Source organism: Streptomyces sp. L-9-10 (assembly GCF_004151105.1).
Classification (GTDB): Bacteria; Actinomycetota; Actinomycetes; order Streptomycetales; family Streptomycetaceae; genus Streptomyces.
In genome coordinates this window covers 108,679-165,935 of the sequence record NZ_PHRF01000027.1, presented here as the reverse complement: position 1 = coordinate 165,935, position 57,257 = coordinate 108,679, and the positions used below count along the sequence as shown (strand labels likewise).

The window sequence follows — 57,257 nt, the reverse complement described above, 5'->3', positions numbered from 1 at the left end:
TCGACCCCGGGCTCCGTATCGGCTCCTGGGGCCAGCTCCAGGAGTGGAAGACCGATGTCGACGGCCGGACCGACGACCACCGCCATGTCTCGCATCTCTACGCTCTCCACCCGGGCCGGCAGATCGTCGCGGGCAGCACGTGGGCCGAGGCGGCCAAGGTCTCGCTGGCCGCGCGCGGCGACGGCGGCACCGGCTGGAGCAAGGCATGGAAGATCAACTTCTGGGCGCGGCTGCGGGACGGCAACCACGCCCACAAGATGCTCTCGGAGCAGCTCAAGAGCTCCACCCTGCCCAATCTCTGGGACACCCACCCGCCCTTCCAGATCGACGGCAACTTCGGCGCCACCTCGGGGGTCGCCGAGATGCTGGTCCAGAGCCAGCACGGCCCGATCGAGATCCTGCCCGCCCTGCCGGCCTCCTGGCCGGACGGCCGGGTGACGGGGCTGCGGGCGCGCGGCGGCGTCACGCTCGACATCAGCTGGAGCGGCGGCAGGGCGAGCCGGATCACGCTGCGCGCGAGCCGTACGACGGACCTGACCCTGCGCAGCACCCTGCTGCCCGGCGGTGAGCGGACCTTCCGGGCGACCGCGGGACAGACATACGAGTTCACCCCGTAGGTCTCGGACGGTCTCGGACCGGGGGCCCCATCCGCCGCACGGCCGGTGGGGCCCTCGCGCGGTCGAGCGGACCGCCCCTCCTGCGGAACCGGCCGGAATCGCGCAAGATGGATGCACGAGTGGGGGCCGGCACGCGCCTGTCCGCCCGCCGCCGGACCTTCATCGAGCGAAGGGACAGCATGGACAGCAATGGTCTGAACCCCGACGTCCTGCGGGAACTGCGTGCAACACGCACCTATCCGGCCGTGTCCCTGACGATGCCCACGCACCGCCGCGAACCCCACCACGAGCAGGACGCGGTACGGCTGCGCAATCTGCTGGCCGAGGCGGGACGCCGGCTGGAGGCCGAACCCGGTCTGGACAAGCGGACCCGTGCCGCCGTCATGGGCCGGCTCGACAAGGCCGTCGCCGAGGTCGATCTGCGCCATCTGCTCGACGGGCTGCTGCTGCTCGCCGACGCCGGGGAGTTCCGGGTCTGGTACCTGCCGCGCGAGGTCCCCGAGCGCGTCGTCCTCTCCGACACCTATCTGACCCGGAACCTCGTGGCGGCCACCGCGCAGTCACGGCCGTTCTGGGTGCTGGCGATCGCCGCCGACCGCGCGACGCTCTGGAGCGGGTCCGGTGAGTCGCTGCGCGAGCACCGCGAGGACGGATTCCCCCTGACGCCTCCCGAGGACACCTGGGACGTCGAACGCGAGGAACGGATCGGTGACACCCCCAGCACCTTCACCGACGAGGAGACCCGCCGTTTCCTGCGGTCCGTCGACGAGACCATGGGCGCGGTGCTGGCGCGCCGCCCCCGGCCGCTTCATCTGGTCGGCCTCGCCCCCGCGCTCGCCCTGCTGGACGAGACGGGCAACGCCACCCGTACGGCCGTCGGACGGCTGGTCAAGGGCGGTCTGACGGACGGCCCGGCCCCCGTCCTGCTGAAGGAACTCCGGCCCGTGGCGGAGGAGTACGCGCGCCGCGAGAAGGCCGAGGTACTGACCCGGCTGGACGACGCCAAGGGCCGGCGCACCTTCGCCGCCGGACTCGACGAGGTCTGGGAGTCCGTACGCGAGAAGCGGGCCGATCTGGTCGCGATCGAAGAGCACTACCGCCGTACGGTCCGCGTCAGCGACGGGCATCTGATCCCGGTCGACGACGAGTCCGCCGCGGGCCCCGACGTACGCGAGGACATCGTCGACGAACTCGTCGAAACAGCCCTGGACGGCGGCGCCGAGGTGGTCTTCCTCCCGGACGACACGCTCGCCGTCCACGACCGGATCGCCGCCGTCCTGCGCTACTGACTCACGGCTCCGCGCCACCGCACCGCCGTACGCACCCGGACAGACGACGTACCTGGACAGACAGAGGCCGGGCGTCACCGGCTCCCCCGCGGCCGGCGACGCCCGGCATCCCCCTGCCGGTTCGGTATCAGCGTGCCGGCCGCACCTCCACATCGGCCGCCTTCACATAGGCGACCCGGTGCCCGAACTGGATCTCGTAGTACGTGTCCTCGCCCCGCACCACCCGGTGTCCGGCGGTGTCGAAGGTCGGCGCGAAGAAGTACTCACTCGGTGCCTGGACGCCCACCACATAGCGCTGGCCGGCGAGCAGCTTGTAGGGGAACGCCGAGACCGTCTGGACCGGAACCCCCTCCGGGTAGGCCCCGGCCTCCGGATAGGCCCGTCCGTACACCGGGATCTCCGCCAGCCCGGCCTTCGGCGTCAGCACCCGCTCCTTGGCGCCCACGGCGGTCGGCTTCGTACGCGGGTTGTGGAACCACGCCTTCTGGCCGAGGTACCAGATCGCCGTCCAGTCGCCCTCGCGCCCGGCGACCGCGAACTGCTGGCCGGTCGAGGCGCGGGCACCCAGGTCGTTGACGTCGGTCGTGGAGTCCTCGCCGCCGGGCCGCAGCCCGATGTCCTTCACGAGCGGCGCGTCCGCGGCCGGGGCGGTGTGCAGCCGTACGGCGCCCGAGCCGTGCGGGGCGCAGGCCTGGCCCGCCTTCTCGCAGCCGGTGTAGGACGGCTGGTTGGCCGCGTAGTCCGGACGGATCGTGACCACGGACGCCGCCGGCCCCGCGGTCGCCTTGAACGGCTTCCCGAGCAGCTGGAAGTAGTGCGCCCAGTCCCAGTACGGGCCGGGGTCGGTGTGCATTCCGGGGATCGTCGAGGTGGTCGTGCCGGGCACATTGTCATGGCCCAGGATGTGCCGGCGGTCCAGCGGGATGTCGTACTTCTTCGCCAGGTACCCGACCAGCCGCGCCGAGGTGCGGTACATCGCCTCCGTGTACCAGGCGTCCGGCGCGGTGAGGAAGCCCTCGTGTTCCAGACCCACCGACTTGGAGTTGATGTACCAGTTGCCGGCGTGCCAGGCGACATCCTTGGTCGCCACATGCTGGGCGACATGCCCGTCGGACGAGCGCAACGTGTAGTTCCACGACACATACTTCGGGTCCTGGATCAGCTTGATCGTGGTGTCCCAGGAGCCCTCGGTGTCATGAATGACGATGTAGTCGACCGACTGGGACTTCGGCCGGTCCGCCTTGTCGTGGTTCCCGTAGTCGCCCTCGCCGAACTCCGCGTACGGCGCCGGGATCCACTCGCAGGCGACCGTACCGGGACACTCGGCCCGTCCGGCGTCGGCCTTCCGCAGACCGAGCCGCGCGGTCTGCGCGGTGTCGGGGGAGATCCGGGGGGCCGCGCGCAGCGCCACCCGCTGGCCGCTGTCCGTCGTACGGTGCTCGCCGTTCCTGATCACGTCGTACACGTCATCGGCGTAGGTCGCGGCCGTCGCGGAGTCGTCCGCCCCGGAGAACCGGGCCACCGCGCCGTACCAGTCGGCCGGATCGCCGCTCAGCGGCTGTCCCAGCTCCCGCTGGGCCGCGGCCAGCAGTGCCGCGCCACCCCGGACATTGGCCGCGGGGCTGCGCCGCAGCTCCTTGGCGGGCAGCCCGGTCAGCTCGGCGGCACGGTCCAGGGTGCGCAGCCGGGCGGGCAGTTCGGAGGTCCTGGGCAGCGCGGCCCCGGTGACGGTCTTCGCCGCGCGCGAGGTGTCCCCGCGCGGGTCCTCCGTACCCTCCGAGTGGTGCGGCGCGTCGGCGAGCGCGGTCCTGGCGTCGGTCAGATGCATCGGGCCGTAGCCGCCGGTGACGCTCGGGGCGCCGCTGTGCGTGTCCCAGCGGGACTGGAGATACGAGACACCGAGCAGCACGCTCTGCGGCACCTGGTACCGCGCGGCCGCGGCGGCGAACTCACGCTGCAACGCGCCGGATCCCGGCTGTTCCGCGGTGACGGACGGAGTGGCGGAGACCAGGGGCAGCAGCAGCGCGGCGGACGCCACGACACCCCCCGCTCGCAGCGCGCGACCACGCGGGAATCTCGGTCGTGGGGGGACGGAACCTTGCAATGCAGCCTCCAGTGACGGGTGATGCGCGAAGGGGCCTGCCGGGCCGACTGGACTACAGGGGTATCGGCTTCCGGAGAATCCGTCAATCATCAGGCATGGAGGGGATTTCGCACGTCAGCGTGGGTGTCACGGAGTTTCGCGGCGGTGGGGTCCGGGCCTGCGGCGCGTCAGTGGAATGGACCAATGATCAGACATGCGCCACGAGGAGCGGCCGGAAGCCGCCGGGGGAGGCCGGATACCGCCCGGGATTCGCGCGGGACCGGGGCCGGCCCGGGGACACGCCGGACGCGCCGCGCGCCCCGTGATCCGCGCGGGGCGTGCGGCACTGTTCGTTCTCGCTCGGTACGGCCGGGCCGGCCGGATCAGCGGGTCCCCACCGCCGCGCGCACGGCCCGCCGTGCCATCGCGCAGTCGTCGTGCAACCGCCGCAGCAGCAGCCGCTGCTCCTCGGCCGGCGTCAGACCGCTCTGCTGCACGGACGGCGACGGGTGGGCGGACGGGCCGCCACCGGATGACGGTGTCTCACGCAGCGCGCGCTGCACCGCCGTCTCGTACATCCGGATCTCCCGGGTCAGCACGAGCATCAGATTGACCAGGAACGCGTCCCGCGCCACCGGTCCGCCGGCCTGTGCGAGCTGACTGATCCGGCGGCGCGCCAGCGGGGCGTCCCCGAGCACCGCCCAGAGCGTCGCCAGGTCGTAGCCCGGCAGATACCAGCCCGCGTGCTCCCAGTCGACGAGCACGGGACCCGCCGGGGACAGCAGGACGTTGGAGAGCAGGGCGTCGCCGTGACAGAACTCCATGCCCTGTCTGGCGCCGGCCAGACCGTGCAGCAGCTTCTGCAGATCGCCCAGGTCCCGGTCGGTGAACAGCCCCAGCTCGTGGTAGCGGGCGATCCGCGACGCGTAGTCGAGCGGCTTGTCGAACAGACCGGCCGGGGGCCGCCAGGTGTTCAGCCTGGCGATCGCGCCGAGCGCGGCCCGCAGATCGGCGCGCGGCGGTGCCTCCACCGGATGGCGGGTCAGCGCGGCGGCCCGCCCCGGCATCCGCTCGATCACCAGCGCGCAGTTCTCCGGGTCCGCGGCGATCAGCCGGGGGACCCGTACCGGCGGCCGGTGCCGGACGAAGGAGCGATAAGCAGCTATTTCGTGCCTGAACCGTTCGGTCCAGACGGGGGAGTGGTCCAGCAGGCACTTGGCGACCGCGTTGGCGCGCCCCGTGGTTCCGACGAGCAGAACGGAGCGCCCGCTGCGCCGCAGTACCTGCACCGGGTTGAACTCCGGACAGACCCGGTGCACCGCCGTGATCGCCATGCGCAGCTGCGCGCCCTGGGGGCCGGACAAGTCGATTCTCCCGCTGAGCGGTTGGGTGACCGTCCCCGCCCTGAGCCGCGGCCGCCCCGCATGCGTGGGGTCGAGATACGGCCCGCCGCCGGGGGCGACCGTACGCTGCGACCGGGGCGGAGCGGACACGGAGGACGATGCTGTGTACATGGGCGATACAGATCCCTTCGTGTGCCGACGAATTACTCGCGCCTCCCGCCCGGCAGCCATGGGGCACCCTGGGGAGTACGTCCGGCTGCCGGGCCGGGATGGCGCGTTCCTACCTGACACCGTCGACCCCCTGGCACACGAGCTGGCGAAGCCTGGCGAACCGTGGCGAATAGTCGCCACGCCTCTGACAGGCGGTTACTGTCAACTCAGCTGAGAACCTGGGGGCTTGACGTGAGCGGAGAACCCAACACCCGTCTGTCGGATCTGTTCGGCCTGGCCGGCTGGTCCAAGGGCGAACTCGCACGGCTGGTGAACCGGCAGGCGGCGGCCATGGGCCACCCCCAGCTGGCCACCGACACCTCGCGGGTGAGGCGTTGGATCGACATGGGGGAGACCCCGCGCGATCCCGTGCCGAGAGTGCTGGTAGCCCTGTTCACCGAGCGGCTCGGTCGTGTCGTGACCATCGAGGACCTCGGGTTCGTACGGAGCGGGCGCGCGGGGAAACGCCGGGACGCCGGGAACGCGGACAACCCCGACGCCCTCCCCTGGGCGCCCGACCGGACGGCTGCGGTCCTCACCGAATTCACGGGAATGGACCTCATGCTCAACCGTCGCGGCTTGGTGGGCGCGGGTGCCGCGCTCACCGCAGGCTCAGCACTCACCAGCGCCATGCATGACTGGCTGCACTCCGACCCCGCACTCTCGTCCGACGCCCCCCGGATCGACGATCCCCTGCACGCGGAACCCGCCGGGTTCGACCGTTACGAGGCCGCCCCCATCGGGTCGCAGGAGATCGAGGCCCTGGAGCGCTCCGTCGAGGTGTTCCGCGCCTGGGACGCCGCCCGGGGCGGCGGGCTCCAGCGCAAGGCCGTGGTGGGCCAGCTCAATGAAGTGGGCGGCATGCTCGCCTACCGCCACCCCGACCATCTCCAGCGGCGCCTCTGGGGCGTCGCCGCCAACCTCGCCGTACTCGCCGGCTGGATGTCCCACGACATCGGTCTCGAACCCACGGCCCAGAAGTACTTCGTCATCGCCACTCACGCGGCGCGCGAGGGCGGCGACCGGCCCCGCGCGGGCGAGGCCCTGTCCAGGGCCGCTCGTCAGATGGTCCACCTCGGCAGGCCCGACGAGGCACTCGATCTGATGAAGCTCGCGGATTCGGGTTCGGGCGAGGAGGCTCTGCCCCGCACCCGCGCCATGCTGCGCACCATCGAGGCATGGGCACACGCGTCCATGGGCCGCGGCAAGGCCATGCGCCGCACCCTGGGCGAGGCGGAGGAACTCTTCGTCGCGGACAAGCAGGACGTCCCCTCGCCCTGCTGGATGCAGATGTTCGACGAGGCCGATCTGCACGGCATGGAGGCCCTCGCCTTCCGTACCCTCGCCGACCACGAGCCCGCGGCGGCGATCACCGCGCAGCAGCACGCCAAGCGCGCGCTGGAACTGCGCGGCAACGACCGGCAGCGCTCCAAGATCTTCGACTACATCTCGCTGGCGTCCGCCTGCTTCATCGCCGACGATCCCGAACAGGCCGACCGCTACGCGCGGCTGGCGCTGGTGTCGATGGGGGAGACCTCCTCGCACCGCACCTGGGACCGGCTGCGGGAGATGTACCGGCTCACCGGCCAGTACGCGGGGTACGAGAAGATCGACGATCTGCGCGAGGAGCTGAAGCTGGCCATGCCGAGGGGGCCGGTGAAGCGGACGGGGCAGGCGGATGTCTAGCGCCCCTCCGCTGTCCGGAGCCGCTCTTCCGGGAGTTGTGCTTCCGGGAGCCCCTCTTCGGGGAGCCGTGCTTCGGGGTCGCCCGGGGATCCTCCGTCAGCCGGGAGCTCCCTGTCGTCCGGGGATCCTGACGACCATCAGACAGGCGGCGTCCGCGCGTTCGGCGCTGTCGCACTCCTCGGCGATCAACTGAGCACACTCCCGCGCGGAGCGGGTCCCGGCCACCCGGGGCGCCAGTCCGATCAGGCGCTCGCGCGTCGGCCCGTCGCCGTCGGTGTGCAGCACCAGGAGATCCCCGGGCAGGAGCTGGACTTCGGCCTGCTCGTACGCGGCCCCCGAGGTCGCCCCGAGCAGTACGCCGTCCGGCGGCGTGAGCGCGCGCCCCGTCCCGTCGCGGAACAGCAGCGGGGCGGGGTGGCCCGCCTGCGCCCAGGAGAAGGTCCGGGTCTCCGGGGCGTAGCGGGAGCAGAGCGCGCTGCCCAGCGCCGGCTGTTGCGAGGACTCCAGCAGCTGGTTGAGATGGCCGAGCAGGGCTCCGGGCGCGATACCCGCCACGGCCATTCCGCGCAGCGCTCCCAGCAGCATGGCCATCGAGGATGCCCCGGCCACCCCATGCCCGGTCAGCTCGCCGATCGTCAACAGCGATTCCCCGGAGGGAAGTTCGAGGGCGTCGAACCAGTGACCACCGGTCGCCGGGTGCGCCGTGGCGGGGAGCCTGCGGGCGGCCAGGTCCAGCGCGTCGGGCCCGCTCCTCGGCGGATACGAGGAGCCGTGCCAGGGGGGAAGCACCGCGTCGTGCAGCTCGGCCACCAGCCGGTGTTCGGTCTGCGCGAGATGGTGCTCGCGCCGGAGGGAGTCACGGGAGTCGCGTAAGGACCGCTCGCCGTCGCGCAGCACGCTGATGTCGCGCACCACCGCCCACATGGAGGCGGTGCAGCCGTCGGTGTCGAGGACGGGCTCGCCCATCATGTGCAGGGTACGGACCTCACTGTCGGCCCCGAAGATCCTGAACTCGCCGTCGATGGGCTTCCCGTCGATCAGACAGTCCGTCACCATCACGGTGAGCAGCGCCTGGTCTTCTGGGAGCACCAGGGACGGGAGTTCGTCGAGTGTCAGCGGCCCGCTCTCCGGATCGCGTCCGAGGATCCGGAACAGTTCCTCCGACCAACTGACCTCGTCGGTCAGGAGGTTCCACTCCCCGCTGCCCACCCGGCCGAGCCGTGGTCCGGGGCCGTCCTGAGCGGGGTCCCGGTTCGGGGAAGCGTCCCGTGCCGGACGGTCGGACGCGCCTCCCGCGTCCGGCCTGCCCGCCTTGAGCTGGTCCAAGTGGGAGCCCAGCTGGTCCAGTTGACATATCGCCAGATCGCAGAGCGCCCGCTTCCAACGCCAGAGCGTGTTGCTGTCGTCGACCTCGGTGTCCCGGCGTACGGCGTCCACGTCACCGCGCAGCCGGCGGGTCCGGGTGATGAGCGCGTCCACCGTCCCCGGCTCGGCGGCTTGCGGGGCGGGGCGGTCCGCGAACAGAGGGGACGGCATCTCGTACTCCGATACGGGGTGGCGCGGCCTGTCGGTGGGGGGACCATGACGACTGTCGCACAGGCGCCCCGGGCACGTAAGGCGTTTGGCAACACTCGGGCCGATCATTCCTTTGGCATATGCCGCAGGCTGTACGTCTCGCATGCATGCACCGTCGTTCCAGCCCTCGCCGTTCTCGCGCGCCGTCGTTCTCGCCCTCGCCCTTCTCGCGCACCGTCGCTTACGCGCACCCGCGGAATCGCGCACCGTCGGCCGGACCTGCCTCGCGCCGTACCGCTCCGGCGGCGCTCAGACGACCGGCGTGCGGTGCAGCGCCACCAGCAGCCGCCAGACGCGCGTCGCGATGCCCTCCGGCGTGTCCTCGATCAGCCCGTGCAGCCAGTCCGCCAGCACCCCGGCGAAGGCGGCGGCCACCGCCGACGCGATCAGCTCGGGGGCGGGCGCCCCGGCCAGGGTCCGCTCTACGCGGCTGCGTTCCCGCAGTTCACGGTGGAGCAGTTCGCCGAGCGGGCCGCTGCCACCGGGGCGCAGCAGCGTCCGGTAGAGCGCGGCATGCGGAGTGAGGCCGGTGAAGAACGAGGTCAGCGCGGGCGGTGGGACACGCGGATCGGGCGTGCCGCGCCAGGCGTGCAGGGCGTCCACGGCGTCCCGGACCACCTCCGCGCAGGCGTCGACCGCCAGCGCCTGAAGGTCGGGGTAGTGCAGATAGAACGTGGCCCTGCCCATCCCGGCGCGGCGCACCAGGGCGGCGACGCCGACCTCCTCGAACGGGTGCTCCGCGCAGGCGTCGAGCAGGGCCTGCCGGAGCCTTGCCCGGGTCCTGGCCGTACGGGGATCGCCCGCCGGCCCGCTCGCGGGCGGTCCCGCAGGTGCGCCGGTCACCCCGCCGCCAGCACCGCGGCCAGGGTGACCGCGCCCGGCAGTGCCTGCACGAACAGGATGCGCCTGTTCGCGGTGGCCCCGCCGTACACACCGGCCACGACCACGCAGATCAGGAAGAAGAGCTGGACGCGGTACCCCGTCGGGTCCGCGGCGATCAGCCCCCATATCAGCCCCGCGGCCAGGAAACCGTTGTAGAGACCCTGGTTGGCGGCGAGGGGCGCGGTCGCGCGGGCCATGTCGGCGTCGAATCCCGACAGTTCACGGCCGGGCCTCCGCTCCCACAGGAACATCTCCAGCACCATCACGTAGACGTGGAACGCGGCCACCAGGCCGACCAGGACATTCGCGGCGGTCTGCATGATCGGGGTCTCCTGCGGATCGGGCACTACTGGACAGGTGTCCATGAATCATAGACACCTGTCCAGGAAGTGCCTCGGGCGGGGGCGGGGGCGGTGGCGGGGGCGGTGGCGGCCCCCGGGCGGTGCGCCGGTGGCTACGGCAGCCGGAAGGCGTCGGCCAGCGTGTCCATCTGGGCCGTCAGCAGGGTGCTCGACCGGTGCCCCATCCCCCCGTACAGGCCGGAGACCTCCAGGCTCACCGTGCCGTGCAGTTGGGACCAGGCCAGTACGGTCCCGGCGAGCGCCGCGCCCGCTCCCGCCGCCGGGGCGGCGGTGCCGGTGTACTCCGTCAGCCAGTCGCCCACCGTGCCGTCGTCCCCGGCCCACGCGTCCATCTCGGCGACGACCGGCCGTACCGCTTCGGTGGGTTCGGCGCCCGCGAACACCTTCAGGAACGGGCCGAGCGCGGCCCGCGCGCGCAGCAGGGTGTCGGGCGGGGCCGCGTAGCCGGGGACCGGCGTCCCCTGGATCAGCAGATAACGGTGCGGCTCGGCGACGGCCCAGTCGCGGTACGTGCCGGCCAGTACATGCAGGGTGGCGCGGGCGCTCCCGGGCGGCGCGCCGGCCGCCGCGCGTTCCATCGTCCGCGCCACATCGTCGTACGCGTCCCGGATCAGCGCGCTGAGCAGATCGTCGCGGCCGGCGAAGTACCGGTACAGCGCGGGCCCCGAGAGTCCCATCTCCTTGGCGATCCGGGTCAGCGCCACGGCCTGCACGCCGCCCTCGGCGAGTTGCTGGAGCGCCGCCGACTTGATCTCCGCGCGGGTCTGTTCGCGGTAGCGCGCCCGGGGGGTCTGTGCCGCGTCGGCCATGGCGTCCTCCTGTGTGCGTGACGGTGTCTCGTGAAGGTTACAGGCCGTAGCCCCTCGGGTCGGGGCGCGGAAACGGGCAGCTTGTGATTCACCATCGCGAGAGTTATGATCAATAACAGAAGTGATCGACCGTAGCTCGATGGGGCGTACATCACCCCTCGGACTCCGAACGAAAGGGACTCGTCATGTCCGCTGCTGACCGCGACCTCCACACTGTGCTGGGGGCGGGCCCCGCCGGCACCACCCTCGCCGCCGAACTCGCCCGCCGCGGCCATCCCGTACGGCTCGTGGACCGCGCTGGGGCGGGAGATCCCCTCGAAGGCGTGGAGCGGTTCGCGGCCGATGTGTCCACTCCCGAAGGGGCCCTGGCCGCGGTGGAGGGCGCCGCCGTCGTATACCACTGCGTGAACGTCGCCTATCACCTCCAGGTGGAGGCGATGCCCAGGATCCAGCGGGCGGTACTGGGCGCGGCGGAGACCACCGGCGCGCGCCTGGTGGTGCTGGACACCCTCTATCCGTACGGCGAGACGCACGGCGAGGTCATGACCGAGGACACGCCCTGGCGGGCGACGTCACGCAAGGGCCGGATGCGGGCGCGGCTCGACGAGGAGTATCTCGCCGCGCACCGCGAGGGGCGGGTCCGCGTCGTGCTCGCCCGGTCGGCCGACTTCGTCGGTCCCGGCGTGCTCAACTCGTCGCTGGGCGGGGCCACCTTCCCGGCCGCGCTGACGGGGGGTGAGGTACTCGCGCTGGGCGATATCGACCTGCCGCACAGCTATACGAACATCGGTGACGTGGCGACGGGACTGGCCACGCTCGGCGAGCGCCCGGAGGGCGACGGGCGGGTCTGGCATCTGCCCACCGCGCCCGCCGTCACCACCCGCGAGATCCACGTGATGATCGAGCGGCGGGTGGGCGGCGCGCTCAAGACCGCCGTGCTCGACGCGCCGCGCCCCGTCGGGCCGTTCGACGAGGTCTTCATGCGGGAGTACGAGGAGATGTTCTACCAGCACACCGAGGCGCAGATCATGGACTCGTCGGCCTTCGAGCGGATGTTCGGGATCCGGCCCACCCCGCTGTCCGAGACCATCGACGCCACGCTGGACTGGTACCGCGGCCTGCCGGCCCGGTAACGGCACTGGTAACGGCACCGGTCGCGGGCCGGACGGCGGGCCGCGTCCCTGGCCACGTACCTCTGGCCATGTACCGGGGCGCGCGCCGCGGCAAGCCGAAGCCCCCGGGCGAAGCGTGTCCCGGGGGCTCGGCCAGCATTCCCCGCTGGGGGCGCTTGGAGTTAACGCGGCACAGTCTGGCACCGCGGGCGATCAGGCGCGGGCAGGCCGCGCCGTGATCACCGGACGGCCCGCACGGTCACCAGATGGACTCCACCCATTCCGGGTGGTCGATGAACGGGTTGCGGTTGTGCTGGACCTGGTCGTATATGACCTGGTTGCGGCGCTGCTCGAAGGCGTCCGGCGGGTCCTCGTCGTTCCACTGCTTGAGTACGGACAGCTTCCCTATCGCGGGGCTCGATCCGTTGTTGACCCGCTCGTTGGGTTCGAGGTCGGGCCAGGAGTCGTCGCCCTCGTACCGTACGGCCATGTACAGGATCATCCGGGCGACATCGCCCTTCACCGCGTCGCGCGGCTCGAAGGAGTCGGAGTCCGTGTAGTTGCCGGGGGCGCCGGAGACCGCGCTGCCGCCGTTGTCGAAGTCCTTGTTTCCGCGGATGGAGTTGACGCCGACGTCCTCCGGGCGCAGATGGTGGACATCGGTGCCGGGGCCGGTCGCCTCGCCGAAGTCGCCGTGGGACTTCGCCCAGACGTGCTCGCGGTTCCACTGGCCCGAGTTGCCGCCGTTGCTCGACTTGGAGATGGACCGGCCGGTGTACAGCTCGATCACGTTCGACGAGTTCTTGGGGTCCTGGTCCGTGGCCTGGAGCGCCGTCCAGACCTGGGCGTAGGTGATCTTCGTCTGGTTCTTGATGATCGAGTGCAGCGACGACTTGAGCGCGGCACCGGTCTTGCCGATGGCGCCCTGGTAGTACGTGTCGTCGAGCGCGGCGGTGGCCGCGGCGGCGGGTGCGCTCTCCTGGGAGGCGACGGCGGGTGCGGCGGCCGCGGTGGTGGCGAGCACCGCGGTGGCGGCGCAGAGAGCCAACAGCGTGCGTCGGGTGGGACGTTGGCGACGGGACATGGGGGAGCTGTCCTCTCCGGCGGGACCACCGCGGCGCACGGCCACAGGGTGGGGGGCAGTGCGGCGCGTGGTCGTGAAGTAACGGTTCAGCGGGAGCCTTCCACAAGGCATGTGTCCTCGTGTGAACGCCCGGTGTCGGTCATGTGCAGGTCAAGTTTTGGCTTCACTGTCCGGTGTCATCCCGGCGTCATCCCGCCTGGTTGTGGCGGGTCTGCGTTCATATGCATGGGCGCTGGACGTGAATCTGGTCAACTTTGGTCCATACCAGCTTCTTGACGACCCCTCGCACCCTCCCTTAAATCAAGTATTGAAATAAGCGTCCGAGTCGGCTCTCCCCGAAGCTCCTCCCGGGCGTGTGCGATGTCATGCGCATGACCCCCCACTCGAAGTGATGTGATGACCTGTGCGAATCCCCATGGGACGCCGAATTGCGCTCTACGCGCTCGCTCTTCTCTGCTGTTCCAGCCTGGCGGCCGCGGTCCCCGCCGCCGCGGCCCCCGCCCCCGACCCGTCGGCGGGCGGGGTCGGGGCGGCGGCGGTCACGTTCTCCGACGACTTCAACGGCGCCGCGGGATCGGCCGTCGACGGCGGCAAGTGGCAGATCGAGACCGGCGACAACGTCAACAACCACGAACGGCAGTACTACACGGCGGGCAACAACAACGCCGCGCTCGACGGCCAGGGCAACCTGGTCATCACCGCGCGCAAGGACAACCCCGGCAACTACCAGTGCTGGTACGGCCGGTGCGAGTACACCTCGGCCCGGCTCAACACGTCCGGCAAGTTCACCTCGACCTACGGACGGGTCGAGGCCCGGCTGAAGGTGCCGCGCGGCCAGGGCATGTGGCCCGCGTTCTGGATGCTCGGGAACGACATCGGCAACGTCGGCTGGCCCAACAGCGGTGAGATCGACATCATGGAGAACGTCGGCTTCGAGCCCGGCACGGTCCATGGCACCCTGCACGGCCCCGGCTACTCCGGTTCGGGCGGCATCGGCGCCGGCTACACCCTGCCGAACGGCCAGGCGTTCGCCGACGCCTTCCACACCTTCGCCATCGACTGGTCGCCCAACGCCATCACCTGGAGCGTCGACGGCAACGTCTACCAGACACGCACCCCGGCGGATCTCGGCGGCCGTTCCTGGGTGTTCAACAAGCCCTTCTTCATCATCCTGAACCTCGCGGTCGGCGGCTACTGGCCCGGTGACCCCAACGGCAGCACGCCGTTCCCGTCCCAGCTCGTCGTCGACTACGTGCGCGTGAGCACGATCGACGGCGGCTCCGGCGGCACCGGGGGCACGATCACCGGACTCGGCGGCAAGTGCATGGACGTGGCGTCCGCCAGCTCCGCCAACGGCACGCCCGTACAGCTCTACGACTGCAACGGCTCGGCCGCCCAGAAGTGGACCGTCGCCTCCGACGGCTCGCTCCGCGCGCTCGGCAAGTGCCTGGACGTGAAGGACAACAGCACGGCGGACGGCGCGCAGCTCCAGCTGTGGGACTGCACCGGAGGCCCCAATCAGCGCTGGGCCGTCCCGGACGCCCGCGACATCGTGAACATCCAGGCCAACAAATGCGTCGACGTGGCCGGCAACAGCTCCGCCAACGGCACCCGGCTGCAGATCTGGACCTGCACGGGCGCCGCGAACCAGAAGTGGACGGTGAACCGCGGATGACGACGGTACGCACCCTCCGCAAGCCCCTCAGATCCTTCGCCCTGCTGGCCGCGCTGCCCCTCGCGATCGGCGCGTCGCTCGTCACCGCGCCCACCCCCGCCACCGCGGCGGTCGCCGCCGTCGGCACGATCACGGGCCTGGGCGGCAAGTGCGTGGACGTGGCGTCCGGCAGCTCCGCCAACGGCGCGGCCGTACAGCTCTACGACTGCAACGGCTCGGCCGCCCAGCAGTGGGACGTCGCCTCCGACGGCTCGATCAGGGCCCTCGGCAAGTGCCTGGACGTCAAGGACAACAGCACCACGAACGGCGCGCAGCTCCAGCTGTGGACCTGCACGGGAACCGCCAATCAGAAGTGGTCCGTCTCCGCGGCCCGCGACATCGTCAACACCCAGGCCGACAAGTGCCTGGACGTGACGGGCAACAGCTCCGCCAACGGCACCCGGCTGCAGATCTGGACCTGCACCGGAACGGCCAACCAGAAGTGGACCGCGCCCTCGGGCGGCGGCGGCAACCCCGCGCCCAGCGGACCCATGGCGGTCGCACCGTACATCTACAACGGCTGGGGCAGCCCGCCCAACCCGACCACCGTCATGAACGCGACCGGCGTGAAGTGGTTCACCCTGGCGTTCGTGCTCAGCAACGGCTACTGCAACCCCCAGTGGGACGGCGGACGGCCGCTGACCGGCGGAGTGGACCAGCAGACCATCAACACCGTGCGCGGCGCGGGCGGCGACGTCATCCCGTCCTTCGGCGGCTGGAGCGGCAACAAGCTGGAGAGCTCCTGCTCCAGCGCGGGTGAACTGGCCGCGGCCTACCAGAAGGTCATCAACGCGTACGGCCTCAAGGCGATCGACATCGACATCGAGGCCGCCGCGTACGACAGCCCCACCGTCCAGCAGCGCACCGTGGACGCGCTCAAGACCATCAAGGCCAACAACCCCGGCATCAAGGTCTATGTCACCTTCGGCACCGGCCAGAACGGTCCTGACACCAGCCTGATCAACCGCGCGGCCGCCGCCGGACTCACCGTCGACAGCTGGACGATCATGCCGTTCAACTTCGGCGGAACCGGACAGAACATGGGCACGCTCACCACCCGCGCCGCCGAGGGCCTCAAGAACGCGGTCAAGAACGCGTACGGGTACAGCGACGACCAGACGTACCGCAGCATCGGCATCTCGTCGATGAACGGCATCACCGACAACAACGAGACGGTGACCGTCGCGGACTTCCGCACCATCCTCGCCTACGCGCAGCAGCACCATCTGGCCCGGCTGACCTTCTGGTCGGTCAACCGTGACCGGCCCTGCACCGGCGGCGGAGCCGACACCTGCTCCGGCGTGAGCCAGCAGGCGTGGGACTTCACCCGCGTCTTCGCCCAGTACGCCGGCTGACCGGGCGAGGAGCCTCCATGAACCAACACCTCGACGGCGGCGGGCAGTCCCGCCGCCGGCTCCACCCGCTCACCCTGCTGCTGACCGTGGTGGGCCTGTGCGCCTCCCTGATCGGTCTGCCCCAGCAGGAGGCCGCCGCGGGCACCACCGCGGCGGCGGCCCTGCCCACCGGCTGGGCCACGATCAGCAACAAGGGCAACGGCAAGTGCGTGGACGCCCGCGCCGCGGCGACCGGCAACGGCACCGCGGTGCAGCAGTACGCCTGCAACGGCAGCCTCGCGCAGAACTGGTCGCTGACGGCGACCAGCGCCGGCTACGTCAGGGCGGGCAACCGCAACGCCGACAGCCAGGTCTGGGACGTCACCGACGTCTCGGCCGCCGACGCCGCCACGATCCAGCTCTGGACGTACAGCGGAGGCAACAACCAGCAGTGGCAGCCGGTGGAGGAGGCCGACGGCGCCTACCACTTCGTCAACCGCAACAGCGGGAAGTGCCTCGACGTACCGAGCGCCTCGACCGCCGACAGCGTCCAGCTCCAGCAGTACACCTGCAACGGATCCGCCGCCCAGTCCTTCCGGGTCCAGGCCGCTGATCCGCCGGCGCCCCCCGGCACCCCGGATCTCGGTCCCAACGTCGTCGTCTTCGATCCGTCGATGTCGGCGTCCTCGATCCAGAACCGGGTGAACGCGACCTTCCGGCAGCAGGAGACCAATCAGTTCGGCGCCCAGCGCGCGGCCTTCCTGTTCAAGCCGGGCACCTACGACGCCGATGTGAACGTCGGCTTCTACACGCAGGTGGCCGGTCTCGGGCTCTCACCGGACGACGTCAATATCCGTGGCGCCGTCCATGTCGAGGCCGACTGGTTCCCTCCGCAGAACGCGACCCAGAACTTCTGGCGCAGCGCCGAGAACCTCTCCGTCACCCCCACCACCGGCACCGACCGCTGGGCCGTCTCGCAGGCCGCCCCGTACCGCCGGATGCATGTCCGCGGCAACCTCGCGCTGGACGACGGCGGCTGGGCCAGCGGCGGATTCATGGCCGACTCGAAGGTCGACGGCCAGGTCAGGTCCGGGTCGCAGCAGCAGTGGCTGTCCCGGAACACCGAGTGGGGCAGCTGGACGGGGTCCAACTGGAACATGGTGTTCGTCGGCGCCCAGAACGCGCCCGCGAACAGCTTCCCCAACCCGCCCTACACCACGGTCGACCAGACGCCGACGGTGCGGGAGAAGCCCTTCCTGTACGTCGACCCGGCCGGCGCCTACAAGGTGTTCGTGCCCGCGCTGCGCGCCAACTCGAAGGGCACGACCTGGTCGGGCGGTGCTCCCGCGGGTACGTCGCTCCCGCTGGACCAGTTCTACATCGCCAAGCCGGGCGCGACGGCGGCGGACATGAACGCCGCGCTGGCGGCGGGCAAGGACCTGCTCGTCACCCCCGGCGTCTACCACCTCAACCAGACGCTGAGGATCACCCGTCCCGACACCGTCGTCCTCGGGCTCGGCCTCGCCACCCTCATCCCGGACAACGGCATCACCGCGGTGTCGGTCGCCGATGTGGACGGCGTCAAGGTGGCGGGTGTGCTCATCGACGCGGGTACGGTCAACTCCCAGCGGCTGATGGAGGTCGGCGCCGACGGCTCGAACGCGAGCCACGCCGCCAACCCCACCTCGCTGCACGATGTGTTCTTCCGCATCGGCGGCGCGGGCGTCGGCAAGGCGACCACCAGCCTGGTCGTCAACAGCCGCAATGTGATCGGCGACCATATGTGGATCTGGCGCGCGGATCACGGCAGCGGGGTCGGCTGGAACACCAACACGGCGGACACCGGTCTGGTCGTGAACGGCGCCGACGTCACGATGTACGGCCTGTTCGTCGAGCACTATCAGAAGCATCAGACGATCTGGAACGGCAACGGCGGCAGAACGTACTTCTACCAGAACGAGATGCCGTACGACCCGCCCAACCAGGCGGCCTGGATGAACGGCGCGACACAGGGATACGCCGCCTACAAGGTGGCCGACTCGGTGACCAGCCATCAGGCGTACGGCCTCGGCAGCTACTGCTTCTTCAACGTCAACAGCAGCGTGACCGCGGAGCGCGCGTTCGAAGTGCCCAACAACGCCAATGTCCGCTTCCGCAACATGGTGACGGTGTCGCTGGGCGGTACGGGCACCATCCGGCATGTCATCAACGACAGGGGAGGCCCGTCGAACCCGGCCACCAACGTGGCCAATCTCGTCAGCTACCCCTGAGCGGGAAGACCGGGTCCTGACTGCGGGCGGACCCGGGACGGACCGGAGAACAGGAACACCCCGGGCACCGGAGCGACATGACGGTGCGCGGGGTGTTCCCGTTTCCGTCCTCCACCGGGCGGGCGCGGTCGGGAGGCGGCTCAGGAGGCCGGTTCGACCTCCAGGAAGCGCCGCCGCCGCGGCCCGCGGTAGAGCAGGGCCTCCCACCCCAGGCGCGTCAGTACGGCGGCGCACTCCGTCAGGGCCCGTTCCTCGTCCTGGGCGGCCCCTCCGCCGTGCGGGCCGAGCCACTCCACCCGTACGGCGGCGGGAGTCTCACCGGCCCTCGCGGTGGCGGGGGGATCACCCGCGCGTACGCGATATCCCGTCGCGACCCGCTGTCCCGAGCCGTCGACCGCGGACGCCGGGAGACCGGCGGCCTCCAGCGCGAGCGCGACGGCGCGCACCGGCCGCCGCCGCTCCCACGGGGCGGGAACCGCCGTCGGATCCCCTGCCCCGGCGTGTGTCAGCCGTCGGATCTGGAGCAGTCCCTCATAGGCGACCCGGACCTCGGCCGTACGCGCCTGGGGCGTCGTCCCGCACACCGGGCCGTCGCCCGTCGCGGCCTCGAAGCCACCGGACCGCTCCGTCCCCTCGTCTTCGCTCGTCATCCCCGCCGCCGTCCCCTTCCGCCCTGTTTCCGCGCCCGGACCGACAGAAGACCCCGACCGGACGGGGGACGCCGGTCGGGGTCGTCATAAGGGAGAGCGTGGATGGCGGTCGCCTCGCGGCGATAGGCTCCATGGGGCTTCAGCCGAACGATCTTCCCCATGGGCGATTCTCATATGGGGCCCGGGGACTCAGTTCCATCCACACCCTCACTGGGTCCAACGGCGGAGCCCCGCCGATTGTTCCCGGGGGTGCGGTCAGGACGGAAGCACCCAGATGGGGTTCGAGTAGAACCACAGGTCCTTCCACGGGTCGGCGTCGCCCAGCACGTCCATCGCCGGGCCCACGGGGTCGACGGACACGCCGTTCGGCCCCACGGCGGTGCGGTTGCCGTCCGTGCCGCGCAGCCGGACGTAGAGCGGTCCCGAGACCCGGCCGAGCCTGTACGTCAGCCGCACAGTGCCTGTCGACTTGTCGACCTCGAAGGACTTCGCGACCCTGGCGGTCGGCGCGGTGAAGGTGTCCTTGTCGTGGACGTGGCCGGTGACCTGGCCCTGGATGACATCGACCCGGGCCAGCTTCGGCACGAACTGCGCCCAGTTGGCGCCGTTGGCCAGCGCGATGTCGATGGACAGCTCGACGTCCGTCCCACGCTTGACGTGCAGTGCGCCGCCGAGCGTGGCCCAGCGCCCGCCGCCCTTGACCCGGGCGTCCAGACCGCTGATCAGACCGCCGTGGTCGACCCAGATCCGGCCGGCCCGCATACCGTCCATGACCGCCGCGTACGAGAACCGGTCCGCGCCGACATGCGTACGGCTGTAGTGGCCCGGCCAGTAGTCGCCCTTCCCGAGGTCGAGGCCGGTTCCGTACACGGGGTCGGAGTGCTTGCCGTTGGCGTTGAAGTCGTCGTCGGGCCCGATCACGGACGGCTCGGCGTAGACGCTGTGGGAGTCCGAGTTGGCGGTGATCCACCACGGCTTGCCCTCGGCCAGCAGACTGTCCCAGAGACCGCCGACCGTGGAGGTCATCCAGTCGAAGCCGCCCCAGGTGCGGTAGCTCTCCGGCGGATACGCGGCGAAGGAGTTCGCGCCGGGCGCGTTCTCGTAGTAACCGCGGCCACCGCCGCTGCCGACCGGCTTCGGCAGACCCGCCGCCTGGTGGCCGGGCGCGCCCTCCATACCGATGGCGATGGGGTGGCCGGCCGAGGTGGCGTCGCGCCAGCCGCGGATCTCGTGGGGCGAGTCGATGCCGTTGCGGGCCGGGTGGTTGGCGAGCATCACCGCGTCGTCGACCTTGCGCCGGCGCACCTGGTCGGCGAGGAACTGGAGCCCGGAGACGGCCAGTGCCTCGTTCGTGGCGTTGGAGGTACTGGGGTGCAGGCTGCCGTCGTAGTCGGTCTCGAACTTCTTCAGCACCTCCACCTCGTTGCGGCCCGGGTGGACGAAGACCGTGGCGTGCTCGGCGCCCGGGATGTTCCACTCCAGGCCCTGGAAGACGAGCTGGTCCTTGTAGGTCTCGCGGGCTTCCTTGATGTCCGGGTTGACCTTCTCCACACCGATCTTGGCGTGCGCCGCGCTGCCGTGGTCGGTGATGACCATCCAGTCGAGCCCGTGCGCCGTGCCCTGGCGCACCTGGTCGACGACGCGGTACTTGCCGTCGCTGCTGTACTGCGTGTGGATGTGGTGGTCGCCCGCCAGCCAGAGGAAGCCGTTGCTCCTGCCCCGGCCGGACGAACTGCCGGAACCGCCCGGATGCGCGGCCGCGGCGGCGGCCCCGCCCAGCACGCCCGCCCCTGCCAGGCCCGCGCCGAGCAGACCGGTGCGGCGCAGCATCGAGCGGCGGGACAACTGGCTGGGCGACAGCTCACTGTCCGGCACGTCGGCGTCGAGCGCCGGAGGCAAGGGACCGGTTTCGGCCTGGACGTGGTGCGTGTGGTCGTGTGCGTGGTCATGCGGGTGGTGATGGCCGTGGCCCATTGCTGCTCCTTGCCGATGCCTGTGATGCCCAGCGGGTCAGATGTTCGATTACCGGGATGACGGCTCGGCGACGGGAGCGCGTACGTGGGACGTTGAATGCCGTACGGAATCCTGGTCCGGGGTGCGTCGGTGCAGGTCGTACGGGTGTGGGCGCCTTCGCTGAACCTCCCGGGGGAGGAAAGAGCCCCACTATGCACTGCATGTATACGCGCTATGTATAGTGCGGGTATGTCATTCGGCCATGCCCTGTCCGGGCGAGTGAACCCCGCTTCGCCCTGCCCGCTGTCCGCGGCGGCGTCCCGCCGCGCACGTCGCGTGTTCGGTGTGTTCGGCGTGTTCCGCATGGCATAGCCGGCTCGCCGGGCCCTCCGGGGCCGCGGCCCAACCCACGTCACCCGGCGCGCCGTTCCGCGCGCCGGCTCCCACCCAGGCCCGGTGCGGGCTCAGTGCTGCGCGACTGAGGCCTTCTCTCCCACCGGCCACCCAGCCATCGGAAGAGGGATTTGTCATGCCAAAAAATACTCTGGTACGCGGCCTGAGAGCAGCGAGCGCCCTGGTGGCGGCCGCCTCGCTCGGTCTGATGCTGACCGGCTGCTCCTCGTACGACGGCCACTCGCCCGCCGACGCCAGAGGCGACGCCGAGAACGGGGCGAAGGTCGCGGACGGTACGGTCGACTGCGCGAAGGAACGCTGTATAGCCCTCACCTTCGACGCGGGACCGTCCGAGCACACCCCCGGACTGCTCGACATCCTCAAGAGGGAGAAGGTCCCCGCGACCTTCTTCCTGCTCGGCAAGAACCACGTCGTCAAACACCCCGACCTCGTGCGCCGTATCGCGGCCGAGGGCCACGAGGTGGCCAACCACACCTGGTCGCACGAGATCCTGACCGACCAGGACCCCGACGCCGTCCGCGAGGAGCTCTCGCGTACGCAGGACGCCATAGCGGAGATCACCGGTCGCGAGCCCACGCTGATGCGCCCGCCGCAGGGCCGTACCAATGACGAGGTCACGAAGGTGAGCCGTGAGCTCGGCCTCGCGCAGATCATGTGGAGCGCCACCGCCAAGGACTACTCGACGACGGACTCCAAGCTCATCAAGAAGCGCATCCTCGACCAGGCGGACCGTGACGGCATCATCCTGCTGCACGACATCTACGACGGCACCGTGCCCGCCGTCCCCGGGATCATCGAGGAGCTGAAGAAGCGCGGCTACACATTCGTCACGGTCCCCCAGCTGCTGGCGCCGGGACACGCCGAACCGGGGAAGGTCTACAAGCCCTGACCTCCGCCGCCTCCGTCACCCCGGGGTTCCCCTCCTGCTGGCGGTGGCGGAGGACCGGCCGTACGGTGAAAAAAAGGCGACTGACTCGAAGTGACCTGTGCGAGTGACCTGTGCGGTCGGACGGGCGGCGGCGTGATGACGGAGAGCGGAGAGCGCGTGGGAGGGTTCATCTGCAGTCATCTCGCGGATGTGGGGCCGGTGACCCCGGACAGCCCGGACAGCTGCACCGACTGTGTCGCCATGGGCGACACCTGGGTGCATCTGCGGGAGTGCCAGGGCTGCGGTCACATCGGCTGCTGCGACTCCTCCAAGAACAGGCACGCCACCGCGCACCACAACGCGTCCGGTCACCCCCTCATCCGTTCGTACGAGCCGGGTGAGGGCTGGTGGTGGTGTTACGAGGACGAGGTCGTCTTCGAGGTCGAGGGCGTGCCGCCGGTGCGGTCCGCCTGACGGGCCGGCGCGGCGCACCGCACCGGCCGGGGGGTCACCGGCCGGACGGTCACACGCCGGACGCCGGACGCGCCCGCTCCGTCAGCCCGACGTCACGGTGAACAGCGCGCCGTCGGGATCGCGCAGCGTCGCCTCGGCCGGGGCGAGCGACGCGTCCGGCGGCGAGAGCAGCGCCCCTCCGCCCTTGAGTGCCGCCTCCACCGAACCGGACACCTCCGGCACCCGGAAATACACATGCCAGCGCGGGCGGATCCGCGGATCGGGCGTGGCCTGTACGGCGCCGCCGCGGATCTTGGCGACCACATGCTCGTCCTGCCGCAGCACCGCGTGATCGTGTTCACGGACGAGGGTGAAACCGCCCTCGGTCTCCGGTGCCCAGCCCAGGACCTGGCTGTAGAACCTGGCCGCGTCGTCGGTGTCGCGGGTGTGCAGCTCCAGCCAGGCCGGGGCGCTGCCGCGCCCCACGGTCCAGTCGGAGCGCACCGCGCCCTCCCAGATGCCGAACGCCGCGCCGTCGGGGTCCGCGGCCAGTGCGGCCCGGCCCGAGTGGAACGCCAGCGGACCGACCGCGACGGTCGCGCCGCGCTCCCTGATCCGGGCCGCGGCCTCGTCCACATCGGCCACCGCGAAATACGGCGTCCAGGAGACGGCGACCTGGAGCGAGGCCGCCAGCGCGCCGATGCCCGCGACCGGCATTCCGTCGGAGAGGGCGACGCAGAAGTCGTCCCCGAGCCCCGCCGGCCGGTAGGTCCAGCCCAGTACATCGCTGTAGAACGCCTGGGCGGCGGGCAGTTCACGGGAGAGCAGCGTCACCCAGCAGGGACCTCCGGCCACCGTCTGTGAGTCAATCTTGTCCCGCTCCACACCGTTCACTCCACCCTCGCCCCGACTCTTGTCGCTCTCCGCTGCCACTGTCTGCTGCCCCCGTTCAGTGCCCCTACTCTGCCAGGCCCGGCGCCACTTCCCCGACGGGGCAGCGGTTCCGGGGGCCCGCCGGCCCGCGGACCCCCGGAGCAACTCAGCGCGGGGCGGCGGCCAGTGCGGCGTCCGCCCCGGCACGGGTGGGCTGCCAGAGCGTGGTGACCGGCTCCCAGACGGGGATGCCCGCGGGCGACCCCAGGGACGCGGCGTCGAACCGCGTGCCGTGGTGCGAGGGGTCGCCCGCGACGGTCAGATACGCGACCGTACGGGAGTCCTCGGCGGCCGGGTCGATGGTGCGCACCGCGGCGTACGCGGTACCTCCGGCGGCGAGCCTGTACGGCGCGCTCTCCACGGGCGGTACGGGCTGGGCCGTTCCGTCCAGGTCCCCGAAGGTGACGGTCGGGATGTGGTCCACGGCGCAGGCGCGGCCACTCTTGTTGGTGACGCTGATACGGACCTGGTCGACCGTGCCGGACGCGGTCGCGGTCACCTTGACCGCGCCTTCGCGGCAGGTGGCGAGCGCCGCGGGCGTGAAGATCCCGGCGGGCGCGGGGACGGCGGCCGAGGCGCCCGTGGCGAGCAGGAGCACGGTGAGGGCGGCGGCCGCCGGGGCGATGAGAGCAGGACGGATACGCATGGATGGATTCCCCGTTTCGGTCGGTCGGTGGTGAGCGGCACGGCGCCGGACAGCGGTCCCGGCCGGCAGTGGTCGTGCTGTACCGCTTGCCGGAGATGACACGCGAACGGCTCAGGCGGTTGTGCTGCACCGGCGAGATCCGATCACGGGGGCGCCGGGTCCGCGCCGGCGTGCGCCGGTGTGTGCTCCCGGCCGCCGGGGTGCCGGTGACGCCAGAACCAGAACACGGTGATGGACACGAACGCCCAGCCCGCCAGGACGGCGAAGGGGAACACGTGCTGGGCGTTGCCGAAGTACACCGCGGTGTGGTTGGCGTTGATCGAGGCGCCCGGAGGCAGCCACCGTCCGATGAGCCCCAGCACGGAGGGCAGCAGCGGCCAGGAGACGGCCCCGCCGGAGGAGGGATTGCCCAGCAGCACCATCAGCCCCCAGGTCGGAAGCATCGCCCACCGGCCCATGAGGGTGTTGAACATGGAGAAGACCATCCCGGACGTGAACATGGTGAACGCCAGGATCAGCCAGGACTCCACGAACGGAAGATCGAGCGCGCCGAGCCACCAGTCGACCACGGAGGCGATCGCGAAGGCGCCGAGCAGGGAGTACGCCACGGTGAAGGCGATCCGTTCCCAGGGGTTCAGCTCGCGCGCGTGGACGCTCAGTTGAATCGCCCCGACGAAGCCGATGATCACGGCGGCGAGCGAGACGTAGAAGAGCGCCAGCCCGCGCGGATCGCCCTTCTGGAGCGGTTTGACATCGCTGATCCGCAGGGGGAGCCCGACGGCCTTGGCCACGGGCAGGGCCGTCTCCGTGAGCAGTTGCGCGACGGAGGCGCCCGCCGCGCCGGCCACCGCGAAGTCGGCGCGGTCCGTACGGAACGTCAGGATCGCGAAGACTTCCTGCTCCTCCACCCCGCGCCGCGCCGCCGTGTCGCTCGGATAGCGATGGAGTTCGAGCGCGCCGTTCAGGGCCTTCTCCATGCCGTTCACGAACGCGGTGGCGTGTGCCGTGCCGGTGGGGCCCACCACGGCGGCGGGGATCCGATGGGGCGTCGGATTCGCCATGTTGTACGTGTAGGAACCCGCGAAGAGCCCGGCGGCCGCGGCGAGGATGAAGGTCAGGACGATCGCGGGGAGGAACGGTGAGGCGGTGAAGGCGGACCAGCGTTCGCGCATCGTCCGATGTCTGCCGTGCGCACCGCCGGAGCGTGGGTGACCTTCATGATCCGCGTCCATGGAGGCACCGTAAACCACTCATATCGGAATGACCGTACATGTCCTCCGCGCCCGTCGGGCGGTGAGGGGACGCGGTTCAGCGCAGCAGAAGTTGCAGGCCACCGAGGACGGTCGCGCCGATCACCAGCCGCTCGAAGACCCGTTGGTCGATCCGGTCCACGCACGCCTTGCCGATGAGGGCGCCGGGGAAGACGAAGAGCACGAGAGCGGCGTCCAGCAGCAGGGTACGGCCGTCGATCAGGCCGAGTCCCACGCTGAAGGGCAGCTTGGACGTATTGACGATCAGGAAGAACCACGCGGAGGTGCCGAGGAAACCGAGCTTCCGGAAACCCGCGGAGAGCAGATAGAGCGACATGACGGGGCCGCCCGCGTTGGCGACCATGGTGGTGAACCCGCCGAGCACGCCGTACGAACGCGCCTTGACGCGACCGGCGGACGACGCCTTTGAGCCGCCATTCCCGGCGGCCGTTTCCGGCGTCTCCTTCGAGCTGCCCGCACTGCCCGCGTTGTCCGAGCTGTCCGCGCCGGCCGTGTTGTCCGCGCCGTGGCGTCGCCGCCAGATCGTGACGCCCGCCATCAGCAGCAGGATCGCGCCGATCGAGGTGCGGACGGCGGCGTCATCGGCCCAGAGCAGGAAGACGGTGCCCGCCACCACCCCCGCGGCGACCGCGGGAAACAGCCGCCACAGGGTCGGCCAGTGGGCATGCCGCCGGTAGGTGAGCACGGCCACCACATCACCGACGATCAGGATCGGCAGCAGTATGCCCGTCGACTCACGCGCCGGCAGCACGGCCGCGAAAACGGCCAGACTGACCGTATTCGCGCCGCTCACCGCCGTCTTCGAGAAGCCGACGAGCGCCGCCGCCGCGGCGAGCGCGGCGAATCCCCACCAAGATATGTCCATTTCGGCAAGCGATGATATGCCCTGGTGCGGGACCGCTACGGGGCGGGCGGCGCTCGAAGCGGCACTCAGCCGGGTACGGGCCGGGTCACCGGAGCGGTCAGCCGGCCGCCGCGCGCCAGCGCGAACACCGCTCCGGCGCAGGTCAGGCCCGTACAGGTCAGCATCGCCCAGGGCAGCCAGCGGGCGTCGTGGCGCTGTGCCACATCCCACAGCGCGCCCGTGCCCAGATTGCCGAGCGTGATCCCCAGCCCGGAGACGGTGTTGTAGAGGCCGTAGTGGGTGGCGACCAGCCGGTCGCCCGACAGCGCGACGACCGTGTCCATCTCGAACGGATAGACCACCGCGCTCCCCACGGCCAGCGCGACGACCGCCGCCACCAGCGCGGCGAGCATCCACAGCCGTGCCGTAGGCCCGTCACCGGCGGGGACCAGAGCCGGCGGGACGAACGCCAGCCCCATGACGGTCAGCCCCCGCGTCAGCGCTCCCGGCGCACTCCAGCGCCGCGTGGCCCAGCGCGTCAGCCGGGTCTGCCCCACCACCGCGACGGCGGCCGAGATCACGAACAGGGCGCCCGTGGCCTTCTCGGCGGCCGGCCCCAACGCGTCGGAGGCGGCCAGCGGCAGGGCCAGATAGACCTGGAACGTCAGTACGTACGAGCCGATCATCGCCAGCGAGAACAGCAGGAACGGCCGGTTGGCCAGCACCGTGCGCCACTGCGCGCCCATCCCCGAGGGCCGTTCACCCGCGCTCTCCCCGCCGCCCCGTGCGGGCAGCGCGCGCCACTGGAGCGCGGTCAGCGCGGCGAAGATCACCGCGGCGGTCACGCACACCAGCCGGAAGTCGGCGGCGAGCAGCACGAGCCCCACCGGAGGACCCAGCAACATCCCGGCCTGGTAATAGACGTTGAAGACAGCGAAGGCCTCGACCCGCCGCTCGCCCGCCTCCGCCGCCAGATACGCGCGTACCGCCGGATTGAACAGCGCGCCGGCGAACCCGGTCGCCGCCGACGCCACGATCAGCGCGGGCAGTTGGTCCACCCAGCCCAGCAGGGCGAAACCGCCCGTGCGCAGCAGACAGCCGGCCATGATCGGCGCCTTGTAGCCGAAGCGGTCGGCGAGGGCGCCGCCGATCAGGAACATCCCCTGCTGTGAGAGCGTGCGTACGCCGAGGACCAGACCGACCGCCCAGGCGGCCAGCCCGAGCCCACCGGCCAGATGCGCCGCGAGATAGGGCATGAGCATGTAGAAGGCGAGATTGATGGCGAACTGGTTCGCCATCAGCAGACGTGCCGCGGGCGGAAAGGACCGGGTCGTGGCCCACAGGCCCGTCGTCCGGGCGTGTGGGCCGGGGGCTGTCACGGATCCCTTCACCGGGCCACCCCCGCCAGGCCGGCGCCGCCCGCTTCCGGACCGGTCGCGGCGAGCGGGTCCACCACCGTGGTACAGCGCGTCCACCGGGTGACGGTGCGTTCGCCGGGGTGCGCGATCTCCATCGGCTGCTCGGCGGGCCGGTGGCCCAGCAACCCGTGCTCACGGCAGTACGCGTCGTCGAAGACGGTCCCGACATAGCGCTGCGGCCCGTCCGGGAAGACCGCCACGATCCGCTCCTCGGGCGGCCGTACGGCGGCCAGCCAGCGCGAGACCAGAGCGACGGCCCCGACACTCCAGCCGCCCGTCGCGTAACGCGCCCGCGCCAGCGAACGCGCGGCCCAGACCGCTTCCGGGGCGGCCACCCAGTGCACTTCGTCGAAGAGGCCGTACGCGACATTGCGCGGATGGATGCTGCTGCCCAGACCGCGCATCAGCCGGGGCGCCGCGGGCTGGCCGAAGATGGTCGAGCCGGTGGTGTCGACACCCACCACTCGCAGGGCGGGGAAGTGGTGGCGCAGCACACTGGCGATCCCGGCGGAGTGCCCGCCCGTACCGACGCTCGCCACCAGCGTGTCGATCCGGCCCAGTTGGGACACCAGCTCCTGGGCGAGCGGACGGTACGCGGCCACATTGTCGGGGTTGTGGTACTGATCCGGGCACCACGCGTGCGGATGCGCGGCGAGCAGTTCCGCCACCCGGCGCCGCCGGGCCTCCTGCCAGCCGCCCACCGGATGCGGCGCCCGTACCAGCTCGATGTCCGCGCCGTACGCCGTCAGCAGCCCGGTCACCAGCGGTTCCATTCCCGGATCGGTGACGACGGTGACGGGATGGCCGAAGGTCACCCCGGCCAGTGCCAGCCCCAGGCCCAGCGTGCCGGAGGTGGATTCCACGATCCGTGCCCCGGGCGGCAGTTCGCCGCGCTCCCGGGCGCGCGCCACCATGTAGAGGGCTGTCCGGTCCTTGATTCCGCCGGGGTTGTGTCCCTCCAGCTTGGCCCAGAAGCCACGGCCGGGGACCGTGAACGGGGCGCCGATCCAGAGCGTCGGGGTGTCGCCGACCAGCGCCGCGGGGGTGTGGGCCGGCTGAGGGGCGGGGGAAACGTCGAAGTGGTCCATCGCGCAGAGCTCCAGTGGCCGGCCGCGCGTGGGCGCGACAGGGCCGTGGTGAGGGGGTGAACGGTCGGAGAGCCTGGGGAGCCACCGGCGGTACGGGCGGGCAGAACCGCTCGCGCACCGTCAGAGGCCAGGGGCGCCCGTCAGTTCCGCCACACACCCAGCGCCGCGCGCCGCCGCTGTTCCGTGCACCGGCCACCTGGGGTGTCCCCGCGCGCCGCCTGGGCGCGTGCGCCCATCGGGTTCCGTACGGCGGTGTCGGGCGCGTGCGGTCCATCCACCGTGAGGGGCACGGGCGAGGCGTCCGGACGCTGCGGCAGGAGGCTCGGCTCGTCCGTGTCGGTGCAGGAAGCCGCCCCATGGCTGGCCCGGCCGGCGCAGCCGGCCACCGGCGCGGGCGGGTGACCGGGGGCGGGGTACGGCGACGCGACCGCCGCCGTGGGTGTCGCCACACTCCGCAGAGGCGCGGCGGAGACCGGACCGTGCGCGCAGCCCAGCACATGCAGGAGCGCGGCCAGCACGGTGAGCAGCACGAGGCAGGACCTCGACCCGCGCCCGCTCTTCCCGCTCCACGCCGCACCGTTCATGTAGCGCAGCGTATGCGATCGGTCACCCCAGGTCGCAATCGGAGGCCGCTCGCCGCGCTGTGCGGGCGAGCGACCCGTGGAACCTGTGGCCGCCACGGGCGGTAAGCCCCGCGCGCCGAAAACTCGGAGGACATCGGCTTCCGTGATCCGTAACCTCCCCGGTGGCGCGGCGCGCGAAGACCGCGCCGGCTTCCACGAGTTGACGCGTACGACGGGCAGGACGCATATGACGGACAGCACGGGCATGGAGAACGCGATGCACGCTGTCGGCCGACCGATCCTCGATCTGCTGTCCCGGTACCGGACACGGGATCCGGGTGAGGCCGCCGACGCGGCCCGCGTTCGCGCGCTCGCGGAGGGCGCGGACGATCCCTGGCTGCGTTCGATTCCGCTGCATGTGACGGCGTCCGCGCTGATCGTGCACCCCGCGAGCGGACGGGTGCTGATGCGCTGGCACGCCCGCCAGCGCTCATGGCTCCAGGTCGGGGGCCACGGCGATCCGGGTGAGAGCGATCCGCTGGACATCGTGCTGCGGGAGGGCCGGGAAGAGACCGGGCTCGGGGATCTGGTCCCGTATCCGGACCCGTCGCCCGCCCGGCTCGCACAGGTGGTGATCGTGCCGGTCGCCGCGGGCGGCGGTGAACCCGCGCATGAACACGCGGACCTCCGGTTCGTCCTGGCCACGGCCGAACCCGGCGCGGCACGTCCCGAGAACCCGGAGGCCCCGCTGCGCTGGATGATACCGGCCGAGGCGCGGCAGGCCACCTCCGAGGAGAATGTCCGTGAAGCGCTGCGCCGGGTCGAGGAGTTGCTGACCGTCGCCGCGGAGCGCGGCTGACCGGCAGGCGGCGCGGGCCGGGGGGCTTCAGGCGACGGAGTCGTCCGGCGTCGGAGTCGGCGCCGGAGCCAGCGCGAAGACCCCGGCCGCGCACGCCACCAGGACGGCGGCCAGCCCCACCACACCCGCCAGGGTCGTCTGAAGCAGCAGCGCGCCGACCGCCGCCCCGGCGAACATGGTCAGCACCGAACCGATCTTGCGGTGCGGTTTCCGGCCGATGCCCGCCCCGAGCACGCTCTCCGCCGAGAGCCCGGTGAGCGTCTGGGTGAGGACGGTCGTCATCAGATCCCGGGGGGCGAGCAGGCGCACCGTCGCGTTCTGCAGCCCGCTGCAGCCGGCGAGCAGCGCGATGACCACGAGAGTGATCCGGCCCTCGGCGCGCAGCACCCCCGTGGCGAGCAGCAGCGCCGTCAGTGTGAGTCCGGCGGCCTGGCAGGCGAAGGCGCGGACGAGCCAGAACCGCGGCCGGCCACCGAGGAACCTGCTGAGCCGCCCGCCGAGAAACGCCCCCAGCACGAAGGCCGCCATGGCCACGATCGGTGCCAGCACCGGCAGCCGGTACTGCTCGGCGAGGGAGAACCCGAGGAAGACGACGTTGCCGGTCATGTTGGCGACGAAGACATGCCCCAGCCGCAGATAGCTCACCGCGTCCACGAGACCGGTCGCGAAGGTCATGGTCAGCAGTGCCCCCACGGCCCACCGCGGTGCCACGGGAAGTCTTTCGGGCACGGGGGGTACCTGCCTTCCTTCGCGCTTTCCGCACCGGCGCACGGCTTCCGCGGGCGCCTTCCCGCGGACTACTTCTCGCACGGACCGACGGATCGACACCCTAGCCCCGGGCCGCTGGTCGCCCGGCCCGCACCACGCGGGCCGGAGCCGGGGCGCATGAGGTAAGAAGTACGGGAGTGGGCGTGGCCCGCCACGCCGGACCGCAGAGCCCGGACCGCCACGCCGGCCGCAGTGCCCGACCGCCGTGCCCCTACCGCGAAGAAGGAGAACTCCGTGCTCCAGCCGCCCGGAAGCCCCGACGTTCCCCGTGACCGGGCCATACCTCCCGTGACGAGGAACTGGGCGGGCAACATCACCTTCAACGCGGCGCGCGTCCACACGCCGTCCTCGGTGGAGCGGCTGCGGGAGATCGTCGCCGGGAGCGGATCCGTGCGCGCGCTGGGCAGTGGCCACTCGTTCAACGCCATCGCGGACACCCACGGCGATCTGGTCTCGGTGGCCGGACTGCCCCGGATCGTGGAGATCGACCAAGGGGCCGCCACCGTCACGGTCAGCGGGGGGCTGCGGTTCGCCGAGTTCACCGGAGCGGTCCACCGGGCGGGCCTGGCCCTGCACAACCTCGGCTCGCTCCCGCACATCTCGGTCGCCGGTGCCTGCGCCACCGGAACACACGGATCCGGGGCGGCCAACGGCACACTGGCCTCGGCGGTACGCGCGCTCGAACTCGTCACGGCGGACGGCGAGCTGCTCGTTCTCGACCGGGACGACGCGGACTTCGCGGGGGCGGTGGTCGCCCTGGGCGCGGCCGGCATCGTGACCCGTATGACGCTGGACCTCGTTCCCGCGTACGACGTCCGGCAGTGGGTGTACGAGGGGCTCCCGTACGAGCGACTGCGCGAGCGGTTCGACGAGGTGCTCTCATCCGCGTACAGCGTGAGCCTCTTCACCAGCTGGCGTACGGAGCGGATCGAGCTGATGTGGCTCAAGGAGCGTATCGGCGACGGTGATCCGGATCCGGCACCGGACCGCCGGTTCGGTGCCGTACGCGCCGACGGCCCCCGGCACCCGGTGCCCGGCATGGACCCCTCGACCTGCACCGAGCAGTCCGGCGTCACCGGGCCGTGGCACGAACGACTGCCGCACTTCCGGCCCGAGTTCACCCCGAGCAACGGCGAGGAGCTCCAGAGCGAGTACTTCGTGGCGCGGGAGGACGGGCGGGCGGCCTTCGACGCGCTGGCCCGGATCAGGGAGCGCATCTCGCCGGTCCTCCAGATCGGTGAGATCCGGACGGTCGCGGCCGACGGACTATGGCTGAGTCCCGCCTATGGACGGGACACCGTGGCCTTCCATTTCACCTGGCACCCGGACACCGCGGCCGTCACGCCCGTGCTGGACGCGATCGAGGACGCGCTGGCGCCGTTCGAGGTCAGACCGCACTGGGGGAAACTGTTCACAATGGGCCCGGAGCGGCTCGCAGGGCTGTACGAGCGGTACGCGGACTTCGAGGCGCTGACGGCGAAGCTGGACCCGCGGGGCGTCTTCCGTAACGACCTGCTGGAACGATACTTCCCGGGCGGGCGCGGATAACGGCGGACGGCGGTACCCGGCCGATCCGCACCGCGTAAACATGGCGGGATTTACCCCGGAAGATCCTCCTATCCCGACCTCGGGGGCCGTCGTTTTGCGGCACGCTACTCAGGTGAGCGCGAACCCCGACGAAGCGGCGGACGATGAGACGGCGGACGACGAGTCCACGGGCGAGTTATTCGATGACGCCGCGGCCCGGCGGCTGCTGGAGCTGGGCCGGCGTGAGGAGGCGCTGCGGCGCAAGTTCCCGGTGAGCGGTCCGGACTGGGAGCGGACGTCGGTCTCGCACTACACGGCGTATGCGGCGATGCTCCACGAGGACGGGGGCTGGCGGCAGCTCTTTCCGGCCGTTCCCGCCGAGGCGGAGGCCAGGACGGATCTCCGTGATGTGCTGCGGGTACGGGCCCTGGACGCGGGTGAGTTGGGGCCGCGCTTCACCCGGGCCGCCGAGGCGGTCGTGCGCGGTGAGGACCAGGTGATCATCGGCGGTGATGTCTACCGTGTGGTGCGCATCGAACAGACCATCATCATGACCGGCCACGGTCCGCAGCCGCCGCAGCCGCGGGACCAGGAGTTTCCCGAAGTGCTCGACGAACGTCCGGGACCCCGGGGACCGGGACGGGCACTGGACGACTGACCGGAACCGGATCTCGCGGGGCCCGCGCGGGCCCCGCGAGGACCGGGATCACTTCCGGCGTGCCACCACCAGGGCGCATCGGGGACTGCCGTCGGGGCGTTGCCCGAGGTCCGTCAGCGGGAGGAGTCGCGTGGTGAACCCCGTCCGGGCCAGTTCGTCCCGTACGTCGGGCAGCTTGAACGTGCGGTAGTACATGACGAACCGTGGATGCCAGAGCAGATTGCGCAGACGCATCGCCGTATCGAAGCCCCAGAGGGCCCAGTAGAGCGGGGTGCCGACGCGGGGCGGGGCCGGAACGGGAAAGACGAAGAGGCCACCCGGCCGCAGCACCGCGTGTGCCTGCGCGAAGAGCACGGGCCGCTCGGCGGGCAGGAAATGGCCGAACGCCCCGAAGCTGACGGCCAGATCGAAGACCGGCGCGAACGGCAGGGCGCGCGCGTCGGCCCGTACCCAGTCCACGGCCGCCGAGGTGAACTCGGGGGAGGCGGCGGAGGAGGCGGAAGCGGCGGCCGCGGTGAGCATGCCCGCGCTGAAGTCGACACCGGCCACCCGCTCGTCGCACAGCCGCCGCAGCACACCTGCTCCGGCCCCGGTCCCACAGCAGATGTCGAGTCCGTTGGCGAACGGTCCGAGCGGCCGGACCGTACGTACCACCGCGTCCAGCAGATGGCCCGGCGTACGGAACGGGGTGTGGTCGAACTTCGGCGCCAGCAGATCGTAGCCGTGCTCGATGGACGAGAATGCCTGCACGGCGAGTTCGCGGAGGGTCGGGCCCTGGGGTGTGAACATCAGGACCCAGGGTAACGACAGAGCCCCCCATGCCGTCCCACGTCTCGCCCCGAACGTCGCTCCAGGGTGCTCAGGAGGTGGCGGTCAGCGCGGGGCTCCGGACAGCCACCACCGCTCGGCAGAGGCGTCAGCGGTGGAGGTTGCGGCCCAGCCGCCACAGCGCGAGGGCCAGTTGCAGCCGCAGCCGTCCCCGTGGATCGTGCACCGGCCAGCCGAGCCAGTGCTCCGCCTGCGCCAGCCGGTCCTGGAGCGTGGAGTGATGCATGTTCAGCTCTGCGGCGGCGGCGCGCAGGCTCGTGGAGTACGCGACCGTGTGGAGTGTGCTCGCCGCCCAGGGGGCCGCGGCGACGGCCCGGTCGAGCGCGCGTACGTCGGGGACCGGTTCCGTGTCCGGGCCGACGGAGGCCGCCAGCACGGCGAGACCGCCCAACTCGTCCGCGTACACCGCCCTCGGCCCCGGATCCTGGTCGGTGCCCTCCGCGGTGAACCGCAGCGCGGTCCTGGCGGCCGCCGCGGACGCCGGCAGTTCGAGCACGGGCACCGCGGGACCGACGCCCGCGCGTCGGCCGTCGGACAGCGGCGGGGCTTCCGGGGTGCGCACCGCCTCGACCACCGGCACATCGCCCGCGGCGGCCACCACCCGGGCCCGTGCCACCTTCCGCAGCCCGAGCCGGCCGGCCGCCTGCCACCGGGCGTGCTCCGGGGCCGACGCGTCCAGCAGCACCTCCACCGAGGCGGGATCGGCGGCCGGGTCCGCCAGCGGTGCCCGGCCGCGGGTCCGGTCGAGCACCACACGGGCGGCGGCCACGGTCCGTTCCAGCACCATGCCGTGGACTCCGTCGGGCGGTCCCGCGCTCTCCAGCCAGACCGCCGGGGCGCCGCCGGGCACCAGTGGGGCGGACATCCACGACGACAGCGCCGGTCCGGCCCGGTCCTGGCGTATCCCGTCGGCGTCGACCCGGATTCGTACGCCCCGCTCGTCGTCCACCAGCCGGGCCGGGCAGCCCGACAGCACGGCCGCGCCGCGCACCAGCGACTCCAGGCCCGCGCGGCCCTCGATCAGCCGGTCGAAGTACGCGATCACCTGGAGAGCCGCGCCCGCGTCGGGGTCCAGCGCCGCAAGCCTGCCCGCGAGTTCCTTCACACCCTCATCCTGCTTCTCCGAACGGCCGGTGCCAACCACTCCCGGGCTCTTTCCGGAAGATCACGGTCCGTTCGCTTTCCCATCGGCCGGTCCTGACGTGGTCCGGTCGCGCGACCGGCTCCAGGTCCGGCCGCGGGTGCGCCCCGTCAGCCGGCGGCGAGCAGTCTGCGCAGCCATGTCAGCTGCGCGTTCCGCGCGTCCTGGGAGATCGCCGCCTGCGGCGCCAGGCTCTCGAACCCGTGGAAGCCGCCGGGCCACACATGCAGCTCGGCCCGGCCGCCGGCCTGCCACAGCCGGCCGGCGTACGTGACGTCCTCGTCCCGGAAGGTCTCCGCGGAACCGACGTCGATGAACGCAGGGGGCAGCCCCGACAGATCCTCGGCACGGGCGGGCGCGGCGTACGGGGAGACATCGGGGCCGCCGCGCCGGTCCCCGAGAAGCGCGGTCCATCCCGTGTGGTTCGCCGCCCTGTCCCAGATCCCGAGGCCGGCCATCTGGTGGCTGGAGACGGTGTCGTTACGGTCGTCGAGCATCGGGCACATCAGCATCTGCCCGGCCAGCGCGGGGCCGCCCCTGTCGCGTGCCAGCAGTGCGACGGCGGCGGCCAGGCCACCGCCCGCGCTGCCGCCGGCGACGATGATCCGGCCGGGGTCGATGCCGAGTTCACCGGCGTGGCCGGCGGTCCAGACAAGCCCCGCGTAGGCGTCCTCCACCGGCGCCGGGTGCGGATGTTCGGGGGCCAGCCGGTACTCCACCGAGACGATCACCAGGTTGAGTTCCCGTGCCAGGTCGAGGAAGGGCTGGATGCCCGACCTGTTGTCGCCGAGGATCATCCCGCCGCCGTGGATGTTGTACAGCGCGGGCAGCGGCGTGCCGGCCCCCGTCGGCCGCGCGATCAGCAGGGAGATGTCCGGCTCGCCCGGCGGGCCCGGTACCGCCCGCTCCTCGATCTCGAACGCGCCGTCCTGCCGCAGGTCGTCGTCCGAGAGCCGGTCGATGATCCCGGTCCCGCGCATGGCGGGGATGTCATCGAGGTTCAGCACGGTGCCCAAGCGCTCACCGATGACGCCGAGCGCCGCGGCGAGTTCCGGATCGAACGGCGGCGGCGGTGGCGGACCGGGCCGGCCGGCCCGTACACCGGGGGACGGAGTGGCGTTCATCGGTACCTCCCTGGGTCGCGGTCACGCCCCTGTGACCGGTGCGGCCATCCTGCCTCCGGACCCGGGCCCGCCGGGGGTGCCGGACGGCGGACACCATCCGCCGGACGGCGGGTACCGTGCGGGCTGCCTGTGGTGTGCGTGGTGTGCGTGGTGTGCGTGGTGTGGGTGGTGTGTGGGCCGAGTGGGCCGCGTGAGCTCCCGGCGTGCGGCACGAGCCGGCCGGGGCGCGGTGGCGTGCGGCGCGGCACCGAGAGTGTGAGGGGCGGATCCCGGCCACACGGGCCCGCCCACCGGCGGAATTCATGCGATCGCAATGCCCTGATCTCGACAGAGCCCCCCGCGCGGTGCCACTCTCCCGCCATGCACCTCACCGCCCGAAGCCTTCTCCCCGCGCTTCCCGCCCTCCTTGTCATCGCCGCCGCCACGGCCTGCGCCCCGCAGGACACCTCGACCGGGGCCGACGCGTCGTCCTCCGGGTCCTCCGCGTCCGCCTGCGACCCGGGCGCACTGGCCACGCGAGCGAAGGGGAAGCTGACGGTGGGTACGGACAAGCCGGCCTACGCGCCCTGGTTCCAGGACGACGACCCGGCGAGCGGCAAGGGCTTCGAGTCGGCGGTGACCTACGCCGTGGCCAAGGCCCTCGGGTACGAGAAGAACCAGGTCGTCTGGCAGACCGTGCCGTTCAACAACTCGTTCGCACCGGGCGAGAAGAACTTCGACTTCGACATCAACCAGGTCTCCATCAGCGACGAGCGCAAGAAGGCCGTCGACTTCTCCTCGGGCTACTACGACGTACGGCAGGCCGTCATCGCGCTGAAGGACTCCCCGTACGCCAAGGCGACGACCGCGGCCGGCCTCAAGGACGCCAAGCTCGGCGCGCAGGTCGGCACCACGAGCCTCGACACGATCAATCAGATCATCAAGCCGACGCGGCAGCCCGCCGTCTTCCAGAAGAACGACTTCGCCAAGTCGGCGCTGCGCAACGGCCAGGTCGACGCGATCGTCGTCGATCTGCCGACGGCCTTCTACATCACCGGGGCGGAGGTGCCGGACGCGAAGGTGGTCGGCCAGTTCGCGGACTCGGCCGGTGTGGCGGAGCGGTTCGGACTCGTCCTCGACAAGGGCAGCGCACTCACGTCCTGCGTCACGCGGGCCGTCGACGGACTGCGGGCGGACGGCACGCTCGCCGCGCTGGAGAAGCAGTGGCTCGCCGACGCCGTGAACGCCCCGGTGCTCAAGTGACCTCCTCGAACACCGTCCGGCCGACGAAGGGCGAAGGAGAGGGCGAGGACGAGGGCCGGCCCGGCGCCGGGGGCGAGGACACCTACACGCCCTCGGCGCGGCGGATCGCGCGCGAGCGGTACAAACGCGCCCGTGCCCGCCGGGCCACCGCCGTCGCCGCGCTCTCCACGCTGGTGACGGGTGTGGTCCTGTTCCTCGTGATCACCGGCTCGCCCGGCTGGCAGCGCACCCGCGAGACCTTCTTCAGCGCCGAGTACGCGCGGATGGCCCTGCCGAAGGTCCTCGACGGACTGCTGCTCAATCTGCGGCTGCTGGCGGTCTGCGGGGTGTGCGTCCTGCTGCTCGGGCTGCTGCTGGCCGTCGCCCGCACCCTGCGCGGCCCGGTCTTCTTCCCCGTGCGCGCCCTGGCCACCGCGTACACCGACTTCTTCCGCGGGCTGCCGCTGATCATCTGCCTGCTGATGGTCGTCTTCGGGGTCCCGGCGCTGCGGCTGGAGGGCGTCACCACGGACCCCGTGCTGCTGGGCGGGACGGCGCTGGTGCTGACGTACTCCGCGTATGTCGCCGAGGTCTTCCGGGCGGGCATCGAGTCCGTACACCCCTCCCAGCGGGCGGCGGCCCGTTCGCTGGGGCTGTCCAGCGCCAAGACGCTGCGGTACGTCGTGCTTCCGCAGGCCGTACGGCGCGTCGTGCCGCCGCTGCTCAACGACCTGGTGTCGCTGCAGAAGGACACCGGTCTCGTGTCGATCGCCGGTGCCGTGGACGCCGTGTACGCGGCGCAGATCATCGCCGGGAAGTACTTCAACTACACGCCGTATGTGGTCGCGGGCCTGGTCTTCGTCGCGCTGACGATCCCGATGACCCGCTTCACGGACTGGGTCACGGCCCGGATGGACCGCCGACGCGCCCAGGGAGGAACCGTATGACGGCCGATGACACCCGTACGGAGGCCGCCGGTACGGAGCCCGCTCGCGCGCCGGGCGACGGTGATGCCCCGGTGCTGCGACTGGACTCCGTACGCAAGACCTTCGGGCGGGACCGGGTCGTCCTGCGCGACGTCAGTCTCGATGTCGCCCCGCACACCGTCACCGCGCTGATCGGCGCCTCGGGATCCGGCAAGTCGACCCTCCTGAGGTGCGCCAATCTGCTGGAGGAGATCGACGACGGCGCGATCTTCCTCGACGGCGAGGAGATCACCGACCCGCGGACCGACCCGGACGCGGTGCGTCGCCGTATCGGGGTGGTGTTCCAGTCGTACAACCTCTTCCCGCACATGACGGTCCTCCAGAACATCACGCTCGCGCCGCGCCGGGTGCTCGGCGTCCCCCGCGAGGAGGCGGAGTCGCGGGCGCGCGAACTGCTGGTACGGCTCGGCCTCGGGGACAAGGCGGGGGAGTACCCGGACCGGCTCAGCGGTGGTCAGCAGCAGCGCGCGGCGATCGTACGCGCGCTCGCGGTACGGCCGCGGCTGCTGCTCCTGGACGAGATCACCGCGGCGCTCGACCCCGAACTCGTCGGCGAGGTGCTCTCGGTCGTACGCGATCTGAAGGGCGACGGGATGACGATGGTCCTGGCCACCCACGAGATGGGCTTCGCCCGTGAGGTGGCGGACCAGGTGTGCTTCCTGGACAACGGGGTGGTGCTGGAGCGCGGTACGCCCCAGCAGGTGTTCGGGGATCCGGGGCAGGAGCGTACGAGGCGCTTCCTCCGGCGGATCGTCGAGGCGGGCCGGCTGTGACGGAGGCGCACCGGCCGCGCTGAGGCGGCCGGTATCCGCCGGCCCGGCCCTAAGGCCTCTCGTTTGGATCATGCCGGGCTCGCGTGCCCGCGGTGACATCAGCCGCTGCCGCGGCGGGCCGCGCCTCGCCGCGTTGTCGTCGGTCACCAGGGCTCCGCCATGGCTCCCTCCTCCGCCTTGCGATCCTCCCCCGTAGCCTGAACGGCACGGGAGGGACCCCCTCCACCAGCCCCGCTCCCTGATCCGGCCTGATCCAAACGAAAGACCCTAAGTCCTGACGGTCCTGTCGGCGACGGTCCTGTCGGCGACGGTCCTGTGGGAGGACGGTCCTCTCCGCGGCCGGGTCCCGGCCGCGGAGAACTCCACGGGGAGGGAGACCGGGATACGCGTCCAGGGGGACCGGCGCCAGGCCACCTGATCGGCGGGGACGGCGAGTCTCATGTCGGGCAGCAGATGGAAGGCCGTGGTGACGGCGGTTCGGGTGATCAGTCGTGCGGGTACCTGCGCGGGGCAGACGTGGGGGCCGCGGAGAAGGCGAGGTGGGCGCGGTTGCCGGGTTCCCCGGCGGTGTCGTCGGGGCGGTCGCCGTCGTGCGCGGCGTCGGTGCTGTCGGCGGACAGCGTAGTGGGCGCCCGCAGCAGTTCCCGGCCCTCCTCGCCGCCCAGTCCGAGCAGGGAGGCGAGGGAGAGCGAGGGCACGACCGTGGCGTACTCGTCCACCAGATCGGCCCGGCCCCGCCGGGAGAACCCCTCGATCAGTTCCGTGCACAGCGCTTCGACCTGGAGCCGTGCCCTGCGCTGGTCGATCCGCGCCACACCGTCGTCCAGCGGCTTTCGCAGCCTGCGGTGTTCGGGGCCGTCGGCCCCTGTCACATCGGGGCGCCGGGCCATCATCGGCAGCAGCCCGGAGCGCGGTGAGACGACCTCCTTCGTGAGATCGCGCCAGTCGCGGGCGTCGCGGGAGAAGACCTGCTCCTGACGGGTGATGGTCAGCAACTCCCGGTAGCCCATGACGAGCCAGCCGGGTACGCCCGGTTCCAGTTCGACGCGGGCGACATTGCCGTACCGCTCACGCAGCCCGCGGTAGACCTCGCGGGGAGAGCGCCGGGGGCGGAGCGGGCGGGGAGGAGCGGTTCATGACGCGGTCTCCTTGGTACGTACCGTACCGACGCTCGACACGTATTCGACCAGGCTGATCAGCGCGTCCACCGACGCGGCACGCTCCCGCGCGTCGCACATCACCACGGGAGTCTCCGGCAACAGGTCGAGCGCGCCGCGCAGTTCCTCCACCCCGTACTCCTCGCTGTCCGGGAACTGGTTGACCGCCACCGCGAACGGCAGCCCCCGGAGCTCCAGTTGCTCCAGAACGTCGAAGCTGTCCTCAAGCCGCCTGGTGTCGACGATGACGAGCACGCCGAGTGCGCCCTCGGCGAGGCCGTCCCACAGATCCCAGAACCGCCGCTGTCCCGGGGTGCCGAACAGATAGAGGACCAGCCAGGAGTTGAGGGTGATCCGGCCGAAGTCCATGGCGACCGTCGTGGTGGTCTTGGTGCTCATGCCGGCCAGATCGTCCACGCCGACACTCGCCTCGGTCATCACCTCCTCCGTGCGCAGCGGTGAGATCTCGCTGACCGAGCCGACCAGGGTGGTCTTCCCGACACCGAAGGCGCCCACCACGAGAATCTTGACGGCCTGCTGGACCGTGTCGGGCAAATAGCGGTCAGCGGAGCCGACGGAGACCATCCAGTACCTCCTGAAGCAGTTGCGAGTCGGGCAGAACGGCCTGCGGAACGCCGGAGCGCGCGGACAGATGGCCACTGTCGACGAGATCGGATGCCAGCACCTTCACCAGACTCACCGGCAGTTCGAGATGGGCGGCGGCCTCCACCAGCGACAGCAGGCGCTCGCACATCCGCACGAGCGCGCGCTCCTCCCGCGTCGCGGAGACCGGAACGTCGCGCGGGGGATCGACGGCGATGAGGAGGGTCTCGACTCCTATGGTGTTACGGGAGGGCCTGGAGCGTCCCTTGGTAATCACATAGGGACGTAACGCACTGGCCGAGTACTCACCGTCCGGTTCACTCACCGCGCGGACTCCTGTCGCGGCGGGCTGCTCAGATTGCCGGCGCCGATCTTCATGACCTGCGCCTGCATCTGACGGGCGACCAGCTTCGGGTCCACCACGGGGCCCGTCACCACGGCGAGATGGGCCCCGTTGGCGCTGCGCATGAACAGGAACCCGCCGTTGAACTCCACCATCTGCTGATGGACGGCCCCGCCCTCCTCACCGAACTCCCGGCCCAGGCTGCGGGCCAGGGACTGGAGACCCGAGCAGTTCGCCGACAGCCGGTCGGCGGAGTCCCGGTTCATCCCCTCGGAGCTGGCAAGCAGCAGTCCGTCGGCGCTGAAGACGATCACCTCACGCACCCCGGGAACCGCGGCGACCTCGGCGATCATCCAGCCTCGCTGCTCCGGGTTCTCCACGTAACTCATGCTCACGTCAGTCCTTCCGGTGAATCGGGGGTGGGGGAGGAAGAGCCGTCCTGGCCCTCGTACGGGACGGAGCCGGAGGTCGGGATGGACCGGCCGCCCTCGAAGAACTGCTCCATCCAGTCACCGGCCTGTTCCGGTGTGCCCGGAGGTGTGAGGGCGGTGGGGGCCGCCTCCACCGCGGGCGCGTACTCGTCGCGACGTGAACGGCGCTGGGGGAGCCGGCGGCCGTTCCGCGACGGGAGGGCCGGCGCGCCGGACATCGGCATGTCCCGGCCCGTCGCGTCGCGTGCGGCGGGCACCGACACGTCCGGCGCCGGCGCGGCGCTTCCGGGGGCGGGTTCGGGGGTGGCGGGCCGGGATGCGACCGGCTCGGTCGCGGCCTCTGGAGCGGTGGCTTCAGCAGCGGCGGTCCCGGGAGCGGCGGCTTCGGGGAAGGCCGGCCGAGCCACGGCCGGCCGGTCGGCGGCGGGCCGCTCCGGCGGGGTGCCGCTCACGTCGGGCGCTGAGGTGGGCTGGGGCACGTGGGGTACCTGGGGTACGGGAGGGACGGGCTTTGCCGTGGTACCGGCGGGGGCGAGGGTCTCCAGTACCCCCGTGGGCACCAGCACCACGGCGCGGACCCCGCCGTACGGCGAAGGGCCCAGGTCGACCTGGAAGCCGTGCCGGTCGGCGAACCGGCCCACGACCGCGAAGCCGGTCTGCGGGATCTCACCGACCTCGCCGACCCCGAGCAGCCGGCAGCCGGAGACGATCTCGCGCGCCTCGGTCAGCCGGTACTCGTCCATGCCGAGACCGCCGTCGTCCACCTCGATGACCGCGCCGCGCTGCACCGTACGCACGGTCACGGGCACACCCGTCCGCGGCGGTGAGTACTCCGTGGCGTTGGCGAGCAGTTCCGCCAGCAGATGGATCAGCGGTTCGACCACCGACGGTGTGACCCCGACGTCCGGGTCGCCGGTGACCTCGACGCGCTTGTACGCCACGATCCGTCCGGACGCGGCCCTGACCACATCCACCATCGCCAGCGGCTTCTGCCACTGCTGCCCCGGCCACTCGCCGCAGAGCACCTTGAGGCTCTGCGCGTGCCGGGCCTGCTGGGTCGCCGCGTGATCCACCTGCATGGTGGTCTCCAGCAGATCGGCGTCACCGGGATAGCGGTCCGCCAGCCCCGTCACCGCGGCCTGGATCCGGTGTGCCGAGGTCTGTACCCGGCTGGCCAGCTCGGCCAGCGCGAGCCGCTGCGACTCCTCGCGGTGGTCCACCGCCTCGGCGACCTCGGCCAGCAGCCTGCCGAACCAGTCGGTGACCCCTTCGCCCAGCCGTTCGGCGCCGTGCAGCGGTCCGGGGATCTCGGTCCTGGCGAGCGCGGCGGGCAGCCTCTCCTTGACGAGATGCTCGACCTCCTCCCGTACCAGCTCGGACTGGTGCTGGACATGGGAGCGCCAGCGGGTGTCGCGACGGGCCGTTTCCGCCTCCCGCTCCCGTGTCTCGTCGCAGTAGCGGACCACATCGGACTCGGCGCGCCGGTGCTGCCCGCGCAGCACCGACAGGGAGACGAAGACCAGCAGCGCGACCACGCCGTAGGCCGTGGTCGGGCCGGCGCCGAGGCGCGTTATGGGCACGATCGCGACAGCGAAGGAGGCGAGGGCGGCCACCAGAGTCGTCGACCAAAGCCACGGCGACCTGCGGGTCGGGGGAGAGGGCGCGGGGGAACGTGCCATGGAGAACCTTCGAGTTGGCTGAGAATGTGGTGCGGAGAATTCACCCGGCAGTGGTCACGGGGAGTGGGGGCGGCGCGGCGCCGGTACGACTGCCAGGTGCGAGGGTGTCCGTCGGCCGGGTATCCCAGTCCCACCACGGCCATGCGACTTGATCATGGTTTGAACTACCTCTTCACCAGACGTTGTTGGGGGATCGTATATCCGCCGGGCGTCACCTGAAGTCATATCCCGGCCACCGACGGTGGTGAATAGATGCTTCGTGACCGGCGCACGCCGGTGTTGTTCTGTGCATGATCCACGCGGTGAAGTGGACGGGCCGGAGCCCCCACGGCCCGTCTGGCGAGGCGGTCTTCCTCTCGGAACCTCTCATTCCGGGGGCGCGGGAAAGGGCTCCGGGTGCCTCGTGTATTCCCCTCGGTGTTCCCGGGGCGACGGTTGGCGTGCGAGCAAAGAAAAGGCAAAGATCGATAGATGCGGTGTCATACGGGTGGAGTGTGCTGCCGCGACGGCCGGCGCTCCACGGAAAAGCTTCACGGAAAGCTTCACGGGAAAGGGGATTGACCGATCCTTTGAGCGAATTCGCGCGTTTCCCAAGCGCTTCGGGGAGCGAATCCGTGAGTCTCGCGGACCGGGAAAGGGAATTCGCTTGTCCCGGGGAGCTGTTGGCGGACCGGGGGAGAGAGGGAGCGGAGCCGTCGCGGGCCGGGGCCGTCGCCCCGCCCGGCCGGGGCGGCGGGTTCAGCGCTTCATGCGCTCGATCTCGCGGATCTTGTTGGTCACATCGAGGGCGGCGACCTTGTACGACTCGGCCAGCGTCGGATAGTTGAACACCGCGTCCACCAGATAGTCGACCGTACCGCCGCACCCCATCACGGCCTGGCCGATATGTATCAGCTCCGTCGCCCCTGAGCCGAAACAGTGCACTCCGAGCAGCCGCCGGTCCTCCGGGGAGACCAGCAGCTTCAGCACGCCGTGCGCGTCGCCGACGATCTGGCCCCTGGCCAGTTCGCGATAGCGGGAGACCCCGACCTCGAACGGCACGCGCTCCTTCGTCAGCTGGTCCTCGGTCCGGCCGATGAAGCTGATCTCCGGGATGGTGTAGATACCGATCGGCTGTAGATGGTGCATCGGATTGACCGGCTCGTCGCACGCGTGGTACGCGGCGGCCCGGCCCTGTTCCATCGAGGTCGCGGCAAGGGCGGGGAAGCCTATGACGTCGCCGACGGCGTAGATGTGCGGAACCTCGGTGCGGTAGTGCTCGTCGACCGTGATCCGTCCGCGCGCGTCGGCGGAGAGGCCCGCCTTGCCGAGGTCGAGTTCCTCGGTCAGTCCCTGGCGCCCGGCGGAGTACATCACGGCGTCGGCGGCGATCTTCTTGCCGCTCTCCAGAATGGTGAGCGTGCCCTGCTCGTGCCGTTCGACCGCCGCCACCGTCTCGCCGAAGCGGAACGTCACCGCCAGATCCCGCAACCGGTACTTGAGGGCCTCGACGACCTCGACATCACAGAAGTCCAGCATCCCTGCGCGCTGTTCGACCACGGTGATCTTGCTGCCGAGGGCGGCGAACATCGACGCGTATTCCATGCCGATGACACCGGCGCCCACGATCACCATGGACCGGGGCACCTTCTCCATGCTGAGCACACTGTCCGAGTCCATGACCGTACGGTCGTCGAACTCGACGCTCGCCGGGCGGGCCGGCCGGGTGCCGGTGGCGATCACGATGTGATCCGCGGTCAGCAGCCGGTCCTGGCCGGAGGCGTCCCGTACGGCGACCGTGTGATCGTCCATGAACCGGCCGGTGCCCGCGAGCGGTGTGATCTGGTTCCTGGCCAGCTGACTGCGTACGACGTCGACCTCCAGGCCGACGACATGCTGCGTCCGGGCCGTCAGATCGGCGACGGTGATCTCTTCCTTGAGCCGGTAGCTCTGGCCGTACAGATCCCGCTGAGCCAGCCCCGTGAGATAGAGCACCGCCTCGCGCAAGGTCTTGGAGGGGACGGTTCCGGTATGAATGGAGACGCCACCGACCATGTCGGGGCGGTCGATCACGGCGACCCGGCGGCCGAGCTTGGCCGCCGCGATGGCGGCCTTCTGGCCGCCCGGTCCTGATCCGATGACAAGCATGTCGAAGTCGGGCACGGGAGGAGTCTGTCAGCCGTGCGTGTTTCCCGGAAGAGCCGGCTTCACGGTGAGACGCTGACCGGGCCTCACCGAGGGGAAGCCGGGGCCTCACCGAGGGGGAAGCGGGGCCTCACCGAGGGGAAGTGGATGACCAGATGGTTCTGAAAACATTCAGATGGGCGTTTGTCGTCACCGCGGCGGGCCTCGCCGTCGGGGCGCTGTACGGCGGCTGGGCCGCCCTGTGGATCGTCGCCATCCTCGCGGTCCTGGAGATCTCGCTCTCCTTCGACAACGCGGTGATCAATGCCGGGATCCTGAAGAAGATGAGCGCCTTCTGGCAGACGATCTTCCTCACCGTCGGGGTGCTGATCGCCGTCTTCGGCATGCGGCTCGTCTTTCCCGTCCTGATCGTCTCCCTCACCGCCAGGATCGGCCCGGTCGAGGCGGTGGAGCTGGCCATCAACGACAAGAACCGCTACCAGCAGCTGGTGACGGACGCTCATCCGTCGATCGCCGCCTTCGGCGGGATCTTCCTGCTGATGATCTTCCTCAACTTCATCTTCGAGGACCGGGAGATCAAGTGGCAGGCCTGGCTGGAGCGGCCGCTGGCGAAGCTCGGCCGGATCGACATGCTCGCGGTCTGTATCGCGCTGATCGTGCTGCTCGTCGCGTCCATGACGGTCGCCACCCATGCCCACCAGCACGGCGGCGCACACGCGGACAAGGCCCAGACGGTCCTGACGGCCGGCGTCGCGGGGCTCATCACGTATCTGGTCGTCGGCGGGCTCTCCCGCTTCTTCGAGAACCGCATCGAGGACGAGGAGGAACGGGTCGAGGAAGCCGCCAGGAAGCGCGGATCCGGCTCGGCGGTCGCGCTCACCGGCAACGCCGCGTTCTTCATGTTCCTGTATCTGGAGGTGATCGACGCGTCGTTCTCGTTCGACGGGGTCATCGGCGCCTTCGCGATCACCAACGACATCGTGCTGATGGCCCTCGGCCTCGGCATCGGCGCGATGTACGTCAGGTCCCTCACGGTCTATCTGGTCCGGCAGGGAACACTCGACGACTTCGTCTATCTGGAGCACGGCGCGCACTACGCCATCGGCGCGCTGGCGCTGATCCTGCTGATCACCATCCAGTACCAGATCAGCGAACTCATCACCGGACTCGTCGGCGTCGTCCTGATCGGCTGGTCCTTCTGGTCCTCGGTCCGCCGTAACGCGCGCCTGGCCGAGTGACCCCCGAGCGTGGCCCTCTCACGCCGAGACGATCGTGAAGAGGCCGCCGTCGGGGTCGCGGAGGGTGGCCTCCTCACCGGCCGGGGTGAGGCCCGGCGGAGTGACGACGACCCCGCCGGCAGCGGCGGCGGCCCGCGCGGCGGCGCTCACGTCGGCCGCCCGGAAGTACACGTGCCAGCGCGGTCTGATCTGCGGGTCCGGGGCGCTCTCGACCGCTCCGCCGCGCAGCGCCGCGACCGTGTGCGTGCCGTCGCGCACCAGTACCTGATCGTCCTCGTAGTGGACCTCGCAGCTCGCCTTCTCGTCCGAGCCCCAGCCGAGGACCTGCCCGTAGAAGATGGCGGCGGCGAACGCGTCCCGGGTCCGCAGCTCCAGCCGCGCCGGCGCGCTGCCCCGCCCCACGGACCACCCGGCGACGGTCCTGCCCTCCCAGAAGCCGAACACGGCGCCGTCCGGATCGGCGGCGAGGGTGGCACGGCCCGTGTGCATGGGGAGCGGCCCCACCGCCACGGTCGCGCCCCGCTCGCGGATACGGGCCGACACGAGGTCGGCGTCATCGACGGCGAAGTACGGGGTCCAGGCGACCGCGGCCTGGAGGCTCGGAGCCAGCGCCCCGATCCCGGCGACCGCCGCGCCGTCGTTGAGCGCGAGACTGAACTCGTCGCCCAGGGCCGTGGGCCGGAACGTCCAGCCGAGGACGGCTCCGTAGAAGATCTGGGCGGCCTCCAGGTCGCGGGCCATCAGACTCACCCAGCAGGGGGCCCCGGACACGGGGTGACGTGACGCCGGCATGATTCCTGTCCGCTCCCTTCCGGCCCTCAGCCCATCGCCCGGTCGAGGTTGATCGCCGAGCTGATCAGGGCGAGGTGGGTGAACGCCTGGGGGAAGTTGCCCAGATGCTCACCGGTCAGCCCGATCTGCTCGGCGTACAGCCCCACATGGTTGGCGTACGTGAACATCTTCTCCAGCGCCAGCCGCGCCTGCTCCACCTCACCGGTCCGGGCGAGCGCCTCCACCCACCAGAACGAACAGATCGAGAACGTGCCCTCGGAACCGTCGAGCCCGTCCGGGGCCTGCGACGGGTCGTACCGGAACACCAGGTTGTCCATCACGAGCCGGTCCGCGATCGCCTCGACGGTGGACAGGAACCGCGGATCGACCGGCGAGATGAACTTGACCATGGGCATCAGCAGCAGTGAGGCGTCCAGGATGTTCTCGGGAGGCCGGCCCGGCTCGGCGGAGAGCCGCTGGACGAAGGTACGGGTCCGCGGATCCCAGCCCCGCTCCATGATCTGGTGGTAGATCTCGTCCCGGGCGGCCGTCCAGCGGACCAGATCGCCGGGCAGTCCGCGCTGGCGCGCCATTCTGATCATGCGCTCGACGGCGACCCAGCACATCAGCCGCGAGTACGTGTGGTGCTGCTGACCCGCCCTGGTCTCCCAGATGGACTGATCGGCGCTGTCCCAGTGCCTCAGCAGCCACTCCAGGATCTCGCACAGATCGGTCCAGCTCTCGTGCGAGATACCCGCGCCGTACTTGTTGAACAGATAGATCGAGTCGATCAGTTCGCCGTAGATGTCCAGCTGGCGCTGGTCGCTGGCGTTGTTGCCGATACTCACCGGATACGAGCCCCGGTACCCCTCCAGATGCCCGAGCACCTCCTCGGGGAGTTGGTCCTCACCGTCGATCGAGTACACGACGCGCAGCGGGCCCACCCGGCCGTCCGTCGCGTCCCGCAGCCGCTCGGCCAGCCAGCTGATGAACCCCTGGGCCTCCTGGGTGAACCCCATCCGCAACAGCGCGTACAGGGAGAACGCGGCGTCCCTGATCCATACGTACCGGTAGTCCCAGTTGCGCGCGCCGCCGAGCTGTTCGGGAAGCCCGAGCGTCGGCGCGGCGATGATGGCGCCCGTCGGCTCATGTGTCAGCAGCTTGAGGGTCAGCGCCGAGCGGTGGACCGTCTCACGCCAGCGGCCGGTGTACGTGGACTGCCTCAGCCAGCGGCGCCAGAAGTCCTTGGTGGCCAGGAAGAGCGCCTCGGCGGCCTCGGCGTCGACCGCGCACGGATCCGGCCCGGGGTTCGCGCCGATGCCCGCGTCCGCGGCGGCGGACGCGCAGGCGTAGTCCGTTTCGAGGTCGAACAGGGCCGTCTCACCCTCGTCGAGGTCGAACGTCGCGTAGGCGTCGGTGTCGTCGAGTTCCAGCGCGATGGAGGACCGCAGCGACAGCGCGAGGACGTCGCCGACGAACCGTACGCCGTCGGGCATGCGCTCCAGCCGGTGCCGGTCCCGGCCGTAGTTCAGCCGCGGCGCGATCCGTACCCCCAGCCGCATCCGGCCACGTACGTTCACCACCCGCCGCACCAGCCGCTGCCGGTGGTGCGGGTCCTGCTCCCGCACGATCGGCATGAAGTCCTGGACCTCCACGATGCCGTCGGCCGTGAGCATCCGGGTGATCAGGATGTTCGTGTCGGGGAAGTAGAACTGGTTGTGGGTGGAGATCTGGCACACCGGCCGGATGTCCCAGGAGCCGCCGCGCTCCGCGTCCAGCAGGGATCCGAAGACGCTGGGGGCGTCGAAGCGGGGAGCGCAGAACCAGTCGATCCGGCCGTCGGTGCCCACCAGCGCCGCGGTCCGCAGATCCCCGATCAGACCGTGCTCGGCGATGGGCAGATACGCCTCGTCCCGCTGGTCCCCGGCCGGGGTGTCCGTCTCCTGAGCGTCCTCGTTCATGGTGTTGTCGAGTCTCGCGCACCGGCCCCCGGCCCGCACGTCGGTTCAGGCGGCGTGGTTCAGGGGGCAGCGCGTTTCAGGAGCGGGCGCCGTACACCCGGAGGTAGTCGACCCCGTACGACATCGCGGTCACCCCCGGCTGCGGGGCGGGGTGGTACCGACCTGCGCAGACGGAGAGATTGACGATGAGATGGGCGCGCCAGTCGCGGCCCACGCCCCTGCCGTCGGCGAAGACGCGCCGGCCGTTGACCCACCAGACGACCGTCCTGGACCGGAACTCCACCCTCAGCCCCACCCGCGCACCGGGCCGGATCTCCTGGTCCGTGTAGTAGCGCTCGCTGCCCCGCACACGGTTCGACAGCTCCAGCAGATGGGGGTTGTCGGGGTGGTACTCGAAGACGTCGACCTCGTTCCCGCCGTCCAGCCAGGTCCAGATCGCGGGCCACGCGCCGGTCTCGGTGGGCAGCCGCACGCCCGTCTCCAGCACGTCTCCGGTGCGGACGGTGAACTCCCCGGGGCTGCCCTCCGTGGTCAGCAGCCCCGTGTTCCAGTAGCCGTCGGAACGGAGCGTCGCCCGGAAGGTGCCACCGCGGCTGTACTCCGCGTCGGGCACGAGATGATCGAGCTTGTTGTCCCCCGGATTGGTCGGCCCGCCGCCGGGATACGCCCACGAGCGCCCCGCGACCCACTGCTCGGTGGACGAGAAGTCGGCGGTGAAGCGTGGCGTACGGGCTGTCAGGGACGGGTCGGGCGTACCGCTGCTCATGACGTCCCCTCCCGAGACCGGGCCACGCGGGCGGTCGCCGGGGCCGCTCGGTCTCATGCTAGGGACCGGCGGCACGGTGTGGGGGCGCGGTGCCGCGCGGACGGGGGCGGCCGTTTGTTCGTACGTCACCCCGTCCGTGGCCGGGGGGCGGCCGGGAGGCGCCGGGCCCACACCAGGACCAGGACGGACGCCACCGCCGCGAGGCCGCACCAGGTGGAGATGAACTCCAGCCGCCAGAGCGTCACGCACAGCACCGCCGCGTACGCGACGACCACGCCGAGCAGCCGCACCGTCGGATCACCGCCGATGAGCAGCGCCCCGACGGTGGCCAGGGCATAGGCCACCACCAGCAGCGGGACATGCGGAAGATCGAGCGCGAACCCCATGGTGTGGCCGCGGATCTCGGCCCTCGCCGTCCGGTGGACGAGGTAGTACGACAGCACCGCGGCGGTGCCGAGTCCGATCACGGCCGGAACCATCAGCCGGCGCCGCGCCCGGGGCGGCGCGGCGAGCAGGACGGCGAACGGCACCCACACCGCCAGTACCGGCAATGCGATCACGACCCAGGCGAGGGTGGCAGGGCCCGCGCCGCCGCCGGAGCGCCACACGACCGATTCGATGATCTGGTGCGCCCCCAGCAGCAACGGCAGCGCGGCGAGCGGCAGATCCCGGACCCTGCGTACCCGAGACACACAGGCCACGCCGACCACGGTGATACCGGCGCCCACCACAAGATCGGCTGTCGCACTCCAGCACACGCGTCCCACGGTACGCGTCACCGGATTTCCCGCCAGGCGTCCCGGCGCCCCCCGGCCCGGACGACGGGCACGGTCGCCCCGGCCGACCGGGGCGGAGCCCACGGCTCCTGAATATCTGTGGTCGCTGGTGCAGAAATTGGCTTGATGCGTGATGAAGATTTGTGGCACGGCGGACGGAGTGATATTGCCTGCCGTACCCGGCCGCTCGCGCCGTGCTACTGTTGATCTCAGTTGCAGTTGTGGTTCCCAAAGACTTCAAGTGCTCTTACCGGCTTTATGTGCCGGTGGGTGCGCTTTTGTATTTCCGGGCTTTCTCCGGACGGGGTAATCATCGCGGCGACGTGGGGTCCGCACAGTGCGGACCTCCGGGCTAAATGCCCCGAAGGAGATCAACATGGCCAGTGGCACCGTCAAGTGGTTCAACGCGGAAAAGGGTTTCGGCTTCATCGAGCAGGACGGCGGCGGCGCCGACGTCTTCGCCCACTACTCGAACATCGCCGCCCAGGGCTTCCGTGAGCTGCAGGAGGGCCAGAAGGTGAACTTCGACGTCACGCAGGGCCAGAAGGGCCCGCAGGCGGAGAACATCGTTCCCGCCTGACGCTGAATTCATGACGTAGCTGGGGTCCGCACCTAGAAATGCGGGCCCCAGCTCGTTGTTTTTATATTTTTCACGTGGTTTTCCCGTAATCTTCCACGTTTCGACAGAGCCTGTTCCGCGTGCCCTGATGGTGTGCGGAACGCGACGCACGGTTCCGGCTGTTCTACGCCCCGGCGCGGCTCTGGTCTCTGTATGTAATCGGCTCGTTCTTGCGATTCTTCGTGCGGTGTTTCTGCCGAGAATTCTCGATACGTGCCCATCGAGAAAGGTTCTGAATGAACCGCGCAGCACGCACGAACGACCGTTACTCCCGCACCCGCACGGGCGGCTCCGCCGGCTCCGGCCGGGGCGGCCGGTTCGGCTCGGGTTCCTCCAGCCGTTCGGGTTCCCAGGGGCGCTCCGGCGCCCCGGGCCGTTCCGGTGGCGGACATGGGCGGCGCCCCGCCGCGCTGAAGGGCGAGTTCGCCCTCCCCGTCACCCTCACCCCGGCGCTGCCCGCGGTCGCGGCCTTCGCCGACCTGGACATGCCGTCCGAACTGCTCAAGACGCTCAGCGGTCTGGGGGTCAGCGAGCCGTTCCCGATCCAGGCGGCCACCCTGCCCAACTCGCTGGCCGGCCGGGACGTTCTCGGCCGGGGACGTACCGGCTCCGGCAAGACCCTCGCCTTCGGCCTGGCGGTGCTGGCCCGTACCGCCGGACAGCGCGCCCAGCCCAAGCAGCCGCTCGCCCTGATCCTCGTCCCCACCCGGGAACTGGCCCAGCAGGTCACCGACGCGCTCACCCCGTACGCCCGGTCGCTGAAGCTGCGGCTGGCCACGGTCGTCGGCGGTATGTCGATCGGCCGCCAGTCCAGCGCGCTGCGCGGTGGCACGGAGATCGTCGTCGCCACCCCGGGACGGCTCAAGGACCTCATCGACCGCGGCGACTGCCGGCTGGACCGGGTCGCCATCACAGTGCTCGACGAGGCCGACCAGATGGCCGACATGGGATTCATGCCGCAGGTCACCGCGCTGCTCGACCAGGTGCGCACCGAGGGCCAGCGGCTGCTGTTCTCCGCCACCCTCGACCGCAATGTCGACCTCCTGGTCCGCCGCTACCTCCACGACCCGGTGGTCCACTCCGTCGACCCGTCCGCGGGCGCGGTCACCACGATGGAGCACCATGTGCTCCACGTACACGGCGCCGACAAGTACGCCACCACCACCGAGATCGCGGCGCGCGACGGCCGGGTGCTGATGTTCCTGGACACCAAGCACGCCGTCGACCGGCTCACCGAGCACCTGCTGAACAGCGGCGTACGCGCCGCCGCGCTGCACGGCGGCAAGTCCCAGCCCCAGCGCACCCGCACCCTCGCGCAGTTCAAGACGGGCCATGTCACGGTGCTGGTGGCCACCAATGTCGCGGCCCGCGGCATTCACATCGACAACCTCGACCTCGTCGTCAACGTCGACCCGCCCAGCGACCACAAGGACTATCTGCACCGCGGCGGACGCACCGCACGGGCCGGCGAGTCCGGCAGTGTCGTCACGCTCGTCCTGCCGAACCAGCGGCGCGAGATGAGCCGGCTGATGGCCGACGCGGGCATCACGCCGCAGACCGCCCAGGTCCGCTCGGGCGAGGCCGAACTGAGCCGCATCACGGGCGCCCAGGCGCCCTCGGGGGTTCCGGTCACCATCACCGCGCCGGTCACCGAGCGGGCCAAGCGCGGCCCCTCCCAGGGCCGCGGCCGTGGCCGCGCGGGTCAGGGCCGCCGGTCCTCCTCCGCCGGCTCCGCGGCGCGCACCGGCGGCGCACCGCGCCAGTCGCCCCGTAACAGCGCCGCCTGAGCCACGGGCGGAACCCAGCGGAAGTGCCCCGGTACCGACTGGTACCGGGGCACTTCCGCTGAGGTGTGCGAAGGGGGTTCGGAGGGGGAGCGGACGGCCTCAGCCGTCGGAGTAGCTGAAGTCTCCCACCGTCCAGGCGTTCACGTCCCCGATGGCGATGCGGTACATGCCACCGGTCTCCGGGATCCCGAAACTTCCCTGGAGGATCCGGGCGACATGGAAGTGCAGATGGGTGGGCGGCTCGTCCGGGTGCGATGAGCGGGCGTTCGCGGCGGCCGGACCGAAGACGGCGGAGAACGGTCCCAGTCGCTCGGAGTCCTCCAGGACCTCGGCGACCCGCTCCCTCCACACAACTTCGGGCGCCAGCCGTCCTGTGATGACGGCGCCCTGGACGACCACGGTGAGGGACATCTGATTGCTTTGCTCGGACTCCACGGTGGTGGCGATGTCAACAAGCAGATGATCAGGCTTCGACATGGGCGCCGACTCTACTACGCGGGCGCCGCCCTGAGTGAGCGTACGGAACACCGGCCGCGGCCCGTCCGGCGCGTATCAGTCCCGTGCGCCGGGGCCGAGCAGCGCCGACGCGGTTTCGAGCGGGGTGAGCGGCTCCGGCGCGACGGGAGCCGGGACGGCGTGGCAGGTGAAGCCGAGCCTGGTCAGCGCCCTCGTCACCTCGAAGGAGGTGAAATCGCGGCGGTCCTGCCGTGTGATGACTTCCCCCACCTGCTTGACGGGGTAGGCACGGCGGCCGATGACCACGGATTCACCGGTGATGGGTTCCGGCTTGATGCCCTTCATCGCCTGCTGCACCTCGCTCTTGACCAGTTCGAAGGGGAAGCGGGCGATGACGCAGCGCATAGTGCCTCGGGGGGAAGAAGGGGAGGTGCGGATACGTCAGCATCCCACAAGAACACGTGTGGAGGCGCCGGTGACGGCGGCGGGATCAGGGAAGCCGCTCCGCGCGGGTGATCCGCTTCAGGTGGTAGTAGTCGGCGACACACCGGGCCGGCCAGGTCTTGCCGCCCCGGTGCGCGAACGGCTCCCCCATCCCGCTGACGGACAGCGGCTTGTACGGGAGGACCCGCGCGCCCCGCGCCGCCCGCTCCCGCAGCCAGTGGTCCTGGTGGTCCCACTTCTCGGCCCGTACGCGCATGCTCTCGCCCAGTTCGCCGAGCGGAAAGGCCAGTGCGACGCACACCGCGACGCACATCGCCGCTCCGGCGGCCGTCGCGACGGCGCCCGTACGCGTCGCGCGCCCCCGCGTCGCGTGTCCCCGCAACGCCCGCCCCAGGAGCGCCCCGGCACCCACCAGAAGCACGACATACAGCAGGAGATAGTCGTTCCAGGTGCGGTGCGCGAACACCACATGCGGTCCGAAGAGCGGGTACGTGATGACCGTGCAGACGTATCCGGCGACCAGGAATGTGACGGTGCCCGCGCCCAGCAGGAGGAGCGGGCGGTACGGCAGCAGTACCGGCGCGTGCCCTTTCCGGTTCCCGGTCAGCAGCGCCAGCAGCACACCGGCCGCGAGGGCGCCCAGATACCACCAGGTGGTGAACAGGGTCCCGAGGATGTCCAGGAAGCCGTCCAGTGAGCCGGCGAGCGATTCGGGCGCGAACATCGAGCCGGTCCCGGCGTCGTACCGCTCACGCCGGTTGCGCGATCCGGGGGAGGTGAGCAGCAGCAGCGTGCCGATCACGATCCCGGTCACACCGGCCAGGCACCAGGCGCGCGCGTGGGCCCGTGCGCGAGGGACGAGGATCCGGTGGTTGAGCAGCAGCAGGGCCACGAGCACGACCAGCGCGACGACCGACGTCTCCTCCGAGAGGGTGCCGAGGAAGGCGCCCATGACGAGCGCGCAGGCCGCCGCCGCGACGCGTCCCCGGCGCGACCCGGCCCACAGCAGGGGGACGGCGGCGGCGCACGCCAGTACCGGTGCGACGGTGTGCGAGACGGAGGAGGCGGGCCAGTAGAACGCCTTGTACGTGTTGAGGCTCGCGAAGAGGAACACCACCGTCACCATGGACGCCACGAACAGCGGCACGCCACGCGGCGCCGTCCGGCCCGTCAGGCGCAGCAGCACTGCGGTCACGGCCCACAGTAGCCCCAGCACCACCACACCGCTGACCAGGCCGAACCACTGGTGGCCCGCGACCCCGAACTTCGCGTACGCCCCGACCAGCAGGCCGTTCCCGAGCCGTCCGTTGTCCGTCAGGTAGAACTTCGCCACCAGCCCCGTGATGCCGTGATCGCGCACGCTGGGCAGGAAACACCACTCGTCCGCGCTGGGACGGACATGGCGGCCGAGCCAGAACGCCGACCCGAGAAGCCCCAGTGGCAGTGACAGCAGGCCCAGTACGCCGTATCCCGGCCACGAGCGTACGGAGAGTACGGATGGCCCGCGGCCGTTCCCCCGCCGCCGCCGGGGTCTTCCGCCCGGCTGCTCCGGGATGATGACGCTCGACGCGCCCGCGGCCATGTACACCACTGCCTTTCGAAAGGGGAGGTTCCGTTTCCGGCTGGACCGCGTCCGGCGGGAACGCGTCCGGCCGCCGGTTCCCTATCGCTCCGAACGGGCTTGTCCGACGGAGACCGCCGACGGCGCACCGGACGGAAAGGACGTACGGGTCGTATCCGTTTCCCGGACCACATAGTGCGGACGGCGCTTCGCCTCGTGGTAAATCCGCCCGACGTATTCGCCGATGACACCGAGCGTGGCGAGCTGGATTCCGCTGAGCGCCACGATGGCGGTCATGAGCGTCGTATAGCCCGGCGCGTCCACACCGTTCAGGGCGACATTCGCGATGATCCACAGCGCGTATACGAGCGCGGAGAGAAAGAGCCAGAGACCGGTATGGATGGCGAGCCGCAGGGGGCGGCTGTTGAAGGAGAGCAGTCCGTCGATGCCGTAGTTGAGCAGGTTCCGGCCGCCCCACTTGGAGGTGCCGGCCGCGCGCTGGACATTCCGGTAGGTGAAACTCGCCGTGTCGAAGCCGATCCAGGAGAAGATTCCCTTGGAGAATCTGTTGCTCTCCGGCAGGGACAGTACGCTGTTCACCGCATGCCGCGAGAGCAGTCTGAAATCGCCCGCCCCGTCCACGACATGGACGTCCATACAGCGCCGCACCAGCCGGTAGTAGACCCTGCTGAGCGCGGTGCGCAGGGCGCCCTCGCCCGTGCGGTCGCGCTGGGCCACGACCTGGTCGTAGCCGTGTCGGTGCAGCTCAAGCATGCGGGGCACCAGCTCCGGGGGGTGCTGGAGGTCCGCGTCCATGAGCACGACCGCGTCTCCCCGGGACATACGCAGTCCCGCGAGCATGGCCGCCTCCTTGCCGAAGTTGCGGCTGAAGGAGGTGTATCGGACGCGCGGGTCCGCTGCCGCCAGTTCGCTGAGGTGTCTTCTGGTGCCGTCCGCGCTGCCGTCGTCCACATAGCAGATCTCAAAGGTCTGCCGGGTCGGTTCGAGGGCGGCGAGCAGAGTGGTGTGAAAGGCGGCGAGTACTTCGCTCTCGTTGAAACACGGTACGACGACGGAAATCTGAGGGGGAGTCATCTCGCTCCGCATGCCCGTGGTGGGCGGGAAGGAATGGTCACCGAAAGAGAACGGTTCGCGAGGGGAAACCGTTGGAATACGGTGCTGTGC

Annotated in this window: 51 protein-coding genes and 1 pseudogene (1 of these 52 running past the window's edge); 18 read left to right on the top strand and 34 right to left on the bottom strand. The window is 70.9% G+C overall.

Annotation, left to right across the window (positions count from 1 at the left end; translation table 11 throughout):
• Positions 1-617 carry the 3' portion of a glycoside hydrolase family 95 protein gene (locus CU044_RS06930; protein WP_129767556.1) on the top strand. The gene continues 1,732 nt to the left of window position 1, outside the view, so only the last 617 of its 2,349 coding nucleotides appear in the window; its start codon lies off the left edge, out of view; its stop codon occupies positions 615-617.
• Between the two features lie 179 nt (positions 618-796).
• Complete coding sequence (locus tag CU044_RS06925) at positions 797-1,906, top strand: chemotaxis protein (protein ID WP_129767555.1); 1,110 nt, start codon at positions 797-799, stop codon at positions 1,904-1,906.
• 127 nt (positions 1,907-2,033) lie between these two features.
• Here CU044_RS06925 and CU044_RS06920 read toward each other — a convergent pair whose 3' ends face one another.
• Positions 2,034-3,944, bottom strand: coding sequence for a peptidoglycan recognition family protein (locus tag CU044_RS06920; RefSeq protein ID WP_240045400.1), 1,911 nt, complete (start codon positions 3,942-3,944; stop codon positions 2,034-2,036).
• 428 nt (positions 3,945-4,372) lie between these two features.
• Complete coding sequence (locus tag CU044_RS06915) at positions 4,373-5,503, bottom strand: aminoglycoside phosphotransferase family protein (RefSeq protein ID WP_129767553.1); 1,131 nt, start codon at positions 5,501-5,503, stop codon at positions 4,373-4,375.
• A 231-nt stretch (positions 5,504-5,734) separates the two neighbouring features.
• On the opposite strand from CU044_RS06915, the gene CU044_RS06910 reads away from it, so the two are divergent.
• The gene (locus CU044_RS06910) at positions 5,735-7,228 is read left to right on the top strand and encodes a hypothetical protein (protein ID WP_129767552.1); all 1,494 of its coding nucleotides are present in this window, start codon (positions 5,735-5,737) and stop codon (positions 7,226-7,228) included.
• Positions 7,229-7,324: 96 nt separating this feature from the next.
• Here the strand turns inward: CU044_RS06910 and CU044_RS06905 are convergent, their stop codons facing one another.
• The 4 genes from CU044_RS06905 to CU044_RS06890 form a co-directional block, all read right to left on the bottom strand.
• Complete coding sequence (locus tag CU044_RS06905; protein WP_129767551.1) at positions 7,325-8,764, bottom strand: SpoIIE family protein phosphatase; 1,440 nt, start codon at positions 8,762-8,764, stop codon at positions 7,325-7,327.
• A 288-nt stretch (positions 8,765-9,052) separates the two neighbouring features.
• Positions 9,053-9,646 carry a TetR/AcrR family transcriptional regulator gene (locus CU044_RS06900; protein ID WP_129767550.1) on the bottom strand — a complete coding sequence of 198 codons (594 nt, stop codon included), beginning with the start codon at positions 9,644-9,646 and terminating at the stop codon, positions 9,053-9,055.
• Positions 9,643-10,005, bottom strand: a complete 363-nt coding sequence (locus CU044_RS06895; RefSeq protein WP_129767549.1) for a DUF1304 domain-containing protein — start codon at positions 10,003-10,005, stop codon at positions 9,643-9,645. Before CU044_RS06895 ends, CU044_RS06900 begins: the two co-directional genes overlap by 4 nt.
• 134 nt (positions 10,006-10,139) lie before the next feature.
• Positions 10,140-10,856, bottom strand: a complete 717-nt coding sequence (locus CU044_RS06890; RefSeq protein ID WP_129767548.1) for a TetR/AcrR family transcriptional regulator — start codon at positions 10,854-10,856, stop codon at positions 10,140-10,142.
• Positions 10,857-11,041: 185 nt separating this feature from the next.
• Here CU044_RS06890 and CU044_RS06885 point away from each other — a divergent pair, with 185 nt between their 5' ends.
• A complete protein-coding gene (locus tag CU044_RS06885) occupies positions 11,042-11,989 on the top strand; it encodes an NAD-dependent epimerase/dehydratase family protein (protein WP_129767547.1) in 948 nt (315 codons plus the stop codon).
• Positions 11,990-12,227: 238 nt separating this feature from the next.
• Here CU044_RS06885 and CU044_RS06880 read toward each other — a convergent pair whose 3' ends face one another.
• On the bottom strand, positions 12,228-13,052 hold the full coding sequence (locus tag CU044_RS06880) for an endonuclease (RefSeq protein WP_129767546.1): 825 nt from the start codon (positions 13,050-13,052) through the stop codon (positions 12,228-12,230).
• Between the two features lie 415 nt (positions 13,053-13,467).
• Between CU044_RS06880 and CU044_RS06875 the strand changes: the two genes are divergently transcribed.
• From CU044_RS06875 to CU044_RS06865, 3 genes are read left to right on the top strand one after another with little or no spacing between them, the layout of a single operon-like run.
• Complete coding sequence (locus CU044_RS06875) at positions 13,468-14,727, top strand: family 16 glycosylhydrolase (protein ID WP_129767545.1); 1,260 nt, start codon at positions 13,468-13,470, stop codon at positions 14,725-14,727.
• On the top strand, positions 14,724-16,121 hold the full coding sequence (locus CU044_RS06870) for a chitinase (RefSeq protein ID WP_129767544.1): 1,398 nt from the start codon (positions 14,724-14,726) through the stop codon (positions 16,119-16,121). The genes CU044_RS06875 and CU044_RS06870 overlap by 4 nt, the downstream gene beginning before the upstream one ends.
• Positions 16,122-16,138: 17 nt before the next feature.
• Positions 16,139-18,370 (top strand): RICIN domain-containing protein, encoded by a 2,232-nt coding sequence (locus CU044_RS06865; RefSeq protein WP_129767543.1) that lies wholly within the window; start codon positions 16,139-16,141, stop codon positions 18,368-18,370.
• A gap of 140 nt (positions 18,371-18,510) precedes the next feature.
• Here the strand turns inward: CU044_RS06865 and CU044_RS06860 are convergent, their stop codons facing one another.
• Positions 18,511-19,020: a hypothetical protein gene (locus CU044_RS06860; protein WP_129767542.1), complete on the bottom strand. Its 510-nt coding sequence runs from the start codon at positions 19,018-19,020 to the stop codon at positions 18,511-18,513.
• Positions 19,021-19,275: 255 nt separating this feature from the next.
• The gene (locus CU044_RS06855) at positions 19,276-20,994 is read right to left on the bottom strand and encodes a PHP domain-containing protein (RefSeq protein ID WP_129767541.1); all 1,719 of its coding nucleotides are present in this window, start codon (positions 20,992-20,994) and stop codon (positions 19,276-19,278) included.
• 508 nt (positions 20,995-21,502) lie between these two features.
• Here CU044_RS06855 and CU044_RS06850 point away from each other — a divergent pair.
• Both CU044_RS06850 and CU044_RS06845 read left to right on the top strand, forming a co-directional pair.
• Positions 21,503-22,276, top strand: coding sequence for a polysaccharide deacetylase family protein (locus CU044_RS06850; protein ID WP_129767540.1), 774 nt, complete (start codon positions 21,503-21,505; stop codon positions 22,274-22,276).
• 156 nt (positions 22,277-22,432) lie between these two features.
• Positions 22,433-22,729 (top strand): UBP-type zinc finger domain-containing protein, encoded by a 297-nt coding sequence (locus CU044_RS06845; protein ID WP_240045399.1) that lies wholly within the window; start codon positions 22,433-22,435, stop codon positions 22,727-22,729.
• An 81-nt stretch (positions 22,730-22,810) separates the two neighbouring features.
• On the opposite strand, the gene CU044_RS06840 is transcribed toward CU044_RS06845, so the two are convergent.
• The 7 genes from CU044_RS06840 to CU044_RS06810 form a co-directional block, all read right to left on the bottom strand.
• Positions 22,811-23,542, bottom strand: coding sequence for a VOC family protein (locus CU044_RS06840; RefSeq protein WP_240045398.1), 732 nt, complete (start codon positions 23,540-23,542; stop codon positions 22,811-22,813).
• A gap of 205 nt (positions 23,543-23,747) precedes the next feature.
• Positions 23,748-24,287 carry a DUF4232 domain-containing protein gene (locus CU044_RS06835; RefSeq protein WP_129767538.1) on the bottom strand — a complete coding sequence of 180 codons (540 nt, stop codon included), beginning with the start codon at positions 24,285-24,287 and terminating at the stop codon, positions 23,748-23,750.
• A 143-nt stretch (positions 24,288-24,430) separates the two neighbouring features.
• Positions 24,431-25,459, bottom strand: coding sequence for an ABC transporter permease (locus CU044_RS06830; protein ID WP_129767747.1), 1,029 nt, complete (start codon positions 25,457-25,459; stop codon positions 24,431-24,433).
• A 136-nt stretch (positions 25,460-25,595) separates the two neighbouring features.
• A complete protein-coding gene (locus CU044_RS06825) occupies positions 25,596-26,423 on the bottom strand; it encodes a sulfite exporter TauE/SafE family protein (protein ID WP_129767537.1) in 828 nt (275 codons plus the stop codon).
• A 65-nt stretch (positions 26,424-26,488) separates the two neighbouring features.
• Positions 26,489-27,700, bottom strand: coding sequence for an MFS transporter (locus CU044_RS06820; protein WP_129767536.1), 1,212 nt, complete (start codon positions 27,698-27,700; stop codon positions 26,489-26,491).
• Between the two features lie 89 nt (positions 27,701-27,789).
• Positions 27,790-28,908 carry a PLP-dependent cysteine synthase family protein gene (locus tag CU044_RS06815; RefSeq protein WP_129767535.1) on the bottom strand — a complete coding sequence of 373 codons (1,119 nt, stop codon included), beginning with the start codon at positions 28,906-28,908 and terminating at the stop codon, positions 27,790-27,792.
• 140 nt (positions 28,909-29,048) lie between these two features.
• Positions 29,049-29,492 carry a hypothetical protein gene (locus CU044_RS06810; protein WP_129767534.1) on the bottom strand — a complete coding sequence of 148 codons (444 nt, stop codon included), beginning with the start codon at positions 29,490-29,492 and terminating at the stop codon, positions 29,049-29,051.
• A gap of 142 nt (positions 29,493-29,634) precedes the next feature.
• Between CU044_RS06810 and CU044_RS06805 the strand changes: the two genes are divergently transcribed.
• Positions 29,635-30,330 (top strand): NUDIX domain-containing protein, encoded by a 696-nt coding sequence (locus CU044_RS06805; RefSeq protein ID WP_240045397.1) that lies wholly within the window; start codon positions 29,635-29,637, stop codon positions 30,328-30,330.
• A 27-nt stretch (positions 30,331-30,357) separates the two neighbouring features.
• On the opposite strand, the gene CU044_RS06800 is transcribed toward CU044_RS06805, so the two are convergent.
• Complete coding sequence (locus tag CU044_RS06800) at positions 30,358-31,059, bottom strand: YoaK family protein (protein ID WP_129767533.1); 702 nt, start codon at positions 31,057-31,059, stop codon at positions 30,358-30,360.
• Positions 31,060-31,377: 318 nt separating this feature from the next.
• Between CU044_RS06800 and CU044_RS06795 the strand changes: the two genes are divergently transcribed.
• Entirely contained in the window at positions 31,378-32,646 is a 1,269-nt protein-coding gene (locus tag CU044_RS06795; RefSeq protein ID WP_129767745.1) for a D-arabinono-1,4-lactone oxidase, read from the top strand.
• A 112-nt stretch (positions 32,647-32,758) separates the two neighbouring features.
• A complete protein-coding gene (locus tag CU044_RS06790; protein ID WP_129767532.1) occupies positions 32,759-33,283 on the top strand; it encodes a DUF5954 family protein in 525 nt (174 codons plus the stop codon).
• Positions 33,284-33,331: 48 nt separating this feature from the next.
• Here the strand turns inward: CU044_RS06790 and CU044_RS06785 are convergent, their stop codons facing one another.
• The 3 genes from CU044_RS06785 to CU044_RS06775 form a co-directional block, all read right to left on the bottom strand.
• Positions 33,332-34,072 carry a class I SAM-dependent methyltransferase gene (locus CU044_RS06785; protein WP_129767531.1) on the bottom strand — a complete coding sequence of 247 codons (741 nt, stop codon included), beginning with the start codon at positions 34,070-34,072 and terminating at the stop codon, positions 33,332-33,334.
• 127 nt (positions 34,073-34,199) lie between these two features.
• Positions 34,200-35,216, bottom strand: coding sequence for a helix-turn-helix domain-containing protein (locus CU044_RS06780; protein WP_129767530.1), 1,017 nt, complete (start codon positions 35,214-35,216; stop codon positions 34,200-34,202).
• Between the two features lie 146 nt (positions 35,217-35,362).
• Positions 35,363-36,376, bottom strand: a complete 1,014-nt coding sequence (locus CU044_RS06775; RefSeq protein WP_129767529.1) for an alpha/beta hydrolase — start codon at positions 36,374-36,376, stop codon at positions 35,363-35,365.
• A gap of 360 nt (positions 36,377-36,736) precedes the next feature.
• Between CU044_RS06775 and CU044_RS06770 the strand changes: the two genes are divergently transcribed.
• The 3 genes from CU044_RS06770 to CU044_RS06760 all read left to right on the top strand — a co-directional run bounded on the left by CU044_RS06770 (position 36,737) and on the right by CU044_RS06760 (position 39,356).
• Positions 36,737-37,618 (top strand): ABC transporter substrate-binding protein, encoded by an 882-nt coding sequence (locus CU044_RS06770; protein WP_129767528.1) that lies wholly within the window; start codon positions 36,737-36,739, stop codon positions 37,616-37,618.
• A gap of 104 nt (positions 37,619-37,722) precedes the next feature.
• Positions 37,723-38,544 carry an amino acid ABC transporter permease gene (locus tag CU044_RS06765; RefSeq protein ID WP_240045421.1) on the top strand — a complete coding sequence of 274 codons (822 nt, stop codon included), beginning with the start codon at positions 37,723-37,725 and terminating at the stop codon, positions 38,542-38,544.
• Complete coding sequence (locus tag CU044_RS06760; protein WP_129767526.1) at positions 38,541-39,356, top strand: amino acid ABC transporter ATP-binding protein; 816 nt, start codon at positions 38,541-38,543, stop codon at positions 39,354-39,356. The genes CU044_RS06765 and CU044_RS06760 overlap by 4 nt, the downstream gene beginning before the upstream one ends.
• 267 nt (positions 39,357-39,623) lie before the next feature.
• Here CU044_RS06760 and CU044_RS06755 read toward each other — a convergent pair.
• The 6 genes and pseudogenes from CU044_RS06755 to sthA all read right to left on the bottom strand — a co-directional run bounded on the left by CU044_RS06755 (position 39,624) and on the right by sthA (position 45,711).
• Positions 39,624-40,432, bottom strand: a pseudogene (locus CU044_RS06755) (hypothetical protein).
• A 57-nt stretch (positions 40,433-40,489) separates the two neighbouring features.
• Positions 40,490-41,098, bottom strand: a complete 609-nt coding sequence (locus tag CU044_RS06750; RefSeq protein ID WP_129767525.1) for an ATP/GTP-binding protein — start codon at positions 41,096-41,098, stop codon at positions 40,490-40,492.
• Positions 41,076-41,441, bottom strand: coding sequence for a DUF742 domain-containing protein (locus tag CU044_RS06745; RefSeq protein ID WP_129767524.1), 366 nt, complete (start codon positions 41,439-41,441; stop codon positions 41,076-41,078). Before CU044_RS06745 ends, CU044_RS06750 begins: the two co-directional genes overlap by 23 nt.
• Complete coding sequence (locus tag CU044_RS06740; protein ID WP_129767523.1) at positions 41,438-41,848, bottom strand: roadblock/LC7 domain-containing protein; 411 nt, start codon at positions 41,846-41,848, stop codon at positions 41,438-41,440. Before CU044_RS06740 ends, CU044_RS06745 begins: the two co-directional genes overlap by 4 nt.
• A 2-nt stretch (positions 41,849-41,850) precedes the next feature.
• The gene (locus tag CU044_RS06735; protein ID WP_129767522.1) at positions 41,851-43,569 is read right to left on the bottom strand and encodes an ATP-binding protein; all 1,719 of its coding nucleotides are present in this window, start codon (positions 43,567-43,569) and stop codon (positions 41,851-41,853) included.
• 738 nt (positions 43,570-44,307) lie between these two features.
• A complete protein-coding gene (sthA, locus tag CU044_RS06730) occupies positions 44,308-45,711 on the bottom strand; it encodes a Si-specific NAD(P)(+) transhydrogenase (RefSeq protein ID WP_129767521.1) in 1,404 nt (467 codons plus the stop codon).
• Between the two features lie 137 nt (positions 45,712-45,848).
• Between sthA and CU044_RS06725 the strand changes: the two genes are divergently transcribed.
• The gene (locus CU044_RS06725) at positions 45,849-46,931 is read left to right on the top strand and encodes a DUF475 domain-containing protein (protein WP_129767520.1); all 1,083 of its coding nucleotides are present in this window, start codon (positions 45,849-45,851) and stop codon (positions 46,929-46,931) included.
• An 18-nt stretch (positions 46,932-46,949) separates the two neighbouring features.
• On the opposite strand, the gene CU044_RS06720 is transcribed toward CU044_RS06725, so the two are convergent.
• The 4 genes from CU044_RS06720 to CU044_RS06705 all read right to left on the bottom strand — a co-directional run bounded on the left by CU044_RS06720 (position 46,950) and on the right by CU044_RS06705 (position 51,187).
• Positions 46,950-47,723, bottom strand: coding sequence for a VOC family protein (locus tag CU044_RS06720; protein WP_240045396.1), 774 nt, complete (start codon positions 47,721-47,723; stop codon positions 46,950-46,952).
• Positions 47,724-47,749: 26 nt separating this feature from the next.
• A complete protein-coding gene (locus CU044_RS06715; protein WP_129767519.1) occupies positions 47,750-49,663 on the bottom strand; it encodes a glycoside hydrolase family 15 protein in 1,914 nt (637 codons plus the stop codon).
• Between the two features lie 76 nt (positions 49,664-49,739).
• The gene (locus CU044_RS06710) at positions 49,740-50,429 is read right to left on the bottom strand and encodes a beta-glucanase (protein ID WP_129767518.1); all 690 of its coding nucleotides are present in this window, start codon (positions 50,427-50,429) and stop codon (positions 49,740-49,742) included.
• 125 nt (positions 50,430-50,554) lie between these two features.
• Positions 50,555-51,187: a DUF6629 family protein gene (locus tag CU044_RS06705; RefSeq protein WP_129767517.1), complete on the bottom strand. Its 633-nt coding sequence runs from the start codon at positions 51,185-51,187 to the stop codon at positions 50,555-50,557.
• Between the two features lie 394 nt (positions 51,188-51,581).
• Between CU044_RS06705 and CU044_RS06700 the strand changes: the two genes are divergently transcribed.
• Positions 51,582-51,785 (top strand): cold-shock protein, encoded by a 204-nt coding sequence (locus tag CU044_RS06700; RefSeq protein WP_014061102.1) that lies wholly within the window; start codon positions 51,582-51,584, stop codon positions 51,783-51,785.
• 275 nt (positions 51,786-52,060) lie between these two features.
• A complete protein-coding gene (locus CU044_RS06695; RefSeq protein WP_129767516.1) occupies positions 52,061-53,611 on the top strand; it encodes a DEAD/DEAH box helicase in 1,551 nt (516 codons plus the stop codon).
• 99 nt (positions 53,612-53,710) lie between these two features.
• On the opposite strand, the gene CU044_RS06690 is transcribed toward CU044_RS06695, so the two are convergent.
• From CU044_RS06690 to CU044_RS06675, 4 genes are all read right to left on the bottom strand, one after another.
• Positions 53,711-54,088, bottom strand: a complete 378-nt coding sequence (locus CU044_RS06690) for a hypothetical protein (RefSeq protein ID WP_129767515.1) — start codon at positions 54,086-54,088, stop codon at positions 53,711-53,713.
• Between the two features lie 75 nt (positions 54,089-54,163).
• The gene (locus CU044_RS06685; RefSeq protein WP_129767514.1) at positions 54,164-54,472 is read right to left on the bottom strand and encodes an SCO5918 family protein; all 309 of its coding nucleotides are present in this window, start codon (positions 54,470-54,472) and stop codon (positions 54,164-54,166) included.
• Between the two features lie 85 nt (positions 54,473-54,557).
• Positions 54,558-56,093, bottom strand: a complete 1,536-nt coding sequence (locus tag CU044_RS06680) for a DUF6056 family protein (protein WP_129767513.1) — start codon at positions 56,091-56,093, stop codon at positions 54,558-54,560.
• An 81-nt stretch (positions 56,094-56,174) separates the two neighbouring features.
• Complete coding sequence (locus tag CU044_RS06675) at positions 56,175-57,167, bottom strand: glycosyltransferase family 2 protein (protein WP_129767512.1); 993 nt, start codon at positions 57,165-57,167, stop codon at positions 56,175-56,177.
• Positions 57,168-57,257: the final 90 nt, after the last annotated feature.

Coding starts and splice junctions, on each gene's coding strand:
- CU044_RS06925 (WP_129767555.1), top strand. CDS start 797: ATGGACAGCAATGGTCTGAACCCCGACGTCCTGCGGGAACTGCGTGCA.
- CU044_RS06915 (WP_129767553.1), bottom strand. CDS start 5,503: ATGTACACAGCATCGTCCTCCGTGTCCGCTCCGCCCCGGTCGCAGCGT.
- CU044_RS06905 (WP_129767551.1), bottom strand. CDS start 8,764: ATGCCGTCCCCTCTGTTCGCGGACCGCCCCGCCCCGCAAGCCGCCGAG.
- CU044_RS06895 (WP_129767549.1), bottom strand. CDS start 10,005: ATGCAGACCGCCGCGAATGTCCTGGTCGGCCTGGTGGCCGCGTTCCAC.
- CU044_RS06890 (WP_129767548.1), bottom strand. CDS start 10,856: ATGGCCGACGCGGCACAGACCCCCCGGGCGCGCTACCGCGAACAGACC.
- CU044_RS06885 (WP_129767547.1), top strand. CDS start 11,042: ATGTCCGCTGCTGACCGCGACCTCCACACTGTGCTGGGGGCGGGCCCC.
- CU044_RS06880 (WP_129767546.1), bottom strand. CDS start 13,052: ATGTCCCGTCGCCAACGTCCCACCCGACGCACGCTGTTGGCTCTCTGC.
- CU044_RS06875 (WP_129767545.1), top strand. CDS start 13,468: ATGGGACGCCGAATTGCGCTCTACGCGCTCGCTCTTCTCTGCTGTTCC.
- CU044_RS06870 (WP_129767544.1), top strand. CDS start 14,724: ATGACGACGGTACGCACCCTCCGCAAGCCCCTCAGATCCTTCGCCCTG.
- CU044_RS06865 (WP_129767543.1), top strand. CDS start 16,139: ATGAACCAACACCTCGACGGCGGCGGGCAGTCCCGCCGCCGGCTCCAC.
- CU044_RS06860 (WP_129767542.1), bottom strand. CDS start 19,020: ATGACGAGCGAAGACGAGGGGACGGAGCGGTCCGGTGGCTTCGAGGCC.
- CU044_RS06855 (WP_129767541.1), bottom strand. CDS start 20,994: ATGGGCCACGGCCATCACCACCCGCATGACCACGCACACGACCACACG.
- CU044_RS06850 (WP_129767540.1), top strand. CDS start 21,503: ATGCCAAAAAATACTCTGGTACGCGGCCTGAGAGCAGCGAGCGCCCTG.
- CU044_RS06835 (WP_129767538.1), bottom strand. CDS start 24,287: ATGCGTATCCGTCCTGCTCTCATCGCCCCGGCGGCCGCCGCCCTCACC.
- CU044_RS06830 (WP_129767747.1), bottom strand. CDS start 25,459: ATGCGCGAACGCTGGTCCGCCTTCACCGCCTCACCGTTCCTCCCCGCG.
- CU044_RS06825 (WP_129767537.1), bottom strand. CDS start 26,423: ATGGACATATCTTGGTGGGGATTCGCCGCGCTCGCCGCGGCGGCGGCG.
- CU044_RS06820 (WP_129767536.1), bottom strand. CDS start 27,700: ATGGCGAACCAGTTCGCCATCAATCTCGCCTTCTACATGCTCATGCCC.
- CU044_RS06815 (WP_129767535.1), bottom strand. CDS start 28,908: ATGGACCACTTCGACGTTTCCCCCGCCCCTCAGCCGGCCCACACCCCC.
- CU044_RS06810 (WP_129767534.1), bottom strand. CDS start 29,492: ATGAACGGTGCGGCGTGGAGCGGGAAGAGCGGGCGCGGGTCGAGGTCC.
- CU044_RS06785 (WP_129767531.1), bottom strand. CDS start 34,072: ATGTTCACACCCCAGGGCCCGACCCTCCGCGAACTCGCCGTGCAGGCA.
- CU044_RS06775 (WP_129767529.1), bottom strand. CDS start 36,376: ATGAACGCCACTCCGTCCCCCGGTGTACGGGCCGGCCGGCCCGGTCCG.
- CU044_RS06770 (WP_129767528.1), top strand. CDS start 36,737: ATGCACCTCACCGCCCGAAGCCTTCTCCCCGCGCTTCCCGCCCTCCTT.
- CU044_RS06760 (WP_129767526.1), top strand. CDS start 38,541: ATGACGGCCGATGACACCCGTACGGAGGCCGCCGGTACGGAGCCCGCT.
- CU044_RS06750 (WP_129767525.1), bottom strand. CDS start 41,098: ATGGTCTCCGTCGGCTCCGCTGACCGCTATTTGCCCGACACGGTCCAG.
- CU044_RS06740 (WP_129767523.1), bottom strand. CDS start 41,848: ATGAGTTACGTGGAGAACCCGGAGCAGCGAGGCTGGATGATCGCCGAG.
- CU044_RS06735 (WP_129767522.1), bottom strand. CDS start 43,569: ATGGCACGTTCCCCCGCGCCCTCTCCCCCGACCCGCAGGTCGCCGTGG.
- CU044_RS06725 (WP_129767520.1), top strand. CDS start 45,849: ATGGTTCTGAAAACATTCAGATGGGCGTTTGTCGTCACCGCGGCGGGC.
- CU044_RS06720 (WP_240045396.1), bottom strand. CDS start 47,723: ATGCCGGCGTCACGTCACCCCGTGTCCGGGGCCCCCTGCTGGGTGAGT.
- CU044_RS06715 (WP_129767519.1), bottom strand. CDS start 49,663: ATGAACGAGGACGCTCAGGAGACGGACACCCCGGCCGGGGACCAGCGG.
- CU044_RS06710 (WP_129767518.1), bottom strand. CDS start 50,429: ATGAGCAGCGGTACGCCCGACCCGTCCCTGACAGCCCGTACGCCACGC.
- CU044_RS06700 (WP_014061102.1), top strand. CDS start 51,582: ATGGCCAGTGGCACCGTCAAGTGGTTCAACGCGGAAAAGGGTTTCGGC.
- CU044_RS06695 (WP_129767516.1), top strand. CDS start 52,061: ATGAACCGCGCAGCACGCACGAACGACCGTTACTCCCGCACCCGCACG.
- CU044_RS06690 (WP_129767515.1), bottom strand. CDS start 54,088: ATGTCGAAGCCTGATCATCTGCTTGTTGACATCGCCACCACCGTGGAG.
- CU044_RS06685 (WP_129767514.1), bottom strand. CDS start 54,472: ATGCGCTGCGTCATCGCCCGCTTCCCCTTCGAACTGGTCAAGAGCGAG.
- CU044_RS06680 (WP_129767513.1), bottom strand. CDS start 56,093: ATGGCCGCGGGCGCGTCGAGCGTCATCATCCCGGAGCAGCCGGGCGGA.
- CU044_RS06675 (WP_129767512.1), bottom strand. CDS start 57,167: ATGACTCCCCCTCAGATTTCCGTCGTCGTACCGTGTTTCAACGAGAGC.